General features: G+C 61.7%; 53 protein-coding genes and 1 riboswitch (1 of these 54 running past the window's edge). Of the genes, 26 read left to right on the plus strand and 27 right to left on the minus strand.

The window, feature by feature from the left end; all coding sequences use genetic code 11:
* Positions 1-352: 352 nt before the first annotated feature.
* Positions 353-1744 (minus strand): PLP-dependent aminotransferase family protein, encoded by a 1392-nt coding sequence (locus ABH939_RS27505; RefSeq protein ID WP_063315177.1) that lies wholly within the window; start codon positions 1742-1744, stop codon positions 353-355.
* 50 nt (positions 1745-1794) lie between these two features.
* Between ABH939_RS27505 and ABH939_RS27510 the strand changes: the two genes are divergently transcribed.
* The 4 genes from ABH939_RS27510 (at position 1795) to ABH939_RS27525 (ending at position 6005) form a co-directional block, all read left to right on the plus strand.
* Positions 1795-2253 (plus strand): carboxymuconolactone decarboxylase family protein, encoded by a 459-nt coding sequence (locus tag ABH939_RS27510; protein ID WP_007727180.1) that lies wholly within the window; start codon positions 1795-1797, stop codon positions 2251-2253.
* Positions 2254-2873: 620 nt separating this feature from the next.
* Positions 2874-4301 carry a hypothetical protein gene (locus ABH939_RS27515; protein WP_338927268.1) on the plus strand — a complete coding sequence of 476 codons (1428 nt, stop codon included), beginning with the start codon at positions 2874-2876 and terminating at the stop codon, positions 4299-4301.
* 130 nt (positions 4302-4431) lie between these two features.
* Positions 4432-5130 (plus strand): class F sortase, encoded by a 699-nt coding sequence (locus ABH939_RS27520; RefSeq protein WP_054828025.1) that lies wholly within the window; start codon positions 4432-4434, stop codon positions 5128-5130.
* A gap of 77 nt (positions 5131-5207) precedes the next feature.
* Positions 5208-6005 carry an SDR family NAD(P)-dependent oxidoreductase gene (locus ABH939_RS27525; protein ID WP_058227989.1) on the plus strand — a complete coding sequence of 266 codons (798 nt, stop codon included), beginning with the start codon at positions 5208-5210 and terminating at the stop codon, positions 6003-6005.
* A 14-nt stretch (positions 6006-6019) separates the two neighbouring features.
* On the opposite strand, the gene ABH939_RS27530 is transcribed toward ABH939_RS27525, so the two are convergent.
* On the minus strand, positions 6020-7141 hold the full coding sequence (locus ABH939_RS27530) for a GGDEF domain-containing protein (protein WP_007727167.1): 1122 nt from the start codon (positions 7139-7141) through the stop codon (positions 6020-6022).
* A gap of 175 nt (positions 7142-7316) precedes the next feature.
* Here ABH939_RS27530 and ABH939_RS27535 point away from each other — a divergent pair, with 175 nt between their 5' ends.
* Both ABH939_RS27535 and ABH939_RS27540 read left to right on the plus strand, forming a co-directional pair.
* The gene (locus ABH939_RS27535) at positions 7317-7961 is read left to right on the plus strand and encodes a GntR family transcriptional regulator (RefSeq protein ID WP_007727164.1); all 645 of its coding nucleotides are present in this window, start codon (positions 7317-7319) and stop codon (positions 7959-7961) included.
* The gene (locus ABH939_RS27540) at positions 7961-9235 is read left to right on the plus strand and encodes an MFS transporter (RefSeq protein ID WP_218695582.1); all 1275 of its coding nucleotides are present in this window, start codon (positions 7961-7963) and stop codon (positions 9233-9235) included. The genes ABH939_RS27535 and ABH939_RS27540 overlap by 1 nt, the downstream gene beginning before the upstream one ends.
* A 45-nt stretch (positions 9236-9280) precedes the next feature.
* On the opposite strand, the gene ABH939_RS27545 is transcribed toward ABH939_RS27540, so the two are convergent.
* The 6 genes from ABH939_RS27545 to ABH939_RS27570 form a co-directional block, all read right to left on the minus strand.
* Positions 9281-10852, minus strand: a complete 1572-nt coding sequence (locus ABH939_RS27545; protein ID WP_050655914.1) for a flotillin family protein — start codon at positions 10850-10852, stop codon at positions 9281-9283.
* Positions 10853-10863: 11 nt separating this feature from the next.
* Positions 10864-11379, minus strand: a complete 516-nt coding sequence (locus ABH939_RS27550; protein WP_037129298.1) for a DUF1449 family protein — start codon at positions 11377-11379, stop codon at positions 10864-10866.
* Between the two features lie 148 nt (positions 11380-11527).
* Complete coding sequence (locus ABH939_RS27555) at positions 11528-12829, minus strand: M1 family metallopeptidase (RefSeq protein ID WP_050655931.1); 1302 nt, start codon at positions 12827-12829, stop codon at positions 11528-11530.
* 11 nt (positions 12830-12840) lie between these two features.
* Positions 12841-16734: a Pls/PosA family non-ribosomal peptide synthetase gene (locus ABH939_RS27560; protein WP_404650474.1), complete on the minus strand. Its 3894-nt coding sequence runs from the start codon at positions 16732-16734 to the stop codon at positions 12841-12843.
* Between the two features lie 122 nt (positions 16735-16856).
* On the minus strand, positions 16857-18710 hold the full coding sequence (locus ABH939_RS27565; protein ID WP_050655916.1) for a BCCT family transporter: 1854 nt from the start codon (positions 18708-18710) through the stop codon (positions 16857-16859).
* A 428-nt stretch (positions 18711-19138) separates the two neighbouring features.
* Complete coding sequence (locus ABH939_RS27570) at positions 19139-19441, minus strand: ribosomal protein L7/L12 (protein ID WP_232319041.1); 303 nt, start codon at positions 19439-19441, stop codon at positions 19139-19141.
* 141 nt (positions 19442-19582) lie between these two features.
* On the opposite strand from ABH939_RS27570, the gene ABH939_RS27575 reads away from it, so the two are divergent.
* Positions 19583-19909: a hypothetical protein gene (locus ABH939_RS27575; RefSeq protein WP_404650476.1), complete on the plus strand. Its 327-nt coding sequence runs from the start codon at positions 19583-19585 to the stop codon at positions 19907-19909.
* On the opposite strand, the gene ABH939_RS27580 is transcribed toward ABH939_RS27575, so the two are convergent.
* Positions 19897-20037 (minus strand): hypothetical protein, encoded by a 141-nt coding sequence (locus ABH939_RS27580; protein WP_003941170.1) that lies wholly within the window; start codon positions 20035-20037, stop codon positions 19897-19899. The two genes, ABH939_RS27575 and ABH939_RS27580, sit on opposite strands and share 13 nt — an antisense overlap.
* Positions 20038-20281: 244 nt before the next feature.
* Here ABH939_RS27580 and ABH939_RS27585 point away from each other — a divergent pair, with 244 nt between their 5' ends.
* From ABH939_RS27585 to ABH939_RS27620, 8 genes are all read left to right on the plus strand, one after another.
* Positions 20282-21013: an SDR family oxidoreductase gene (locus ABH939_RS27585; protein ID WP_404650455.1), complete on the plus strand. Its 732-nt coding sequence runs from the start codon at positions 20282-20284 to the stop codon at positions 21011-21013.
* A 151-nt stretch (positions 21014-21164) separates the two neighbouring features.
* Positions 21165-22532 carry a purine-cytosine permease family protein gene (locus ABH939_RS27590; protein ID WP_404650457.1) on the plus strand — a complete coding sequence of 456 codons (1368 nt, stop codon included), beginning with the start codon at positions 21165-21167 and terminating at the stop codon, positions 22530-22532.
* Between the two features lie 30 nt (positions 22533-22562).
* Positions 22563-24143: a hydantoinase/oxoprolinase N-terminal domain-containing protein gene (locus tag ABH939_RS27595; protein ID WP_404650459.1), complete on the plus strand. Its 1581-nt coding sequence runs from the start codon at positions 22563-22565 to the stop codon at positions 24141-24143.
* Positions 24140-25249, plus strand: coding sequence for a DUF917 domain-containing protein (locus tag ABH939_RS27600; RefSeq protein ID WP_058039287.1), 1110 nt, complete (start codon positions 24140-24142; stop codon positions 25247-25249). The genes ABH939_RS27595 and ABH939_RS27600 overlap by 4 nt, the downstream gene beginning before the upstream one ends.
* A gap of 6 nt (positions 25250-25255) precedes the next feature.
* On the plus strand, positions 25256-26314 hold the full coding sequence (locus tag ABH939_RS27605; RefSeq protein WP_058039286.1) for a DUF917 domain-containing protein: 1059 nt from the start codon (positions 25256-25258) through the stop codon (positions 26312-26314).
* Positions 26311-27846, plus strand: a complete 1536-nt coding sequence (locus ABH939_RS27610) for a CdaR family transcriptional regulator (RefSeq protein WP_064688672.1) — start codon at positions 26311-26313, stop codon at positions 27844-27846. The genes ABH939_RS27605 and ABH939_RS27610 overlap by 4 nt, the downstream gene beginning before the upstream one ends.
* A 60-nt stretch (positions 27847-27906) precedes the next feature.
* A riboswitch (SAM riboswitch) is annotated at positions 27907-28021 on the plus strand.
* A gap of 53 nt (positions 28022-28074) precedes the next feature.
* Positions 28075-29400 (plus strand): aminotransferase class V-fold PLP-dependent enzyme, encoded by a 1326-nt coding sequence (locus ABH939_RS27615; protein ID WP_054831718.1) that lies wholly within the window; start codon positions 28075-28077, stop codon positions 29398-29400.
* Between the two features lie 210 nt (positions 29401-29610).
* Entirely contained in the window at positions 29611-30225 is a 615-nt protein-coding gene (locus ABH939_RS27620; protein ID WP_050655923.1) for a hypothetical protein, read from the plus strand.
* Here the strand turns inward: ABH939_RS27620 and ABH939_RS27625 are convergent.
* Positions 30204-31082 (minus strand): phage repressor protein, encoded by an 879-nt coding sequence (locus tag ABH939_RS27625; protein ID WP_050655932.1) that lies wholly within the window; start codon positions 31080-31082, stop codon positions 30204-30206. The genes ABH939_RS27620 and ABH939_RS27625 overlap by 22 nt on opposite strands.
* A gap of 143 nt (positions 31083-31225) precedes the next feature.
* On the opposite strand from ABH939_RS27625, the gene ABH939_RS27630 reads away from it, so the two are divergent.
* Together ABH939_RS27630 and ABH939_RS27635 are read left to right on the plus strand one after the other, a co-directional pair.
* Complete coding sequence (locus ABH939_RS27630) at positions 31226-32224, plus strand: S9 family peptidase (protein ID WP_042450570.1); 999 nt, start codon at positions 31226-31228, stop codon at positions 32222-32224.
* Entirely contained in the window at positions 32217-33428 is a 1212-nt protein-coding gene (locus ABH939_RS27635; RefSeq protein ID WP_192711815.1) for a saccharopine dehydrogenase family protein, read from the plus strand. The genes ABH939_RS27630 and ABH939_RS27635 overlap by 8 nt, the downstream gene beginning before the upstream one ends.
* On the opposite strand, the gene ABH939_RS27640 is transcribed toward ABH939_RS27635, so the two are convergent.
* Together ABH939_RS27640 and ABH939_RS27645 are read right to left on the minus strand one after the other, a co-directional pair.
* A complete protein-coding gene (locus ABH939_RS27640) occupies positions 33429-33773 on the minus strand; it encodes a hypothetical protein (RefSeq protein ID WP_042450522.1) in 345 nt (114 codons plus the stop codon).
* Positions 33774-33866: 93 nt separating this feature from the next.
* On the minus strand, positions 33867-34244 hold the full coding sequence (locus ABH939_RS27645; RefSeq protein WP_042450525.1) for a hypothetical protein: 378 nt from the start codon (positions 34242-34244) through the stop codon (positions 33867-33869).
* A gap of 63 nt (positions 34245-34307) precedes the next feature.
* Between ABH939_RS27645 and ABH939_RS27650 the strand changes: the two genes are divergently transcribed.
* Entirely contained in the window at positions 34308-34886 is a 579-nt protein-coding gene (locus ABH939_RS27650; protein WP_042450527.1) for a CGNR zinc finger domain-containing protein, read from the plus strand.
* Between the two features lie 134 nt (positions 34887-35020).
* The gene (locus ABH939_RS27655; protein ID WP_218695577.1) at positions 35021-36628 is read left to right on the plus strand and encodes an ABC transporter substrate-binding protein; all 1608 of its coding nucleotides are present in this window, start codon (positions 35021-35023) and stop codon (positions 36626-36628) included.
* Between the two features lie 355 nt (positions 36629-36983).
* On the opposite strand, the gene ABH939_RS27660 is transcribed toward ABH939_RS27655, so the two are convergent.
* A complete protein-coding gene (locus ABH939_RS27660; protein WP_020906025.1) occupies positions 36984-38486 on the minus strand; it encodes an MFS transporter in 1503 nt (500 codons plus the stop codon).
* A gap of 158 nt (positions 38487-38644) precedes the next feature.
* Between ABH939_RS27660 and ABH939_RS27665 the strand changes: the two genes are divergently transcribed.
* A complete protein-coding gene (locus tag ABH939_RS27665; RefSeq protein WP_042450572.1) occupies positions 38645-39319 on the plus strand; it encodes a TetR/AcrR family transcriptional regulator in 675 nt (224 codons plus the stop codon).
* On the opposite strand, the gene ABH939_RS27670 is transcribed toward ABH939_RS27665, so the two are convergent.
* The gene (locus ABH939_RS27670) at positions 39309-40268 is read right to left on the minus strand and encodes a DMT family transporter (protein WP_338927297.1); all 960 of its coding nucleotides are present in this window, start codon (positions 40266-40268) and stop codon (positions 39309-39311) included. The genes ABH939_RS27665 and ABH939_RS27670 overlap by 11 nt on opposite strands.
* Positions 40269-40541: 273 nt before the next feature.
* Between ABH939_RS27670 and ABH939_RS27675 the strand changes: the two genes are divergently transcribed.
* Entirely contained in the window at positions 40542-40820 is a 279-nt protein-coding gene (locus ABH939_RS27675) for a hypothetical protein (RefSeq protein WP_338927299.1), read from the plus strand.
* 1283 nt (positions 40821-42103) lie between these two features.
* Here the strand turns inward: ABH939_RS27675 and ABH939_RS27680 are convergent.
* The 7 genes from ABH939_RS27680 to ABH939_RS27710 form a co-directional block, all read right to left on the minus strand.
* Complete coding sequence (locus ABH939_RS27680; protein WP_338927301.1) at positions 42104-43543, minus strand: ThiF family adenylyltransferase; 1440 nt, start codon at positions 43541-43543, stop codon at positions 42104-42106.
* The gene (locus ABH939_RS27685; RefSeq protein WP_338927303.1) at positions 43525-43926 is read right to left on the minus strand and encodes a hypothetical protein; all 402 of its coding nucleotides are present in this window, start codon (positions 43924-43926) and stop codon (positions 43525-43527) included. The genes ABH939_RS27680 and ABH939_RS27685 overlap by 19 nt, the downstream gene beginning before the upstream one ends.
* Positions 43923-44567, minus strand: coding sequence for a multiubiquitin domain-containing protein (locus tag ABH939_RS27690; RefSeq protein WP_338927305.1), 645 nt, complete (start codon positions 44565-44567; stop codon positions 43923-43925). Before ABH939_RS27690 ends, ABH939_RS27685 begins: the two co-directional genes overlap by 4 nt.
* Positions 44568-44659: 92 nt before the next feature.
* The gene (locus tag ABH939_RS27695) at positions 44660-45646 is read right to left on the minus strand and encodes an ImmA/IrrE family metallo-endopeptidase (protein ID WP_404650465.1); all 987 of its coding nucleotides are present in this window, start codon (positions 45644-45646) and stop codon (positions 44660-44662) included.
* A 44-nt stretch (positions 45647-45690) separates the two neighbouring features.
* Entirely contained in the window at positions 45691-46542 is an 852-nt protein-coding gene (locus ABH939_RS27700) for a hypothetical protein (protein ID WP_404650466.1), read from the minus strand.
* 198 nt (positions 46543-46740) lie between these two features.
* Positions 46741-47178 (minus strand): hypothetical protein, encoded by a 438-nt coding sequence (locus ABH939_RS27705; RefSeq protein WP_404650468.1) that lies wholly within the window; start codon positions 47176-47178, stop codon positions 46741-46743.
* A 728-nt stretch (positions 47179-47906) separates the two neighbouring features.
* Positions 47907-48473, minus strand: coding sequence for a hypothetical protein (locus ABH939_RS27710; RefSeq protein WP_338927313.1), 567 nt, complete (start codon positions 48471-48473; stop codon positions 47907-47909).
* Between the two features lie 19 nt (positions 48474-48492).
* Here ABH939_RS27710 and ABH939_RS27715 point away from each other — a divergent pair, with 19 nt between their 5' ends.
* Entirely contained in the window at positions 48493-48624 is a 132-nt protein-coding gene (locus ABH939_RS27715) for a hypothetical protein (protein WP_338927315.1), read from the plus strand.
* 544 nt (positions 48625-49168) lie between these two features.
* Here ABH939_RS27715 and ABH939_RS27720 read toward each other — a convergent pair.
* The 3 genes from ABH939_RS27720 to ABH939_RS27730 all read right to left on the minus strand — a co-directional run bounded on the left by ABH939_RS27720 (position 49169) and on the right by ABH939_RS27730 (position 52505).
* On the minus strand, positions 49169-50491 hold the full coding sequence (locus tag ABH939_RS27720) for an MFS transporter (RefSeq protein ID WP_338927317.1): 1323 nt from the start codon (positions 50489-50491) through the stop codon (positions 49169-49171).
* Positions 50475-51002 carry a carboxymuconolactone decarboxylase family protein gene (locus tag ABH939_RS27725; protein ID WP_007727110.1) on the minus strand — a complete coding sequence of 176 codons (528 nt, stop codon included), beginning with the start codon at positions 51000-51002 and terminating at the stop codon, positions 50475-50477. The genes ABH939_RS27720 and ABH939_RS27725 overlap by 17 nt, the downstream gene beginning before the upstream one ends.
* A 72-nt stretch (positions 51003-51074) precedes the next feature.
* Entirely contained in the window at positions 51075-52505 is a 1431-nt protein-coding gene (locus tag ABH939_RS27730; protein WP_338927320.1) for an MFS transporter, read from the minus strand.
* 251 nt (positions 52506-52756) lie between these two features.
* On the opposite strand from ABH939_RS27730, the gene ABH939_RS27735 reads away from it, so the two are divergent.
* The 3 genes from ABH939_RS27735 (at position 52757) to ABH939_RS27745 (ending at position 54551) form a co-directional block, all read left to right on the plus strand.
* Positions 52757-53563: a hypothetical protein gene (locus tag ABH939_RS27735; protein ID WP_338927322.1), complete on the plus strand. Its 807-nt coding sequence runs from the start codon at positions 52757-52759 to the stop codon at positions 53561-53563.
* 198 nt (positions 53564-53761) lie between these two features.
* Complete coding sequence (locus ABH939_RS27740) at positions 53762-54139, plus strand: metal-sensitive transcriptional regulator (protein ID WP_064111441.1); 378 nt, start codon at positions 53762-53764, stop codon at positions 54137-54139.
* A 7-nt stretch (positions 54140-54146) separates the two neighbouring features.
* Entirely contained in the window at positions 54147-54551 is a 405-nt protein-coding gene (locus tag ABH939_RS27745; RefSeq protein ID WP_054187872.1) for a 6-carboxytetrahydropterin synthase, read from the plus strand.
* 41 nt (positions 54552-54592) lie between these two features.
* Here ABH939_RS27745 and ABH939_RS27750 read toward each other — a convergent pair whose 3' ends face one another.
* Positions 54593-56194 (minus strand): ABC transporter substrate-binding protein, encoded by a 1602-nt coding sequence (locus ABH939_RS27750; protein ID WP_338927326.1) that lies wholly within the window; start codon positions 56192-56194, stop codon positions 54593-54595.
* A 163-nt stretch (positions 56195-56357) separates the two neighbouring features.
* On the minus strand, positions 56358-56813 hold the full coding sequence (locus ABH939_RS27755) for a hypothetical protein (RefSeq protein WP_338927328.1): 456 nt from the start codon (positions 56811-56813) through the stop codon (positions 56358-56360).
* A 91-nt stretch (positions 56814-56904) separates the two neighbouring features.
* Between ABH939_RS27755 and ABH939_RS27760 the strand changes: the two genes are divergently transcribed.
* Positions 56905-57579 (plus strand): bifunctional 2-polyprenyl-6-hydroxyphenol methylase/3-demethylubiquinol 3-O-methyltransferase UbiG, encoded by a 675-nt coding sequence (locus tag ABH939_RS27760; protein ID WP_037129351.1) that lies wholly within the window; start codon positions 56905-56907, stop codon positions 57577-57579.
* On the opposite strand, the gene speB is transcribed toward ABH939_RS27760, so the two are convergent.
* On the minus strand, positions 57543-57671 hold the end of the coding sequence (speB, locus tag ABH939_RS27765; protein ID WP_003941134.1) for an agmatinase. It continues 828 nt past the right edge of the window; the window shows 129 of its 957 coding nt (coding positions 829-957); its start codon lies off the right edge, out of view; it ends in the stop codon at positions 57543-57545. The two genes, ABH939_RS27760 and speB, sit on opposite strands and share 37 nt — an antisense overlap.

Here is a 57671-nt window from a genome sequence, read left to right on the forward strand (position 1 = left end):
AAGCTAAGCCCTTCAGCGCCGATGGTACTGCACTCGACAGGGTGTGGGAGAGTAGGACACCGCCGAACACACATTAGAGAAGCCCCCCAACCAGTACTGGTTGGGGGGCTTTCTCGTACCCAAAACACCCCCCGAAACACCCCCCGACTTCGAGCGAACGGCACGTTCGTCGCCTCAGATCGACCCAACGCACCGTTCACACCATCAGGGGCGGGAGCACAGCGGGCTCACCACCCCGCCCGGGATCGAGTGAACGACACGCTCACCCTCTTAGGCGAGGGGAACGGTACGTTCACTCCATCAGGGCAGGGCAGGGCAGGGCAGGTGAGCGGATGCGCAGATCCGACAGGCGCTATCGCAGAGCCGCCTGCAGCACCTCGCAGAGCACGTCCAGCGTCCTCGAGTACTGCGACTGCGTCGGCGTGCTGTAGCCGACGACGATGCCGTCACCGCCGACTGACGACACGTCGGGATGTCGGAAGACCGAAAGCCCTTCGAGCCCGAGATCGCGCGCCCGGGCCGCTGCAAGAACAGATTGTTCGGTGCCGGAGGGCAGACGGATCACAGCGTGAAGTCCCGCGGAGATCCCCCCGACCCTGACCTGGGGTACTTGCTGCGCAAGTGTCGCAACCAGTTGATCGCGTCGTCGTCGGTACGAGGTGCGCATCTTTCGAATATGGCTGTCGAATCTTCCGGATTCGATGAAGTCCGCCAAGGTCAATTGATCCGTTGAACTTACCCAGCGTTCGTAGGGTCCCTTTGTTGCGAGGACAGGTTCGATCAGCCTGTCCGGCAACACCATCCATCCGATGCGAATGGCCGGCGACAGTGTCTTGCTGACAGTGCCCAGGTACGCAACGTGCTGCGGTGCGATTCCTTGGAGTGCACCGACAGGTTTTCTGTCGTAACGGAATTCGCCGTCGTAGTCGTCCTCGATGATGACGCCACCCGTAGTCGTGGCCCATTCGAGAGCGGTCGCGCGCCTCGCCGGTGTGAGGGGACCGCCGAGAGGGAACTGATGGGTCGGCGTCAGCAGAACACTCTCAGCAGATGTAGACGCCAATTCGTCTGTGCAAGTGCCTGATTCGTCAACCGATATGGGAACTGTCAGCAGCCCTTCGTCGGCGAGCAACTGCCGGTGCAGGTGAAGGCAGAAAGCGTCGACCGCAATCGTTCCTCCGAGTGCGCGGGCAAGGAGGGAGATCCCGTGACCCGAGCTGGCACTGATCACAATGCAGTTCGGATCGACGCGAACGCCTCTGGTGCGGCTCAGGTATGTGGTGAGGGCGTTTCGGAGTTCGGCTCGGCCTCTGGGATCAGTAGTCGCGAACGCGTCGGTCGGCGCGGTGGTCAAAGCACGTCTGGCGGACGAAATCCATGCAGCGCGGGGAAACGCCGACGCGTCGGGCGATCCAGGGAGAAGGCTGTAGGTCCAGCGTCGTCGAGTCGGTGACGGCTCGACCTCGCGGGTGTGTGTGCTGGCGAGCGTGGCGACCAGGGTCCCGGAACCAGGCCGTGTGACAAGCCACCCAGCTGCGGCGAGTTCGGCATAGCAGTCCGCAACGGTGTTTCGGGCAACTCCGAGGTCGAGCGCGAGGGTGCGGGAAGGTGGGAGTCTGGTGCCGGGCTTCAGCAGTCCACTGTCGATCGCGTCGCGAAGGGTCTGAAGCAGTGCAGCGCGAACCCCGATTCCCTGTGGCAGCTCGATATGTAGATCGAACCCAAGATTGGCCCACGAATTCACCACCGGATTGAACCATGTTTCCGGGTCTTTCCGGGATTACCGTTTGAGTTATGACTACAGCAACAGGACAAAGACTGGATATCGCAAAGCTGGCGCCCGAGGTCTACAAGGCGATGATTGCGTTGGATGCCGCTGCACGCAAGGGGCTGGAGCCGACGCTCGTCGAGCTGGTCCTCACGCGTGCGTCGCAGCTGAATCATTGCGCATGGTGCCTGGACATGCACACTCGCGACGCCCGAAAGGTCGGCGTGACGGAGCAGAAGCTCTACCTACTGAACGCGTGGGAAGAAGCGCGAGGGATGTACTCCGATCGTGAACGTGCCGCGCTCGCCTTGACCGAGGCCGTGACAGTCCTCACCGACGGTTTCGTTCCGGACGAGGTGTACAGCGAGGCTGCCGGCGAATTCTCGGACGTGGAACTGGCTCAGCTCATCAGCGTCATTTTGACGATCAATGCGTGGAATCGCATTGCGGTTACCACGAGGAAGGCGCCTCCGGTCCGAGACTGATCCGAGGCTCGTGCTCCGCTCTCCGGCAGGGCAGGGTTCCGCCGTCGGAGATCTGGTTAATCGCCGCAAAGAGGACCAAAAGATTGGTTCAGGGTGTGAACAAAACCAACAGATTCTTTGAATGTGAGGCAAATCACATAATGTGAGTGGAGATTGTTCTGGAGCATCTACAAGTTGCCCGAATCCCGACAAAGCAGTCTCGATCGGAAGTTTCCGGCGAAGGGGTCCGCATAGCGGGCCCCTTCTTTTGCGCGCGAGCTGAAAACGCCCCTTCCTGTGAGTTTCCCCAGAATGTCCAAGTTACCGACTGGCTAGCGTTGGCGAAATGTCGGGAACGTCGCGGTTGGATGAGCAGATTTTGGGGGGATCGCGATTGTTGTGCGGTTGGACAAAGGTTCAGTCACCTTCATGGCTAACTCGTCATCCGAATGTCCAAGCTGCGCCCTGGGTGCTCGACGATTGGGTGATCTTTCTTGAAACATGCACTACATTGCCATTCAGTAACTGGCTGATTGCCAAAAGTGATCGGCTGATCCTCTCGGAAGTGAGCGCTGGGTGGCGTGGTATTGGGAATCCAGGCAACCGTCCCGCTACCGAAATGTCTTGAAAGGGAAGCTTTGATGACTGTGTCTGGTTCACGGCGTAGGCCGCTTGTTCTCCGGCTCTCGCTAACTGCAGCTATTGCCGTAACGGTGGCCGGTAGTAGCGTCGCTTTTGCATCACCAGCTGTGTCCGCGCCGATGCCGGTGCGAACCGCGGCCGCTCCGGCGTTCACCGCCGGGTTGTGTGAGGGCACCGAGTACACGCCCTCGGAGCAGATGCTCGACATCTCCGGCATTCGGCTGGATCACTACAACGACGGCAACATCGTGCCGATGTACGGCACCACCGATCGGGGTACCTCGGCCGCGGTGGATGCTCCGGTCTGCGGTGTCCGCGACGTCGACGGAATTGCGAAGTCGGAATGGATGTACTGCACGGACTTCGATCTCGATCCGTGTGCCGGTGTCGACGAGAACGGTTTGCCGGTTGACAAGCACAACGACGAGATGGGTGCGACGGTGCCGTCTTCGGGCAATCCCGATCTGTCAGCCGACGATCTCGCTGTCATCAGTTGGTTGCTGCAGAATCCCGCCAAACTCGACGGTGTCGTTTCGGGAAATGGCAGCGAGGATGCACGTTCGGCGCGGCAGACGCTTGTGTGGTGTGTCTCGGACTACGACAATCCGCTGATGGCCGATTTCAAAAGCCTGTGCGACAGGAACATCGGAGACGACGAGCGAGCTCGCATCGTCGAGATCATGAACGTCACGCAGACGCTCGACCTCGTTCGCAAGACACCCGCGACGGGGACTCTGAAGGCCGGCGAGACTGCCGTTTTCACCCTGAATACGAATATGTACCGGAAGCCGATCACTGTTCAGTCCTCGGCGGGCACCGAACTGACCGTCTGTGGTGACAACGCCAAGGCGACGTTGACTGCAAACCAACTGACGGTCGACGGCCGCGGCGACGCACCGACTGCTGTTGATCTTTGCCTCACCGCTGCGGCCGGCGGGGACTACTCGGTGACTGCAAGCGTCATTCCGGATTCGGTCGAGAACCTGCACTGGAACACGGCAGGCGCACAGTGCCAGATCTTCGCGTCGTTCGACACCGTTCGGCCGGCTTCGATGAATGCATCTGCCAGCGTCGGATATGCAGCAGCACCCACGACGACACCGGCAACGAGCACGCCGGCAACAACCACACCGGCAACGACCACACCGGCCACCACGACGCCTGCAACCCCGGTCGTTCCGATCGTGCCCATCGTGCCGATTGTGCCTGTAGTTCCGGGTGCACCTGTTCCGTCGCAGCCGGTTGCAACTCCCGCAACTCCGGCGCCGTCGGCTCCGAAGCCGGCCACTGGCCCCCGCCCGGTTGCCATCGACGGTGGTGCTGCTGAACAGAATTCAGGCCGCAACGTCGCCGTCGCAGTGACGGGCCTCGGGCTTGTCGGAATGGCTGCTGCCGGAGCAGTTGCTCTCCGCCGCAAGCGATCCTGACACCAGGCACGTGTAGTAGACGTCGGCACCGATCACGCTTCGTGTGATCGGTGCCGACATTGATCAGACGCAGGGGGCGTCAATTCGCACGAGGTGCCGGGGGGCGCCTCATCCCGCAGGAGACAGTTCGATGACCATGTACGAGTCGGATCCCAATCCATCCAATCCATACGACGATCCCAACCACGATCAGCCCGCGAGTCCAGGCAAAGGGCGTCGTGTCGCGTTCATTCTGGCTCTCATCGCGGTGTTGGTCGCCGGTGCTTCCATGGCCTTCGTCGGCCTGCGATCCTCCGATGACGATGCTGCGATCCCGCCGAGTCCGGGAGTTGTCATGTCGCACTCCGCGAATCCGGCAACGCCTACGGATGCGTTGATGACTCCCAACATCCTTTCGCTCGACCCGGTCGGTGTTCAGGCGCCGATCGTGGACGCCACCGTGCCGGAAGGAGTTCTCACTCCGCCGGAGAACGTCAAGAACGTCGGAATCTGGCTCGACGGTGCATCTCTCGATTCCGCCACCGGCACGACCTTGATTGCCGGACACGTCAATCTGACCGGCCAGGGTAACGGCGCGCTGTTCGACCTGGGCACGATCGAGCCGGGTGAAGTGATCCGTACATCCGACGCGACGGGTAAGAGCACGTCGTGGAAGGTGACTGCGGTGACGACGCGCCCGAAGGCCGATGGTGTGGAGGAAAGCGTGCTGGCCGGCCCGGAAGGCCCTCGTAAGTTGGCAGTCGTAACCTGCGGCGGCGAACTGCAATTCGAGGACGGTGTGGGCAACTACGCCGACAACGTCTACCTGTACGCGGATCTGATGGTCTGAGACACAGGAATGATTCCGACGGTCCCCGATCCCTCTTCGTAGAGATCGGGGACCGCCTGTTGGATAGTGTCGCAGGTATGGATCTTCACTTGTCTGGAAAGCGTGCGATCGTTGCCGGTGGTAGCAAGGGGATCGGTCTGGCAATCGCCAGAGGTCTGGCCGCTGAAGGGGTCGACATCGCGATACTCGCGCGCACTGAGCGAACCGTCGTAAGCGTTGCACGAGATTTGGTTTCGGAGTTCGGAATTCGTGCGATCGGAGTCGTGACGGATACGCGAGACGACGACGCGGTTCAGGCGTCGGTGCGGCAAGTGGTAAAGGAGTTCGGCGGTGTCGACATTCTGGTCAATTCGGCAGCGACTCCGTTCAGCGCCGGAAAGCCGACGGATTTCGAGGCGACCACAGACGACGTCGTGCGAGACGAAGTCGAAGTGAAAGTGCTCGGCTACCTGCGCACTGCGCGTGCTGTAGCGCCGTATCTGATCGATCAGGGTTGGGGTCGGATCATCAACATCAGCGGTTTGGGTGCCAGACAGGCCACTTCGATCGCCCACACGATCCGCAACGTCAGTGTGTCTGCGCTGACCAAGAATCTTGCAGACGAGCTGGGCCCCAAGGGAATCAACGTCACCGTCGTCCATCCGGGCGTGACGCGGACCGAGAGGTTGACCGCACGGATTACGCGCGAGTCGGAAGAATCCGGCCGCTCGCAGGCAGAGGTGGAGCGTGGTATCGCGACGAACTCGATACATCGGATCATCGATGCCGAAGAAGTAGCCGACGTCGTGACCTTCCTGGCATCGCCGCGAAGCATCGCGATCACCGGTGACGCGGTGGCAGCGGGTGGAGGAGTGCCGGGGCCGGTCTACTACTGAAATTGTGCGTACTGCTACCTGCCGGCGGTGGTGACGATCGTGTGAACGCGTCCGCCGCCGAGTCTCTTGCTTTCGTACATCGCCGAATCGGCGACTTTCTGCATGTCCGTGAACGCTGCTGCGCGGTCTTCTCCGGCGACGAATTTGTGGGTACGCACGGCGATTCCGACGCTCGACGTCGATGGTATCTCGTCGGTATTCGAGTGCATTGCCGGTCCGATCGAGTTGAGCATCGGTCCGATGGCTGGCACAGAAAGTCTTTGGACGAGGATGAATTCGTCGCCGCCGATCCGCGCGACGACAGCATCGGCGTGTGCCCAGGCGGATAACCGCTGCGATACCCGGAGAATGATGCGATCGCCGACGTCGTGTCCGTGCACGTCGTTGATCGTCTTGAACCGGTCGATGTCGATCGCGATCACGAGTAGTGCCGCAGATTCTTGACGCTGGAACCCCTCGAGTACCTTCTCGACGTGGCGGTCGAGGCCACGACGGTTCAAGAGGCCGGTGAGAGGATCGAGGTCGGAACTGGAAGCATCCATGCTGAGCATCGTCAGCACGATCTGCGAGATGAATGCGCAGACTACCAACGCGGTGATGACGACCAGTACTTTCGAAACACCAAGGGCTGGATCGCGATCCGGCCCGAACAGAATTGGCTGCGCAGCCACCGCGATCACAAGAAGCGAAAAAGCTATGTGCGCGATCTGCAACTTCGGGTTGTGGAAGTAGGCGATGTAGATGCCGACCAGAGCAAAAATGACACAGGTGAGCAATCGTGCGAGCTGGGAGGAATCTCCAACGACGGAGATCGTGACCGCGATGTCGCAGAAGACCACGAAACCGAACGAGCGACGCTTTGTGGGGCCGAAGACCCACCATGAGACTCCGACTACGAAGCACGAGATCACGACAACAGTATTGAAGAACAACGCAATCGTGCTTGTCGGACCGGCAGGGCTGAATCTGTTCAGTAGTGCGCACACTCCCAGTCCGATGACAATGATGCCAAGTAATAGCCGGGTGGCGGTCGTGAGGCCGTTGTCGCGGAGATAGCGAGTGAAGCGGTCGTATTGATCGGGAAGAATCAACCACTCGCGGGTCAACGTCCTCATCGACTTCATCTGCGATGTCATGAGTGCATCAGTCCTCGAAGGCTGGAGCGTGCGCCATTCATCGCGAACTGATTCCTCTTCTGTCTGGCACCTTGCAATGCTAACTGGATCGATGCCGCATCGGACCGAGATGTTCGGATCGGCGACCCGGATGTCTGCGTTGCGCCAGCGTGGAGTATAAATACATCTTGTGTCTATGTTGTATTCCGCTTCCGAAACCGTCTTCCGCGAAGTCAAGGAGCTGATCCTTTCCGGCGAGCTCGCCGGCGGGGAGCTGATCAGTGAGGGTGACATCGCTGCACGGACCAATGTGAGCCGAACGCCGGTGCGTGAGGCGTTTCTGCGTCTCGAGTCGGAAGGTTGGATGCGCCTCTATCCGAAGAAGGGGGCGCTGATCGTCCCGGTCGCGGATGGGGAAGCGGAACACGTAGTCAGTGCCAGACAGCTCGTCGAGACTCAGAGCGTTCGAGTGGTGTCGGTCCGACCGCACGCACGGGAAGCGCTTGTCGCAGCGTTGCGCGCGAATCTGATCGAGCAACGTGAGATTGCTGATCGCGGGGACGTGGCCGCGTTCAGCGCAATCGATGCAGACTTCCACAAGATGATCGTTGCCGCCGGCGGGAACCCTTTGCTCGACTCGTTCTACGCGAGTCTGCGCGACAGGCAACGACGGATGACAGCCCGGTCGATCTCACGCGACCCCGGCCAACTCTCGCGCATCCTTGCCGATCACACCGCGCTTACCGACCTCGTCGACACAGGCGATGCCGACGGATACAACACTGCCGTCCTCACACACATGCGCCAGGTCCACGGCCTCGGCTTCGAAGGAACTCTGTGATGAGCACCCAAACGATCGGCGCTGGGACCGCGGCCGAAACTCGTCTCGAGGGTGAACGCCTCTCCGGCGGAAAGTGGCTGTGGCTGACCGTTGCCGCCAGTATGTTCGCCGCTGCCTGGGGCGGAAACGAATTCACCCCACTGCTGGTGATGTACCGACTCGACCACGGCTATTCGCCGGTGATGGTCGATTTCTTCCTCTTCGCCTACGTCGTCGGAATTGTGCCGGCCCTGCTGCTCGGCGGCCCGCTGTCCGATCGATTGGGTCGACGCCCGATCATGCTCCCCGCGCCGATCATCGCGATCGCCGGTTCGACGCTGCTCGCTTTCGGGGCGGACTCCGCCGCTGCTCTCATCCTGGGAAGAATCCTCTGTGGCATTGCCTTGGGGATCGGTATGGCCGTCGGCGGCTCCTGGGTCAAGGAGTTGTCCACGCAACCTTGGGACCCGACGGCGTCGGAAGGCGCAGGTGCTCGGCGAGCAGCGATGAGTCTGACCGCGGGCTTCGCCTTGGGAGCGGGTGCTGCGGGAATCTTGGCGCAGTGGGCGCCCATGCCGAGTGTGTTGGCGTACGTGTTGCACATCGCGATCACCGTCCTCGCCGCCATGGCGCTGTGGCGTGCGCCCGAAACACGACCGGCACAGGCGAAATCCGACCGTCGCAGGTTGATCGACGACCTCAAGATCCCCTCGGCAGGTCACCCCAGATTCCTCTACGTCGTCGTTCCGTTGGCGCCGTGGGTGTTCGGTGCCGCCAGTGTCGCGTATGCAGTTATTCCGGCGCTCATGACCGGGCACAGTGGCGATGCGCCCGTGGCCTTTTCGGCTCTGCTGTGCATGGTCGCGCTGACATGCGGATTCGCGATTCAGTCGTTGGGGCGCAAGATCGACACCGACCGCAGTGCTCGTGGCGCCGTTGTGGCTCTGGTGTTTCTGGTGGTCGGTATGGCCGGCGCTGCTCTGGTTGCGTCGACGCTGACCGTGGCGATCGCGATCGTGGCTGCAGCGATCCTCGGTTGCGGGTACGGCATGGCATTGGTTTCCGGGTTGCTGGAGATCCAGCGAATCGCGGGGCCGGACGATCTGGCAGGACTGACCGCGGTGTTCTACTCGATCACCTACATCGGTTTTGCTGTGCCTGCGTTGCTGGCGATGCTGTCGGAAAGCATTCCGGCGCTGAGCTACACGGTGACTCTTCTGTTCGGATCAGCCGCCGCCGCTGCCTGCTTGATTCTGATTCTCTTCAAGTCGCGTTCACATCTTCCGAGCGCGTGAAGCCGGCCCGCCGACCCCTGCGAGAGTCGGCGGACCGGGGCGAAATCACGCGTCTACAGTTGCGGAACCGTTTTCCGAATTGTGGACCGAATTGTGTACCGAACCAGCCGGAACCGATGCGGTCTTGTTCAGGCCGTTGAGCAAACCGGTGATATCGACGCCTGAGCTTTCGAGAGTTTCGATGACACCGGCAATCACCTGGGGACTGATTCCCAGGATCGAGCCGATCGAACCCTGCGCCCCGTCGCTTCCGCCGACGATGGAGATCCGATCGATGTCGCCGACCGGCTTCGCTGCTGCTGCGGTGGCGTCGACCAGTGCTGCCAGAACGTCAGGCAGAGTGAGCAACTGCGCGGCCTGCGGGGTGTAGGAATTGAGCGCCTCGGCGATCTGACGCTTACCGGCAGCTTCGGCTTCGAGCTTGGCGCGCAAACCATCCGCTTCGGCCTGCTGTTCGGCGCGAACGGCGTCGGCCGCTACCTTGCGGCCGTCAGCTTCGGCTTCCAGACGTGCTCGAAGGCCGTCGGCATCAGCCTGCTGCTCGGAGCGAACAGCGTCGGCGACGAGCTTTCGTGCATCGGCCTGAGCCCCGCCGGCCTGCCTTGCTGACTCGGCCTGTGCCTGGGCGCGGAGGATCGCGGCCTGTCGCTCACCCTCTGCGCGTGCGATGGAGGCTTGGCGTTCGGCCTCGGCCGGTGCAATGACATCTGCCTGCAATGCCGCTTCCGATTGCTGGGCGCGACGACGCTCGACCTCGGTGCGAGCTTCGACGCGGGCCGCCTCGGCCTGCTCACGTGCGATTCCGACGGCCTTCTCGGCCGTTGCCTGCGCGAGTGGTCCGGCCTGGTCGGCTTCGGCATTCTCGGCTTCGGTCTGTGCTCGAAGGCGAGCGAGTTCGACGTCGCGCTTCTGATTTGCACTCGCGATCGCAGTGTCGGCCTCGGCCTGTGCGACGGAGCCTGCCTGTCGCGCCTTTGCCGACTGGATCTGCGAATCACGCTCTGCTTCAGCAGTTCCGATCGCGGCATCACGTTTGACCTCGGCGATGCGGCGCTGACCGAGCGATTCGAGATAGCCGTTGAAGTCGGAGATTCCCGCGATCTTGATGACATCGACTTCCATGCCGATGCGGGCGAGGTCGCCGCCTGCCTCCTCGACCACGCTGCGCGCGAGCGAATCGCGGTTGGAGTTCAGATCCTCGACCGTCATGGTCGCGGTGATTCCGCGCAGGCTGCCGGCGAGGATTTCGTTGATCTGCTGCTGGAGTTCGTCCAGGTCGGAGGTCAGGAATCGTTGCACCGCTGTCTGAACCGCTTCGTCCGCGGAACCGATTCGTACCAGGCCGACTGCCTCGACGTTGACCGGAACACCGTCGTTGGAGAGCGCATTCTTGAGATTGATGCTGACGTTGAACGGCTCGAGCGACATGATGTCGACGCGTTCGATTCCCGGAATCTTGAACCGGGCTCCGCCGCGGACGACTTTCGGCTTGCCTCGTCCGGTGAAGACCGCCACTTCGTTCGGCGGGACCTTGACGTAGTTCTTCACGTAGATCGCGGGGAGAACGATGAAGATGATTACTGCGACTACAACCGCAATGATGATGATTGGCAGCATGTATCGAGTCCTTAGATCGCGTCGTCAACCGTGACGACGTGAAGGTATTGATCGTCTACATCGGCGATGTAGACGGTGGTGCCGGTGGTGAGCGCCATCGGCTGTGCACTGACGGCCTTGGCCTGCACGCGATTGCCTTCGGCGTCGACGAACGAGACTTCTCCCCAACCTTCGGCTGCAATGGTGAGAGTGACCGTGCCCAACAGCCCGGAGTACGAAGCTCGTCCGATGTGCGAATTATCTTGTTGTTCAAGGAGATAGGGGAGAAGTAGGCCGCGCGTGACGACAACGAGAACGGCGGCGAGTGCGAGTGCTGCAATCGCCGCTACCAATGTCGGAGCGTCCGCGAGAGTGGCAGCTACGCCGCCGGCGCCGAAGCCGAAAAGTGCTGTGGCCAAGGTTGTCAGGCTCAGAAATGGCAGCCCGTCTGCGTGGCCGCCGCCCAGATCTGCAACCTCGCCGACGGCAAAGGCTCCGACCAGGGCCACGACCCCGATCACGAAACATATTGTGAATACAACGAACATCGATCCCCCGATCTACCTGTCGAGGAAGCGTGCCCTGAGAATTGTGTTGTCGGGGTCGTCCCTCGGCCCACCTCTATAGTAAAGGTAAGACAAAGATAATCGGCGCATTCGGAATGTTTCGGCGTGGTGATATCGCGGTGAGAGAGCGTCAGAGACGAGGCAGAGAGCGCTGATTCAGCCATGCATCCCACAGTGGGCGCAATGGAGTGTCGGTGAAACGTGAAGCGAGATCGGTGAATTGCTCGGTACTGACCGTGCTGTGCCGATGCTTCGTGGTCCACTGACGGATCAGTTCGAAGAACTTCTCGTCTCCGAGAACGCCGCGCAGGGCGTGCAGAGTCAATGCGCCCCGCTTGTAGATTCGATCGTCGAACATCAGGGCAGGACCGGGATTGGCGACGATCAAGTCCTGAGATTTACGCCCGAGCCCTTGATAGGCGTTTGTCGCGAGTTGGTTCGAGGACGGGCCACCGGAATTCTCGGACCAGATCCACTCCGCGTAACAGGCAAAGCCTTCGTGCAGCCAGATGTCGCACCACTGCCCGAGAGTGAGGCTGTTGCCGAACCATTGATGGGCAAGCTCGTGTGCGACAAGACGTTCGGAACCGCGCCTGCCCGTGCAATGGTTGGCTCCGAAGATCGAGAGTCCCTGCGCTTCGATGGGGATTTCGAGTTCGTCGTCGGTGACCACAGCGGTGTAGTCGGCAAAGGGATACGGTCCGAACAGCTTTCCGAAGACCTCCAACATCTGGGGTTGGCGCCCGAAGTCGACGTCGAACGCTGCTCGCAGCCGAGGTGGGTGAACGGCGAAGACCGGTACCGGCCCGGCGCTCACTTGTCGGTGCTCGTACTGACCGATCTGAATGGTTGCCAGGTAGGTTGCCATCGGTTCGGTCTGCTCGTAGACCCACGTCGTCTGACTCGCACGGGTCTGCTTGCGGATCAGCTTGCCGTTGGCGAGGGCATAGAACGGGGAATCGGTGGTGATCGAGATTCGGTACGACGCTTTGGAAATCGGATGGTCGTCGCACGGGAACCAGGACGCCGCGCCGTTGGGCTGACTTGCGACCAAAGTTCCTTCGTCGAGTTCCTCCCAGCCGACTTCGCCCCACAGGCTCTTGATCGGCTCGGGGTTGCCGCTGTACGCGATGGTGACCGACAGGGCACCGCCCGCGGGGATCTTGGTAGACGGCGTGAGGATCAGCTTGTTGTTCAAGTGCGCGTACTTGGTGCCGCGGGCACCGTTGACGGACACCTTGGACACCTGCAGGTTCTGCGCGAGGTCGAAGCTGAACTTGGATCGGCTCTCGGTGGTGACAGCGGTGATGACAGCTTTGCCGGCGAGACGGTTGCTGAAGACCTTGTACGTCAGTTCCAGTTCGTACCGGGACACGCGGTACCCGCGGTTGCCGTTGAGCGGCAGGTACGGATCGATCGGCTCCTCGAGCATTCGGTTCGGCTTCACGACGCCACCCACGGTGCAATCGGGTTGCCCTGCCAGCGGGTGGAGGGCGGAACGGTGTCACCCCGCATCACCAGAGATGCAGGCCCTACCGTCGCTCCCGCGCCGATGCCGGCTGCGGGTAGCGCGACACAGTGCGGTCCCAGCGTTGCTCCTGCTCCCAAAGTGACGGTGTCCATGGACATGATCCGATCATGGAAGAGATGAGTTTGCACGACGCACCCCCGTTCCACTGTCGCTCCGTCGCCCAAAGTCACAAGATCTGCCTCGGGTAGCCAGTACGACTCACACCAAACGCCCTTACCGATCTTGGCCCCGAGTCCACGCAAGAAGATGTTCAGTACGGCCGTACCAGTCGCCGCGCGAGCGAACCACGGCGCCGCGACGGTCTCGACGAAGGCGTCGGCTACCTCGTTTCGCCAGACGAACGAACTCCACAGCGGATGCTCGACCTTGGCGATGCGTCCGACGACGATCCACTTGGCGGCGATGGTGATCGCGCCCGCCACTGCTCCGGCGACGAGCAGAATTACGCCGCTCAGCAGAGCCGCGAACCAGAATCCGACTGCGCCGACCAGTGCTTCGAGTGCAAACAGAACACCGAGACCGATGCCGAACGTGACCATGACGGGGATCAGTCGGCAGGTTTCGACCACTCCGCGGGCGATCTTGAGGCGCATGGGCGGATTGAACGTGCGGGCGGCGTCGGTGTCTCCGGCAGCCCTTCTCAGACGTACCGGTGGACTACCCAGCCACGATGATCCGGACTTGGCCTTGGACGGGGTAGCCGACAGAACCGCCACCAGACCGTTCTTGGGGACGCGTCGACCGGGGGCGGTCATACCGGAGTTGCCGAGGAACGCGCGCTTGCCGATCTTCGCCTGTTCGATGTGCATCCAGCCGCCGCCGAGGCCGTAGCTCGCAACCATGGTGTCGTCAGCGAGGAATGCGCCGTCGGCGACCGTCGTGAACTTGGGAAGGAGAAGCACGGTGGAGGCTTCGACGTTCTTGCCGATCTTGGCGCCGAGAAGGCGGAGCCATCCCGGTGTCAGCAGGCTCGCGTAGAGCGGGAAGAGGAAGGTTCTGGCCGAGTCGAGCAGGCGTTCGGTCGCCCACACCTGCCAGCCGATGCGGCTGCGGACAGGGTGGTAGCCGGGGGTCAGCCCGATCGAGAGAAGACGAACGGCCACAAGGGTGACGACTGCGAAGACGAGCAAACTCAGGATGGTCGCGACGGGAAGCATGATCAGCGATTGGAGCACTGCACTCGCGAGCGTGTCGGTGTCGCGGATCCACCAACCGATCAAGGCGATTCCGGCCATCAGAGCGAAGATCGGCATACCGGCCAGGAAGACCGAGGTGACGCCGTATACCGGCACCCAGCCGGGTGCGCGCTTCGGATGTTCGGCCGGCCAAGGATGATTCGCTTTCCCGACCTTGGTGGCGGGGGAGCCGGCCCACTGCTGGTTTGCCTTCACTCGGCCGAATACCGCAGATCCGGGTTCGACGACGGCGTCCCGACCGATACGCGCGCCGGGCAGAAGCGTCGAGCGTGAACCGACGGAGGCGCCGTCACCGATCTTGATCTCGCCGATGTGAATGACGTCGCCGTCGATCCAGTGGCCGGAGAGGTCGACTTCGGGTTCGACGGAGCAGCCGTCACCGAGTTCGAGCATGCCGGTGATGGGAGGAAGTGTGTGGAGATCGACGCCGCTGCCGATGTCGGCGCCGAGGGCGCGGGCGTAATAGAGCATCCACGGTGCGCCCGAAAGGTTTTCTGCGCCACTGGCTTCGGTGAGTCGGAGCGCTATCCACAGACGCAGGTGTTCACTACCACCTCGCGGGTACGTTCCTGGCTCCAACTTGCGTAGGAGCAGGCGCGCCCCGACGACGGCGATGGTCATACGGCCGATCGGCGTGATGAACACGATGAACGCCAACAGGATCCACCACCACGAGACCGTGGGCGCCCAGCTGACGTCGACGAACCAGCCGAGGACGTTGTTCGCGATCGCCAGCCACGTCACCCACTGCAGTCCGGTGAGCGTCGTGAGCGGAACGGTGACGGCGATCTGCGCGAGCTGAGTCTTCAAGGGTGTCGGAGCGACGATGCGCGGCTCCACAGTTTCGGTGGGTGCCAATTCGTCGAGATATTCGGCGAGCGATCCCAACCGTGGGTGGTCGTAGAGCTGTGCGACGGTCACTTCGGGGAACCGCTCGCGCAGGGCGGTTACCAGCTGAGCCGCAGAGAGGGATCCGCCGCCCACTTCGAAGAAGTCGTCGTCGAGTCCGGTGATCTGCGCGCCCAGGATCGAACCCCACAGACCGGCAACCCAGGCAGCGGTGCCGTCGAGGCCCAACGCGGCCCCCGCATCTTCACCGGCGCCGGGCAACGGCCACGGCAGCGCATTGCGGTCGACCTTGCCTGACGTACGCGTCGGAAGTTCGTCCATCAACGCCAGACGCGGCACGAGGGCCGCTGGTAGTTGCTCGCTGAGCAGTGCATGAGCGGCCTTGAGATCGAAGTCGGGATCCGTGCTGGCGATGTATCCGACGAGGAGTTGATTGCCGGCTGCAGTCTTCTTCACGGCTGCGGCAGCGCCGCTCACGCCCGGCAGGTTCTGCAAGGCGTTGTCGACCTCACCGAGTTCGATGCGCCTGCCGCCGAGCTTGACCTGATCGTCCGCGCGGCCCTGGAACATCAGGCCGGTGGTCTCGAGCCGGACCAGGTCGCCGCTTCGGTAGGCGCGTTCCCACCCGAGCGAGGGCATCGACGCGTACTTCTCGGCGTCCTTCGCGGGATCGAGGTAACGGGCGAGGCCGACGCCGCCGATCACCAGCTCGCCCACCTCACCGACCGCGACGGGATTGCTCTGGGCGTCGACGACGGCAAGGTCCCAGCCGTCGAGGGGGAGGCCGATGCTGACGGGGCTCTTGCCGTCCATCAGTGCGCCGCAGGCGACGACGGTTGCCTCGGTGGGGCCGTAAGTGTTCCAGACCTCGCGGCCCTCGACGGCCAGGCGCTCTGCCAGTTCGGGTGGGCAGGCTTCGCCGCCGAAGATCAGGAGTCGAACGGCTTCGAGGGCCTCGGCCGGCCACAGAGACGCAAGCGTCGGCACAGTGGAGACGATGCTGACGTCACGCGAGACCAGCCACGGGCCGAGGTCCATGCCGCTGCGAACCAGTGAACGAGGCGCCGGGACGAGGCAGGCGCCGTGACGCCACGCGAGCCACATCTCCTCGCAGGACGCGTCGAATGCCACGGACAGCCCCGCGAGGACGCGGTCACCAGGCCCGATGGGCTCGTCCTGGAGGAACATGCGCGCCTCGGCGTCGACGAACGCCGCGGCATTGAGGTGAGTGACCGCGACGCCCTTGGGGGTGCCCGTGGATCCTGAGGTGAAGATGATCCAGGCGTCGTCCTCGGGTTCGGGTTCGCGAACCGGTGGATGTTCGAGCCGCTTCGGCGCCGTCCCCGGCTGGATTCCGTCGCCGGTGATGATCGCCGCTACCTGCGCCTCGCCGAACACCAACTCGGCGCGCTCTTCCGGATCGTCGGCGTCGACGGGAACGTAGGCGGCGCCCGCCGCGAGGATCGACAGGATCGCGACGTACAGCGAACGCGAACCTGACGGCATCCTGATTCCGACGCGGTCACCTGCGCCGACGCCGGCATCACCGAGCCAGCGCGCACCGAGCTCGATCTCGTCGAGCAACTCCGAGTACGACAGTGTGGTGTCGCCGTCGTCGATGGCAGGTGCTTCCGGGTTGGCCTCGGCTGAGGCCCGCACGATGTCGATGAGCGTGCGCGGCGCAGGTGCATGCGCCGACCGTAGGAATACGGACGGAATCCCGAAAGATTGTTCCGTCTCCGACTGCGACTGGAGTGGCAAACCCGTTGGTCCTGTTCTACTCACGAAACTTAGAGTCCTGCGAACTGTCGAGTTGAAAGTCTCATGACAAGTTTGCGAGTTGGTGAACAGATATGCCTAATGCAACATGCCGAACGTGCCGGTCAGTCCGTACTGGCAGCTTGCGCGTGGCCTTCTGCCGAGTCGGCGAACTCGGGTGTGTCGAACACCTCTCCGCCCAGCGGATCGACGACCTTCGATTCCTCGGAGAAGTCGACGGCGCCGGTATCCGGGTCGATGTTGACCGCATGGGCGGGAACTTCGTGGACCGCGACGAGCATGTGGGCGTCGGAGGGATCCGTCATGATTCCGCTTTGTGACGGGGTCAGCCCGGCGAAGGTCGACGAGATCTTCAGATCGCGGAGCCGCTTTTCGGTGGGTTGCGGAACGTCGGTCGATGCCGAGGCATTTGTAGAAACCCGCAGGTAGCGTGGTGCCGAAGCGACCTCGTATCGGAACGCCTTCAGCATCGACAGACATGCCAGCACCATGATGACCGAGAACGGTACCGCCGTGGCGATGGCAACGGTTTGCAGCGCCGTGAGCGATCCACTGCCACCCACGATGAGGAGAACTGCGGCCGCGGCACCGGAGAGGAACGTCCAGTAGACACGCGTGATCTTGGAGGTCTCCAAGCTGCCACCGGTCGCGAGGATGTCGATGACGATCGAGCCGGAGTCCGCGGACGTGACGAAGAAGAACACGATCACGACGATCGCGAGAACACTCGAAATCGTTCCGAGCGGAAGTCCGTCGAGAAGCGTGAACAACGACGTGTTGGTGTCCACTGCGCCGGATGCGTCGAGCATCGTGCCCTCGTTGCGCTGACGCAGAATGCCGGAGTTACCGAAGATCGTGAACCACAACGAACCAACCAGCGTCGGGGCCAGCAGCACACCGAAGACGAATTCGCGGATGGTGCGGCCGCGTGAGATGCGCGCGATGAACATGCCGACGAACGGTGCCCAACTCATCCACCAACCCCAGTAGAAGATGGTCCATGCACCCTGCCAGCCGTCTTCGGCGAACGGGGACGTGCGCAGCATCAGCTCGGGCAAGGCCTGGACGTATCCGCCGAGGTTCTGCACCCACGACTGCATCAGGAACAATGTCGGTCCTAGAATCAGGACGAACAGGGCCAGCGCGGCAGCAAGCATCATGTTGATGTTGGAGAGCCACTTGAGGCCCTTCGTGACGCCGGAGACGACCGAGAAGGTGGCCATGCCCGTCACGATGACGATGATGGTGATGACCAACCAGTTGTCGGTCTCCACCCAGCCGAGGTAGTCGAGGCCGGCCGAGATCTGCTGGACACCGAAGCCCAGCGACGTCGCGACACCGAACAGCGTGCCGACGATGGCGACGACGTCGATGGCGTGGCCGATCTTTCCTTCGATGCGAGCCCGTCCGAGGAGCGGCTCGAGCAACCAACGGATCGAGAGCGGACGACCCTTGCGGTAGGTCATGTACGCCAGACCAAGGCCGACGACGACGTAGATCGCCCATGCATGAAGGCCCCAGTGGAACAGCGTCAGTTCCATCGCTTGATTGGCTGCGGCGTCCGTGGATCCCGCGATCTGCCCGGCGACGGGAGGGTTCACATAGTGCGAAAGGGGTTCTGCCACTCCGTAGAACACGAGGCCGATGCCCATCCCGGCGCTGAAGAGCATCGCGAACCACGAGAGCATGCCGAACTCGGGTTGCTCGTCGTCGCGCCCCAATCGGATGTTGCCGATGCGGCTGATTCCGCAGTACAGCGCAAAGATCACGAAACCGGTAGCAGAGAGGATGTACCACCAGCCGACTCCGTCGCTGATCACGTTGTTGAGAGTTTCGAAAGCATCCGCAGCGGTTCCCGCATAGATCACGGCAAAGGCGATCAGGGCAAAGATCACTATCGACGCGGGGATGAACACGGGTTTCCGTAGTTCACGCCACGCAGTTTTGACCGCAGTCATTCCACTCCTCGAACAATCAGGCATTCACAGCGCCCATACGGGCAGCCACGTGTCACGCGTAGGTGGGCGTTGCGCTCACACCATCGCAGGTCAAGACCGGGCTATTGCTTTGAAATTCAACGTAACGTCAAGTTTCGGTCAACTCAACTGGACGAAAGATGCTGCACTGTCGCGAAAGTTCTCACTGGATACCGTAGTTCCGGTTGTAAATCGTTGGGTAATAGTGGCATTGGGCCATGAGTGGAATGCTGAACGGCGAATTCGATTGGTACGGTGAGTTGAATCGGTCGAGTCGACGCTCACCGATTGACCACATTTGTCAAACTCGGCGAAACAGCCTGTCTGTCAGGTGGTTAACTCCTGGTGTGCTTGCCCGATCGTGGCGGTCAGGTGTCGATACCTAACTGTGATTGTGATGGTCGCAACTATCAGTGATGCGGGCCCTGTTCGCCCCGCTGAGCGTCGATCAGATCCATCGCATCCTTCAGACCCAAGCCCGGATGCAGTTCGCGTAGTGCCTTGATTGCCGGAATACGGTCGTCAGTCGACGCGAGTGCGCTACGGACGTCGTCGGCGGGTATTTCGGTGGGGGCAGTCGTCCCTTCCCACCACACCGACTGAGGTTTGTTCCTGTTTCGCCAGGCCTGGACGGTTCCGTAGGCAAATCCGGCCGTCGCGAAAAGCCAGATTGCCAGGCGAACCCAATTACCGGTTGTCGGTTCCGTGGCCACTGTATGGATGGTGCTCGGACCGACTACGACTACGAGCAGGACGAGGCCAATCGTGTGGCCCCATCGCTCGACGCGCCTGCTCGGTACCCACCACTCGGCCATCGGTCGATACTCGCACAGTGCTGCGGTTTCGATGCGACGATGGAGATCATGGAGATTCGTGATGCGGTGGTGCGATTTCGAGGGGAATCAGGGGCCTCGACGATCTTCGGAGAACCGCACCAGACCAGCGACGGATCGACGATCATCACGGTTTCGCGTCTGCACCGGCGGTGGCGCCGCGACCCGATACCGGTGCCAGTGGGAGTGTTCTCGATCCACGAGGGTGAGCCGTCGTGGTCACCGGCCGTCGATCACACCAGGGCGGCTTTGATGGGGGAGTTCATCGGGTTGGCGGCCGCAGTGATCGCAACTCTGGCCGTTCTACGTCGTCCGCCCTGGCCTGATGTGACGATTCAGAAGGGGTGACCCAGAATTACGCCGATCAGTTGGAACGGCATCGCGAGGAACATCGATCCGACGTAGAGCGGATAGCGAATCGGATCGCCGGCGAGGTAACCCTCGGCGAGCCAGGCCATGACGTCTGCTGATCCCATAGTCGTTACTTCCCTTCGCTGTTGTGGTTCACCGACATTTTCGGTCGTGGGAGTTGTTTTGTTACAAGCGAACTCGAAGGAGGGGTACATGTGAAGGCAGTTTCGACGCAGCAAACGTCGTCAAGCGAGATCCCCGGGGGCGGTGTCCTCTAACAGCTAAGTCTCGATACTTGGCACTGTGCCGTAGTGAAATCTGTGCATTCTGCACATGTCGGGACAATTCGGTGAGCCCTACAGTCGCTGCATGACAACGACACCTTCTCCTCTCGCAGGCAAGACCGTCGTACTGATCGGCGGCGGAACAGGCATCGGGCTGCGAGTGGCGCAGCTTGCCGTCGACGCCGGCGCGCAGGTAGTTCTCGGGGGCCGAACCGCATCCAAGCTCGAAGCAGCGGCCGCGCAGCTGGGTGAGGCTGCGCACTGGTTCACCGTCGACACCTCCGACGACGACTCGGTGAAAGCACTCTTCACCAACATCCCCAGCGTCGATGCTCTCTTCACGACGGCTGCCGATTACCAGGTCGGCTCGTTCCGTGAACAGAGCGTCGAGGAAGCGGCGTCGCCGTTCACCTCCAAGTTCTGGGGGCAGTACCGCGTCGTGCACGCTGCGCTCGACAAGCTGACACCCACCGCATCGGTGGTCCTCATGTCCGGCGCTGCCAGTGTGCGGCCACCCGCAGCTGCCGCGGCATACGTTGCAGCCAACGCGGCAATCGAGGGGCTCGGGCGGGGGCTGGCGGTCGAACTGTCGCCGATCCGCGTCAACACTGTCGCTCCCGGAACCATCGACGGGCATCTGTGGGCTCAGCGCCCGGCGGAGGTTCGGGAGGCCGCGTTCACCTGGAGTGCCGAGAACAACGTGCTCGGCCGCGTCGGGAACGAAGACGAGATTGCACAAGCGGTGTTCTATCTCTTCACCAACACGTACACAACGGGTTCCACGCTGTACCCCGACGGCGGATACGCGTTGCGTTAGACCCGTGCCATTTGGCGACTGTGTGAAATGACGACTGTGCGAAATGCATTGTCGTAACACGAAGAAACGCCAATTCGCCCATAGGCGTGACCCTGGCCACATTCGTACCGTCTTCTCCGAGAACACTTCCCAACTATTCGAGGAGTCCGTCATGAAAAACACGTCAGCGACCGCCGCCGGCGGTGAAGTGTCCGACGGTGACGACTACGCGCTCACCCGCGTTCCCGACGAAGCACGATATTCGTGGTTCTCGGTGGCAGTACAGCGATTCGGTCAGGTATCGGCACTCGCACAGTTCTTGCTCGGTGCGACGCTCGGCTACGGTATGACGTTCTGGAATGCCTTCTGGGCATTGACAGTCGGGGCGGTGATTCTCGAGGTCGTCTGTATTTTCATCGGCATCATCGGGGTTCGTGAAGGGCTCAACACATCGGTGGTCGCACGCTGGTGTGGATTCGGGCACGCAGGTTCCGCGGTGATCGGTTTGGTGATCGGGGTCAGCCTGATCGGTTGGTTCGGCATTCAATCTGCTGTCTCTGCATCAGGTTTGCACGGAATCATGCCGTTTCTGCCGCAGTGGGCGTGGGCTTTGGCCTTCAGTCTCCTGATCACCGCGATAGTCCTTCGCGGGTTCGGATCCATGCAACTGATTGCCAATATCACCGTTCCGCTGTTCCTGATCCTGGTCGGTTGGGCCGTCATCGCCGAACTGCGTAATCACTCGCTGTCAGATCTGATGACATCTGCTCCAGCCGGGCCGGAGCTCAGCTTCCTCGCCGGAACTACCATCGTCGCAGGCGGTTTCATTGCCGGAGCAGTGATCACACCTGACATGACGCGCTTCAACCGCACGGCAGGCGATGTCGTGAAGCAGACGCTCGTCGGAATAACGTTGGGCGAATACGTGATCGGGCTGACCGGTGTTCTCCTTGCCCATGCCGTTCGCAGTTCCGGCATCGCCACGATCATTCTCTCGTCGGTCGGTTGGGTCGGCGTTCTGATCATCGTTCTCGGCACCTTCAAGATCAACGACTGGAACCTGTACAGCTCGGGGCTCGGCGTCGTGAACTTCATCGACGTCGTGTTCGGTCGACGGATCAATCGCGCAGTTGTCACAGCAGTTGTCGGCATCACCGGTTCGGTCCTCGCGGCTGCCGGAATCCTGAACTCGTTCACCGACTTCCTGATCCTGTTGGGCGTCGGATTCCCGCCGATCGCCGGGATCATGGTGGCGGAATACTTCATCGTCAAGACATGGCGCAAGGATCTGGAGGAGAGTCGAGCTGCGGGTACCCTCCCGAACTCGGCACCCACTTGGGTACCGGCCACGCTGGTGATCTGGATCGTCTCGGCGCTGATCGGTCATTACAGCACCTTCGGCCTGCCGTCGATCAACGCGGTGGCCTCGGCCTTCGTTCTCTACGTCGTCGCGGGTCGACTCGGCCTGATTCGCGGAGTCGGACGCACCGCAACCGAAGCGCCGCAAGAGACTTCGGGAAAATCTGCGCTCACGCACTAGCACGGCACACACTGTAGAAGGGAGTTCGCGATGCGAATCGGAATCGACGTCGGTGGTACGAACACCGATGCGGTCCTGATGGACGGGACCACCGTCATCGGGCATGTCAAACACTCGACCAGCAAGGACATCACCGGCGGAATCGGCGGAGCTCTGGCGGCGCTGCAGCAGCAGTACTCGTTCTCTCCCAGCGCTGTTCAAGCAGTGATGATCGGCACGACGCACTTTCTCAACGCTCTCATCGAGCAACGCGGACTTGCACCGACAGCGGCTCTGCGATTGGGGCTTCCGGCGACCGCCGCGCTTCCGCCGATGGTGGGGTGGCCGCGAGACCTGGTCTCCGCTGTGCAAGGAAGGCACTACCTCGCTCACGGTGGGCACGAGTTCGACGGTCGTCGTATCTCGCCGCTGGACCCCGACGAGATTCGCCGCCATGCCGCCGATATGGCTCGCAGCGGTACTCGTTCGGTCGCAATATCTTCGGTGTTCTCTCCGGTCAATCTCGAATGCGAAGCGGCCGCCGCGGAGATCGTGCGTGAGGAACTCGGCCCGGACGTCGCAATTTCGCTCTCGCACGAGATCGGTCGAGTGGGTCTACTCCAGCGGGAGAACGCGACCATCATCAATGCTGCGCTGCGCGAGCTCGCCGATCACATCGTCGACGGTCTTGCCCGATCTTTGGTCGAGCACGGCATTGTCGCGCCGCTGTACCTGAGCCAGAACGACGGAACCTTGATGGACATCGAGTACGCGAGGCGTTATCCGGTGGCGACTTTCGCTTCGGGGCCGACCAACTCCATGCGAGGCGCCGCTGTTCTGTCCGGTCTGGCCAGCTGTGCGGTGATCGACATCGGGGGCACCACTACCGACGTGGGCGTATTGACCAACGGTTTCCCCAGAGAAGCAACCACGGAGGTGACGGTCGCGGGGGTACGGACCAATTTCCGTATGCCGGACGTCTTCTCGATCGGTATCGGTGGTGGTTCGGTGGTGGATGCAGACGGACTCACAGTCGGACCCGAATCTGTGGGATACGAATTGGGTTCACGGGCACTCGTATTCGGCGGTGACACGTTGACGGCCACCGACATAGCCGTCGCGGCAGGCTTGGCCGACGTCGGAGATCGCAGTGCGGTGGCGCACCTCGACCGCGGCCTGGTGTCGACGGCACTCGACCGGATCTCGCGCCGAGTCGCCGACGCCGTGGAACAGATGCGGACCACGTCGGATCCACTTCCCGTTGTGGCGGTTGGCGGGGGATCGGTACTGCTGGAGCGTGAACTCCCGGGCCTGGGAACGGTGATTCGTCCTGAGCGCTTCGATGTTGCCAATGCGATCGGCGCTGCGATCGCGCAGGTCAGTGGTGAGGTAGATCGAGTCGAAGCGGTGCGGGACGGGCACCGGCAGGTTTTTGCCGACGATGCTCGCCAGGAGGCGATCGATCGGGCAGTCGCCGCAGGCGCACGGCCCGAGTCGGTGCAGATCGTGGAGTTCGACGAGGTCCCGATTCCGTATCTGCCGGGCAACGCAACACGTATTCGAGTGAAGGCAGTCGGTGACTTGGCACTGCACAGTGGTTTGGTCTCCACCGGTCAGGAGGGCTCACGATGAGTTGGACACTACGAACGGCGGATCTCGACGACCTCGCCAGGGGCGCAGCCTTGTTGGGCACCGGCGGCGGGGGAGATCCGTTCGTCGGCAAGATGTTGGTCACGCAGGCGCTCGGTGAGGCCGGTGAAATCACAATTCTCGATCCGGAGGAGCTTGACGACGACGCGTGGGTGATTCCCGTCGCGCAGATGGGTGCCCCGACCGTCGTGGTCGAAAAGATGCCGCGCGGAACCGAACCCGAGCTGGCGCTGATCACGTTGGAGAAGCACACGGGTCGAACTGCAGATGCCACGATGCCGATGGAGTGCGGCGGAATCAATTCGATGATTCCGTTGCTGGTGGCCGCACGGCGCGGCCTGCCGGTTGTCGACGCCGACGGGATGGGACGAGCCTTTCCTCAGCTCGAGATGGAAACCTTCTCGGTGTACGGGATTTCGGCGAGTCCGCTCGCCATGGCGAACGAGCACGACGAGGTGGCGATCTTCGACACCGGAAGTGACAACAGCAGATTGGAGGGCCTCGCCCGCGGGGTGACGTCGAGGTTCGGTGGGATGGCGCACATCGCGCAGTACTCGATGACGGGTGCAGATGTGAAGCGGACGGCGATCCCACGGACTCTGTCGTTGGCCATGACCATCGGCCGGTCCATCAGACTTTCACGTGAGCAGCGGGTGGACCCGGTGCAGGCGCTTGTCGACAGTCTCGCCGACACGCTCTACGGATACGGGCGAGTTCTCTTTCACGGCAAGGTGATCGATGTCGACCGGCGAACCGATGAGGGGTTCGCTCGGGGTTCGGTGCGGATCGCCGGCGTCGGAGACGAAGAGCTGGAAGTTCAGTTCCAGAACGAAAATCTGATCGCCGTCCAATCCGGAGTGATGGTGGCGATCGTGCCAGACCTGATCTGCATCGTCGAGGCCGATACCGCCGAACCCGTCACCACCGAGGGCTTGCGGTACGGGCAGCGCGTTGCGGTCATCGGGATCGCGACCCCACCCATCATGAGAACCCCGGAGGCACTGGCGGTCTTCGGCCCGGCTAGCTTCGGGCTCGATCGCCCGTTCCTGCCGGTGGAGACACTCGAGCAACCTGTACTGGCAGAATAGCGAGCCGTGAGCAGGCTGCACGCGGTCCGGGAGGCCGACCTCGACGCGATCGCAGCGGGGGCGGTGGTCCTGGGCTGCGGCGGGGGCGGCGATCCACGCTTGTTCGTGGAATTGCTGCGTCCACTGATGACGTCTACTTCGGTGGAGGTCATCGCGCCGGACCAGTTGCCGGAGGAGGCATTGGTGATGCCGGTGGGAATCGTCGGATCGGCCCTGGCCTTGGAGGAGCAATTGCCCTCCGGGCGTGAGTTTGCAGATACTGCAGCAGCTTTGACGCGCTGGACCGGGAAGCGTCCGACCGCGGTGATGACTTTCGAAGGCGGTGGACTCAACGCTCTCTCCGGCATTGCTGCGGCGTTGGCGTTGGGAATTCCCGTGGTCGACGCGGACCTGCTGGGTCGAGCGATGCCGCGGCTCGATCACTTCTCTCTCGCCGCAGCCGGGTTGGAATTGTGCCCGGTCACACTCGCCCAGCCCGGCGGCCTCATTACCGTCGTCGACGGAGTGGATGTGCTCGGCGCCGAGGTAGCAGTGCGGTCGTTGATCGGGAGAACCAGCGGTTGGGGTGCTCTGGCGATCGCGTCGATCGATGCGCGGACGGTGCAGGAGGCGTGCATTCCGGGAACTCTGTCTCGGGCGCACGAACTGGGTCAGCACATCGGGGCACTGGGCAGTTGGCGGCAGATCGCGGAAAGCTCCGGGGCTCGAGTACTGGGGGCAGGCCGGGTGCGTGCGGTGCGTCGTAGTCGTCCGGACACCGGAGATCGTCGGGGCAGCGTGATTCTCGAGCACGGTTCTGCGGTGATACGAGTCGAATTCGAGAGTGAGTTCCTGACCGTCGCGTTGGACGGCGAGATGATTGCAACGTGCCCGGACATCGTGACGTTGCTCGACGTGCGGACCGGCGCCTTCGTCTCGTGTGAATCCGTGCACCAGGGGCACGATGTGGCCGTGTTGGTTCTTCCCGGTCCACAGTGGTGGGCGGAAGAAGTGGGCAGATTGAAAGTTGTCGGCCCGCGGGCATTCGGGATCGACCACGACGCAGTGCTGATGGAGGCGCGATGAGCGCGAGTGTTTCGGCGTTGCTGAACAACCCGGCCTTTGTCGGGCTGTATCGACTGGCCGGGGAGGGTGATCCCGTCGTGACGACAGTGGGAGCACTCACCGGGGAATCGGCACAGTCGGCCGAGGCCGTGTCGGATGCGGCGAGTTCAGGATCAGTTCTGGTGATTCTCGATCGAATCGACATCGGGGAGTGGAGATTCGACGCTCTCCTTCGGCGCACAGCGGCGACCGGCTGCCAGGTGGTCGCTGTGCACAGCACTGCGGCGGAGGATGCGAATCTCTCGTTGCTTGCCGATCGGCTCGGACTGGTGGTGCTCGGAGTATCCGACCCGTGGCAGTTCAGCGTGGATCTTCGTGATCTTCTCTCGAATTCGCGGGCGGTGATGGCCGACGCAGTACTGCGGGCGACACACGCGGGCCAACGAGCCGGAGGAAGCGTCGAGAATCTTCTGTCGGTGCTACTGAACACTTTTCAGCGTTCATTCTTTCTCCTGGACTCGTCCGGACGTCCGATGACCGGCGCCGACCTGTTGTCAGACACTGATCGAGCAGCCGCCGGTATGTTGTCGGGTCGCGGGGCGCCCACCACGGTCGAATTGGACTCCGGCGGGGTCCTGATTGCGTGCCCGGTGATGTCCGGCGCAGCCCGAGAGCCCTGGCTGGCGGTGCTACTCCCGGTGCGTCAAAGCGTCGAAGAGGCTTCTCTCTCAGTGGTTCTCGACGTGGCCTCGTTGGCTGCCGGGCACCGACTGGCCGTTGCGCGCATGGTCGACGAGCGTGAAGCGCGCCGGCGTAGCGCGTTGCTCGGTGAACTGATCGACACGTCAGCAGACGCCACACCCGGACTGCTCCGGCGCGCACTCGACGCGGGTTGGATGCTGGACGGATGGCACATCGGCATCAAAGTCCTGGCGGTCGGTGAGGTCGACCTGGTGGCAAGACGCAGCGAGGTTGCAGATGCTCTCGCCGCCGAGGGAATCGACGCCAATGTCGTGGAACAGGCTGACGGCTGGGCGGCGTGGACGACTCTGCCAGGCGAGCCGCGACCGGAGGCGATCACCAGGATCGCCGAGTGCATCCGTGCAGCTCAGGCCAGGTTGGAACCCACGATGGAGACCTGGGTAGGTGTGGGACGCGCACACGACGGTCCGGCTGGAATCGGTTCGTCCCTGTCGGAGGCCGGGGATGCCGCTCGGCTCGCCGGTTCCCGATCTCAAACAGGTCGATTCCTGCACGTGGACCGCCTCGGGCTGGCGCAGTTGCTGCTGGCGTGGACGCGAACCGACACCTTCCAGCCTGCGGCCGCAGCATTGCTCGCACCGCTACGCGATTCCAATGGAGAGTTGCTCGAGACTCTGTCGACGTACCTCGACGAAGAATCGTCTCTGGCTCACACCGCAATCCGAATGGGGTTGCACCGCAACACCGTATCGAGTCGGATCGATAGAATTCAGCGCCTTCTCTCGGTGGATCTCGCAGATCCGGAAACGAGACTCGCGCTCCACCTTGCTTGCCGGACCATCGCGCCCTGACGGAGATCTTCGCGGCTTCGTCTTGACAAGCACGGGAGGTTCCTGCCATCCTCGTTGCCAGGTCACGAGTACCAGTGTTCAGCCCCGGCTTGCTGGTCGGCAACCCTCCTCCGCGGTGGGGTGCTCCGGGTGACGACCCGGCTGCGTTCGAAAACGAATGCGGCAAGCGCGGACTCTTCCGGGGCCATCTCCCGACGAACGAGTCCTTGAACGTGAGGATTGTCTTCGATGACTGCTGTATTGAGTGCCGACACCTGCTGCACCACCGCGATTGCCAAGGTTTCGGGTTCCGACCTGCAGGTTCCATTGGTTCAGGGTGGCGAATGCTCCTACGCCAACTTCGACTACGCCGCGAGTGCGCCGGCATTGGCCCAGGTCACCGACCGTATCGCCGAGTTGCTGCCGACATACGCCAGCGTCCACCGCGGTGCCGGCTACGCGTCCCGGATCTCCACGCTCACCTACGAGAACGCTCGTGAATCCGTTGCTCGTTTCGTGAACTGTGCCGACGATCAGGTTGTCGTCTTCACCCGGAACACCACCGATTCGCTGAACCTGCTTGCGCAGTGCGTCCCCGGCAGCACCGTCGTCCTCGACGTCGAGCATCACGCAAACCTGTTGCCGTGGAACGACGCTCGTATCGTCACCGCCGCAGACACCATCGAAGAAACGATCGAGCGTCTGATCGGTGAACTGTGCACCAAGCCTGCCGCGCTGCTCGCAATCACCGGGGCCTCCAACGTGACCGGTGAGATCCTGCCGATTGCACGTTTGGCTGACATCGCTCACCGTTGCGGCGCACGTATCCTCGTCGACGCTGCTCAGTTGGCTCCCCACCGTCGCATCGACCTGCAGGAATGCGGCGTCGACTACGTAGCGTTCTCGGGCCACAAGCTGTACGCGCCCTTCGGCGCCGGCGTTCTCGTCGGCCGCCGTGACTGGCTCGACGAAGCTCAGCCGTACCTCGCCGGCGGCGGCGCCGTGCGTGAGGTGACCATCGAATCCACCGAGTGGGCTTGCGCGCCCGCACGCCACGAGGCGGGTTCCCCCAACGTGCTCGGTGCGGCTGCCATCGCGACCGCCTGCGAAACCCTGCACGCCCTGGACTTCGACGTGATCGCCGAGCATGAGAAGGCGCTCACCGCCCAGCTCACTGACGGCTTGTCCGCCATCGAGGGCGTCTCACTCGTGCGACTGTGGAACGACGCTCCTGACGCCGTCGGAATCGTCACCTTCACCGTTGACGGATTCGAAGCGGGCGAGATCGCCGCATTCCTCTCCGCCGAGCACGGCATCGGAGTTCGCGACGGTCGCTTCTGCGCACATCCGGTTCTCGCGCGCCTCGGCCTCTCCGGCGGTGCAGTTCGCGCCAGCCTCGGCCTCGGTAGCAGCTCGGACGACGTGACGCGGTTGGTCGACGCCGTGAACATCCTGGTTTCGAATCAGCGTGATTGGAAGTACGCGAAGACGGCAGGTGCGTGGAACCCTGTGCCCGAGACCCGCCCCTTCCTCGGAGCCGCAGACGACAATGCCGGCGCAGCCGAGTGCGTCTGAGCTGAGCTCGGTCCCCGAAAACTCGAACGGACAACTAGCATGGCAGCCATGGCACCAGCGGATTTTCCCGCCACCCCTTCGAGAGTGAGCATCACTCTCGGTCAGTGGTGCCGTCGCCATGTCGATCTGTGTCGCACCTCTTCAGGAATGTGTTCGAGCTGACGATTCGTCTCGCTCATCCCATACTTTTCTGATTTTCGGAGGTCTCACATGTCTTCACTCGCTTCGCATTCTCTGCACGTAGCGGTCGAGTTGACCGGATCCGGTCACCATCCGGCCGCTGAGGGCGCACCCGGCAACCTGCCCATCATCGGCGGCGACTACTGGGTGGACCTCACCGAGGGTGAAAAGGCTCTCGATTTGGCTTCATTCCCTACCAATGTGGTTCGGATTCGCGCTGCGGATCTGCGTGAGGCACAGCTCGAACGCGCACGGATACGCGCTGCCGTCGCTGAAGAAGGACGCGATCCCGACAGCGTCGCAGTGCTGGTCGATCTCGAGATTCTGATCGCGCCGGAGGCTCGCTCCGCTCGTAAGGAGCTTGCGCAGTTGGACAGCGCGTTGACCTCGCCGCGGGTTCCCGTTTCGCTTCATTACGTCGGAACGCCTTCCGGTCTCGGCAGTTTGATCGCCGATATCCGAGCTGCGGAGGTCGCCGACGGCGTTACGTTGCTGCCTCTCGCATTGCCTCGCACGCTCGAGCATCTGGTGGACAGCACCATTCCGTGGCTTCAGGATCGCGGACTTGTCACACCGTCCACCGCAGTCGACGAGGTTCTCGGGCGTTTCGGACTGCCGCCCCGTCATCGCACGCTTGCGTCCTGATCGTCACCGATTGCATCTGCGTACAGGTGGAACAGCGACGGTAATTCGTCGGCACCGTCCACCTGTGCCAGAAGCGTCCAGCACTGCGCAGTGATCGACCGAGCCCTCGTGCCGATCCAGTTGGTGGGCAGTAGTTCCGGCGGCAACAGCGGATCCGGTTCCATGGCTCGCGTGAATTCCGCCGCGAGTTCGATGGTCATCGTGACAGCATCGGTACCCGGACTGTTCTGCAGTTTGTGCAGGCGTGCGGTCGCTACGTCGAGTAGCCGTTCGTATCCGTCAGCGATCTGGTCCAGTGGCCACAACTGCGCGGCAATCTTCACGGGGTCTTCGAGAGTGCCCACTTTCAGATCTCGAGTGGTGAGAGAAGACAGGTGCTGTTCGACGTCGAGTTCGGCGGCCGCATCGCGAATATACGGTTCCCAGGCGTGCGGCGAGACGTACAGACCGCCCTGGACGAGCGCGCCGCCGAGGTAAACGACCCTGGTGCGCAGCGCATCTCGCGCTTTCCGTGACGACTCCGGAATTGCGAATCCGGCCAGGTGCCAATACCCGTCCCACGGCGTCACAGTGTCGCGGTCTTGTCGATAGGCCAGCCGAACGAATTCGACGTCGGGTTCCATCTCGCGCAGGGCTTTCGGCGTTGCTCGTAGCGTGGCCTGCCGCCCGCGACCTTCCTGAGTGAACTTCCCCTCGGTGACCAACCGCTTGATGCACAGCCGAACCTGTTGATCAGTTTTGCCGAGGGCGTCGGCGGTGGCATAGAGGGTGTGCCCGTCGACAGTTCCGTCCGTGCGCAGTAGTCCCTCGATCAAGATCCTCGTGGGTACATCGACGTCCCTGTCGGTCATCGCCATGTCCTTTCCTCGCTTCTCGACATCTTCGCCCACAACTGTACTATCGAATGCAATACGATCGTTTCAAATTCGTACGTTAGGGCGGGAAGATGGCAGCGGAATCGATGAGCGAGGGCAAGAGTAAGCCTCGTTTACGCAGGTGGATGGTTACTTCCCTGGCGGTGGTCGTTGTTCTGATCGCGACTCTGGTGGGCTGGACGCTGTACCAGAACACCTATGACATCCGTGAGGAAAAAGTGACGATCACCGGGGGATCGGTGCCGCTCCAGGGAGTCCTTGCACTGCCCGAACACGGTGACGGTCCCTTCGGGCTCGTGGTTTTCGTCCACGGAGACGGCCCGGTCGATGCAACACATGAGACGTTCTATCGACCGGTGTGGGAGGCGTTCGCAAAGGCGGGGTACGCGTCACTCTCCTGGGACAAGCCGGGGGTGAATGGGGCACCGGGCAATTGGCTCGACCAGAGCATGGACGATCGCGCGGCAGAAACGGAAGCGGCAATCGAGTGGGCGCGGGGACGTTCGGATATCGATCCGTCTCGGATCGGTCTGTGGGGTGCAAGCCAGGCAGGGTGGGTGATGCCCAAGGTGGTGAACCTCGACCCGGACGTAGCGTTCGTCATTGCCGTGGGTCCCGCGATCAACTGGCTCCAACAAGGCGAATTCAATACCCTAGCCGAACTTTCCGAGAGAAATGCGTCGGCCGACGAGTTCGAGAAAGCGCGGGTCGATCGTGCGAAGAACTTGGATCAGTTGGCCCGTGATGCATCGTTCGACGATCTAGTGGCCTCCGGCGAGGCCGACGGTCTCACCGAAGACCGGTGGAACTTCATCCGAAAGAACTACCTCTCGGATGCGCGAGCCGATCTCGAAACCGTGAAGGTTCCGGTGCTCTTGATCATCGGCGGACAAGACGTCAACGTCGACGTGGCTGATACCGAAAGGGTGTATCGCGAATTGTTGGACACTCCAGGGCAATTGGTGGTCAAGAAGTACCCCGACGCTACGCATTCGATCGTGGACAAGGATCTCGAAGACTCGGAAGTGAGGTCCGCTCTGGTGGCCGTCCTTGCTCCCCGTTCGATCTTCGCTCCCGGCTATCTAGCGGATCAGACTGCATTTTTGGAGGGAATTCATGGCTGACGGAATCACGGTTGTCGCACTGGGTGGTGCCGGTGCCATGGGCTCGGCAGCAGTTCGTCTGGCCGCAACATTGCCGGGAATCAGCAAGGTAGTAGTCGCGGATCGCGATATCGATGCTGCGAAGCGTCTTTCAGTTGAACTGGCGCAGGCGTCAGCGGAAGTCGAGGCGCGCCGCATCGACGTCACGGACGGTCGCACGCTACGTGAATTGCTTGACGGCGCAGACGTGGTCGTCAATACGGTCGGACCGTTTTTCCGTTTCGGCGTCGGCATTCTCCAGGCAGCGATCGGGACCGGGACTCACTATCTCGACATCTGCGACGACTGGGAGCCGGCCGTCGACATGCTGGAATTGGACTGTGCCGCGAGGGGAGCCGGAATCTGTGCGGTAGTCGGCATGGGCGCAAGTCCCGGGATGAGTAACCTCCTGGCCGCGATGGCAGTCTCGCGATTGGACGTGGTCGACGATCTGTATACAGCCTGGCCGGTTGATGTCGAGGGCGAGGACGAGTCGGTGGACACATTGAGTGCAGCCGCCGTTCACTGGATGCAGCAGATCAGCGGCCAGGTTCCGGTGGTTCGTGCGGGGCGAATCGTCAACGAAGAACCGTTGCGTTCCATCGCACTCGAACTGCCCGGCGGACGTCGGGGGAACGCTTACGTGGTCGGGCATCCGGAGCCGGTGATGTTTCATCGGACCATCAATCCTGCGGGGCATTCGGCAAATCTGATGGTCATCACACCGGAAACCGTGGCGTTTCTCGACGTTCTCCGCGCCGACATCGACAAGGGGAGAATCGATCTCGACTCGGCCGCCGAAGAATTGGGCAAGCCTTCGCTCGGACGGATGATCCGTGCTGCGCCTCGAATGCTCACGCGCGCCGGCCACGGATCCCTGCCGTTGTTCTTCGCCTCGGCGACAGGAATGTTCGACGGAAGAGCGATGCGCGTCGTGGCCCGGATTGCCGACGATTCACCGGTGTCGGAGTTGCTGTCGGACATGGCCGGTGCAACCGGAATCCCCTTGGCGCTCGGCCTTGCTCAGGTGGTGTCCCGGCTCGCCGACGGAACGATTTCGGATCGGATCGGTGTGCACTCACCCGAGAGCGTCGTCGACCCGGAAGTTCTGTTCACTGCGCTGGCGCGGTTGTTCGATCGAACCGACTGGAGTGAGATCGTCACCGTCGAATCCGAGTTCCGCTAGTCAGTTCGCGGCGTGTGATCCGATGCGACTGCGGATTTCGGTCTCGACGCGATCGGCGTCCTTGGGGCTGAACGAAGGCGATCCGTGGCCGGCGAGAGTGAGTACCACCGCGGTCTCCTTCCACGGGCGTGAAAGATCCAGGCTGTACCACGAGCTGAAATCTGTTGTTCCCCAGATTCGTAGGCGTCCGCTCAGCCATGACATGACTCCGAGGTCGACGGATTCGATCTGCGAGTACAGGACGAACTTGCTGACAAACGGAAAGTAGTAGTGGCGGATCGTGACGCCCTGATCGTCGATCCGGACGGTTCGGTCCTCGTAGATTGTCGATGTTCCTGCACTCACAGTGATAACCCGGTTCCTGCTGGTCGATGCTCTCGATGGCTGCCTGAAAACCAACCATACAGTCTCTATTGGGACAGGCTGCGAGCGCGGGCGTCAAGCGCTGGTGGGCCTTGAGACGACGAGATCACTCACCGCGATCTGAGCGTTGCCGATTGCCGCCTGAACCGGTTCGCAACTACTCGATGCTCTGGCGAGCGCAAGAACTGCGGTGAGTAGGGCGGCGTCGGGCTCTCCTTCGAACGGTCCGCTCTGGACGTCGAACTTTCCAGCGCGCAACTGCTTTCGGGCATTGATTCCAAGTTGTGAAATGACCTCGTCCATCGCGGTCAGGCACTGGGCGAGCGCGCCGATCGACCAGTAGAGATCGGCAGCGACGACGGGTGTCTGCGATGCCACGGTACCGGCGCGGCGCAATCGGTGGTGAGTGTCTCGGAGTATCTCGGGCAGCCTGTGGTCTGCGCAATGTTCCATCCCGCCGCCTCCGTAAGGTGTAAAGTTAGGTTATTCAATTACGGTAAAGCAGGGAGGTAAGGGATGCAAGTAGTTTTAGACGATTACGTCGCCGGTGCGTCGTTTGCGACCGACTTGGTCAATACCTCGCCCCGCGTGTGGGTGGAGGCAGGTGACGCGTTGGCTGCCCCTCAGGCGCTTCACGATCTACTGGACGAACATGGACTCTCGCCGGATGCGCTCACCAACGGACGTCGGCTTACCAGCGGTGAACTTGCTGAGGTCAAGGAACTCAGAGAGGGGATTCGTTCGATTCTCGATGCTCCGACTTCCGATGAGCTCGTTGATCGCACTCATCGACTCCTGCAGACCGTCCCGCATCACGTCCGACTCGTGCCTGATGCCCGGTCCGACTATCGATGGAATGCGGTACCGGACAGCAGAATCAATCTCACCGGCGAACTTGCGCTGTTGATCGGCTACTCGTTGCTGGGGACTCTGCGCACATTGGGGTACGAACGATTCCGCCCATGCGCCTCGCCGACGTGCAACGGGGTGTTCGTCGATACAAGCCGTGGAGGGCGACGCCGCTACTGCATGCCGGCGTTGTGCGGCAACCGAATCAACGTCGCGAATCACCGTCAACGGCAGCGTCGTACTTAGCGTCTGCGCTTGCCCGGTCGATAGTGACAATCGAACAGAGTACGGCCGACTGTATGGGGAACTTCAACGAGATACAGACCACGTCAATCCCGCACGATTGTCGCCATGGCAACTCCTAGTAGATGGCGGCTCGTATGAAAGCCCGTTCTGTCTCCGCGACAGCAGTTATCAGCGTTGGGGTTTTCACCCTGGCCGGGTGTGGCGGCGCATCCAGTCCCGGAGGTTCGGTCGGTGAGTATGCAAAGGACGGCAGTTTCACGACTGTCATCAACGCCGATCCCGGAAATCTGCACCCTCTGATCACCAACCTTACGTCGACTCAGATCGTGAACGCGTACTCGTACGATTCGTTGATCGACATCGACGCGCAAACACGCACTGTGCGTCCCTATCTGGCGGAGAGCTGGAGTGAAGAAGGGAACACGCTGAAGTTCGTGCTCAAGAAGGGCATCACTTGTGCCGACGGCACTTCCTTCACCGCACAGACCGCGGCCGATGACATCAACTGGGTCATGGATCCTGAAAACGCTTCACCGCTACGCGGATCCACTGTGCCGATGTCGACTTCGGCCTCAGCGGACGGTGACGAACTGACGGTGACTACCGCCGAGCCAGCGCCCTTCCTGCTCTCTCGAATCGGCGCGTTGCGGCTTCCGTGCGCTGCGACGCTCGAAGACCCGGCCAGCATCCGTTCGAGTAGCAACGGAACGGGTCTGTTCAAGGTCACCGAAGTTGTTCCGAACGATCACATCACGATGGAACGCCGCGACGGTTACACCTGGAGTCCGAACGGCGAGACCACTTCCGACACTCTCGGAGTGCCGAAGACAGTGACGATCAAGATTGTCACCGATCCCAGTACGACGGCGAATCTTGTTCTCACCGGCGGAGTGAATGCCGCAGCGGTCACCGGTTCGGACGAGGAACGAGTCTTGGCCGCGGGTCTGGATTCGAAGACCTACACCACGTTGTCCGGCGAGTTCATCTTCAATCATTTCGCGGCCCTACCCACGGCAGACCGTGCTGTGCGGCAGGCCCTCGTGCAGGCAGTAGACCTGGACGACTACACCGAGATCACCACCGGCGGTAAAGGAACCCGCGCACGCGCCCTCGCGGTTTCGGAACCCCTTGCCTGCGACTACAACAGTGTCGAAGGGACGATCCCCGATTTCGACGTCGATGCAGCAAAGAAAACGCTGTCCGACGCAGGTTGGAAGGCGGGTCCCGACGGCATCCTGACGAAGGACGGTCGACCGCTTGCCCTCAACGTGATTTTCAACAACTCACGCGATACGAACTCTGCCGCCGCGGAATACGTGGCAACACAGTGGGAAGGACTGGGCGCGAATGTGAAACTGACCGGCGGCGACTACAGTTTTGTCATCGCCAACACATTCAGCACCACCGACCTGTCGTCGTGGGACGTTTCCATCGGTTTGACGCTGGGGAGTGATACGCCGAGCATCTTTGCCAAGTACTTCACCGGCCCGCCCAAACCTGAAGGAGTGAACTTCGCTTCCCTCGACAACAAGAAGTACATCGAATTGTCCACTGAGGCTTCGCTTCTTCCCGGTGACGAGTCTTGCAAGGTCTGGGAGGAAAGTGAGCGCGCGTTGTTCAACGACATCGACCTGCTGCCGGTATCCACGACTCCCGCTCACATGTTCTTCAACGGCGCAACGTCGATCTACCCGCCATCGAGCGGAATCCTTCCGGGCTCGGCGATCCGTGTCCTGAAGTAGGACCCTCGACAACCGCTCACTTTCGGGTATTGATCATCCGAAGAGCAAACCGAAATACCACTGCAGCACCCGCACCTGCAGCCAGGCCGGCGACGACATCGGCAAGAAGGACACCGACGCCTATGCCCAGGACGGCAGCGGCGGCGACAGCAAGGGCTACGTCAGCACGAGGAGCGGCGATCGCGGCATCCTTTCCCCGAGTATCGAACGAGCACCCATCTCAACGGAGCATGTCACGAAACTGTCGTCCGCAGGTGTATCAACAGCAAAATGTGTGAAACGCGTCGGCCCCGACGGAGTTGGACTCCGCCGGGGCCGGGCTGTGTGTACAGCGCAGTGTGTATTGCGCGCTGGCTCAGTGTGTCGGAACGGATTCCTTCGACGTGGTCGGGGACGTATCGGTGTGCTGGCTACCAATCTCCTTGCGGGAGTTGGAGCTGTTGAACCGAGGGAGGAAACCGGCCAGGACGAGTGCGACGACGGCGGATCCCGCAGCGAGGGCCATGACGACGCGGAAAGCGTTCTCCGACGGCAGCGTTGCCCCACCGATGGACATGGTCATCTGGGCGATGACGACACCCGCGATGGCGCTGGCGAATGATGTACCGAGGGAGCGCATCAGGGTGTTGAAGCTGTTGGCTGCACCGGTCTCGGACGGAGGAACAGCCCCCATGATGAGAGCGGGCATCGCGCCGTAAGCCATACCGGTACCGGCGCCGATGATCACGGCGATCACGATCAGTTCCCAAATCGAGTGCATGGCGAAAATGCCGATGCCGTAACCGATTGCGACGACAACGGCGCCGAGCATGAGCGTCACCTTGGGGCCGTGCGAATTGGTGATGCGTGAGGACAGCGGAGAGATCAGCATCATGATGATGCCGGAGGGAGCCATGACCAGACCTGCGGTGAGCATCGAACCGCCTAGGCCGTAACCAGTGACTTCAGGCAACTGGACTACCTGGGGAAAGACCATGCTGGCGGCGAACATCGCGAATCCGAACACGATCGATGCGAGGTTGGTGAAGAGCACCTGGCGGCGGATGGATACGCGTAGATCCACCAGCGGCTTGGGGGTGCGTAGTTCCCACCAAGCCCAGAATCCGAATATCAGGATCGCGGCGCCGAACAAGGAAAGCGTGAGCGTGCTCGTCCAACCCCAGTCGCCACCTTTGGAAATGGCCAGTAGTAGAGCGATGAGGGCGGCTGAGAGCGAGATTGCCCCGCCGAAGTCGAACGTGCCACCTGTGCGAACCGTCGATTCGGGGACCAGGACGACAACAAGAACGGCCGCAAGAGCGCCGAGCACGGCTGACGCCCAGAACAGGACGTGCCAGTCGGCGTACTCGGCGATCAAAGCCGCGATCGGAAGACCTAGAGCGCCGCCGACTCCCAGTGAAGCGCTCATCATCGCAACAGCGCCGGCGAGCTTCTTGGGCGGAAGCACGTCGCGCATCACACTGATGCCCAGCGGAATGACGCCGGCAGCAAGGCCCTGCAGGATTCGGCCGGCAACGAGGGGGATAACGCTCGAACTGAGTGCTCCGACCACCGAACCGGTTACCAACAGCGCCATGCTGATCAGGAGTAGACGCCGTTTGCCGAACATGTCGCCCAAGCGGCCCATGGTCGGGACGGCGACGGCAGCTGCGAGCAGCGTGGCGGTCACAGCCCACGCGGTATCGGACGCCGGCGCGTTCAGGTACTCGGGCAGATGCGGGATGATCGGGATCACCAGCGTCTGCATGAGCGAGACGACGATGCCGGAAAACGCCAGAACAGCCACCACTGCGGTGGTGGCTGGCGACTTCGTTGTCTGTGGCGGCGTTGTCGGTGGTGGTGAAGTGGTTGACGACATTGCGGTAACTCCATCGGAGGAAGAACGAATAATAGTTTAAGTCAGTTGCTTGAACTAAAGTTAAATCAAGTGACTGACTTAACGGAAGGCTGTGTCTCCGATCGTGACGAATATCTCCGGTGCCGAGCAGCTTCGGATGGTCGAGGATGATGGTGTCCATGACTACGAGGACTGAGGACGCGTCGGCCGATGTCGGCGGCGCCGCAAATTCCGCGCGCTCTGCTGCAACCCGAGACCGCATTCTCGCCGTCGCCGAGCAGTTGTTCGCAGAACATGGAGTCTTCGCGGTTTCGAACCGTCAGGTGAGCGACGCGGCAGGTCAGGGCAACAATGCTGCCGTCGGATATCACTTCGGAACCAAGACCGATCTGGTCCGCGCGATCGTGAACAAGCATTCCCAGCAGGTCGAGAAGAACCGTGGCGAACTGCTGCGTGAGATCGAAGGGTCCACAAATGTTCGTGACTGGATTTCGTGTCTGGTTCGGGCGTCGACCGATCACTACGCCGAAATGGGTGGCCCGACCTGGTATGCGCGGTTCAGCGCGCAGATTCTCACCGACCCGGTCCTGCGGAAAATCGTTTACGACGAGGTGCTGGCCTCGCCTACTCTGCAGGAGACGCTTCGCGGACTTTCAGCCTGTCTGACTGACATGCCGATGAGTGTTCGACGCGCCCGCGCGGACATCGGGCGTAATGCGATCGTGCACATGTTCGCCGAACGCGAGCGCACGCTTGCCGAAGAGGGGCCGGACGCGGTCACGTCATGGGAGGACTTCACGACCGACCTCGTCGACGCGCTGGTCGGACTTTGGACGGCTCCGATCAGCCGCTGACCGGCCGTTTGTCCGCGCTAGCCGCCCGGTCCGGGGCAACCCTGCGCAATGGATCTCGCGTCGGCGGAAGATCCAGGAGCAAGCCGACTCCGGCAAGAATGATGACAAGACCGCCAACGAGCGCGAAGGTAACAGGCTCGTTCAACCACAGCACTCCGATGGCTGATGCCGAAATCGGAACGAGAAGAGTGACGGCCGATGCCGCGACTGGACCCGCCTGACGAATTATCCAGAAGTAGACCAGGTAGCCACCGGCGGTAGCCCCCAGCCCCAGGGCTACCACGGCGATGAGTGGGCCGACGGTTATGGGCCCCGGAGGGGGAGCGACGGCGGACACCGGCACCAAGAGGGCGACCGCGGCAAGTTGTTGGCCGAGGGCCAGCGTCAGGGGTGGAGTGTCCTGGAACGACTTTCGTGCGTAGACACCTCCGACTGCGTACAGCAGCGCCGCGGTCAAAGATGCGCCAATGGCCAGCATTGCGCGACTGTCGATCGCTGACGGAATTCCGCCGACAAGCACCGAGACGCCGACGATGCCGATCGCGACCCCCGAGAGTTTTCGCCAGGTGATCTTTTGTCGAAGCCAGAAAGCGGCGACGAATACGCTGAACATCGGAGTCGTGGCATTCAGGATCGACGCCGTCGACGAGTTGAGGCCGACGATCGCAGTTGCGACAAGTGTCAGGGGCCCAGCGACATTGAGGGCAGCCAGCAGTAGGAATGCAGGAAACCGATGACGGACCGCGCGCCAGGTCGATCTGCTGGAAGCAGTTATCAGCGCGAGAACCAACGCTGCAACAATGAAGCGGCCGTGCGTCGTGCCGACGGCGCCGAGAGTTGGTGCTGCCACAGCAACCAGAGGGAACGAGCTTCCCCAGAGCATGCCGACCAACAGCAAAGCTCCAACTACGGCGAATCGGCTGCTGCCGATTGCTTTCCAGTTCTTCATTGTGCCTCTTCGTCGACGACCTCGCGGACATGGATGGTCGATACCAGACCTACCCTATACCCCCGGTAGGTATAGGGTTGGCTGTGTCATGATGCTGCAGGCGATCGGGGATCCCGCGACGGTATATTCCCTCTTCCGCAATGGTTTATACGGCGATGTGTCAACTGAACGCACCCTCAGGCTCAGTAAAATATACCTATAGGGGGTATATTGGCGGTTGTATCCGGCTCGCTTTGCCGGCCGCGTCCGTCCCGCAAAAGAACAGGAATCCCAATGAGCAGTTGTGGCTGTGGCAACACCCCGAAGTCTGACGCCAAAGGCGATGTCGGCGCTGTCGGTTCGGCGATGCCGACCGGTGGGAAAGACCTACTCACCGCTGGCAGTAGTGAACTCGTCGAATGTCGGGTCATGCCGGGCAGCGTGATCGAGAAGGTACGTGCCGAAGCGGAAGGCCTGTTTCGTGACTTCGAAGGAAATCGGTACTGGTTCTGCTGCAAGGGATGTGGTCCTCGGTTCGACGCAAATCCGAGGAAGTATGTCGACGTGAGCTGAGCGAAAAGTGTTGGTGCAGGCGATGTCTGCGCCATCGCCGCCTTTTGACTGTGTGGTTGATGTTGTCCCTCAATCAATTTCAGTGCTCGGCGAACGGTTGAGGGGTGCGGGGATAGTTGCACGCTCGACGAACTGGCGACGGAGAGATCGGACGTTCAAGGGTGTCCGGTGAAATGCACTGTAATGCCGAACGAGAATGTGGGTGGAAACATACTGTTGACGGACTATCAATAGTGCGGAAGGTTCTGGGTATCGGAGCGACGCCACGTCGCTTTCGGGATTGAGGACTTGGGATGAACAAGTATGCGCGGAACAGTGGTCTGGGATTACCTGGTGGACCGCCATCGCTGTCGCTCGCGGTTCGTCTCGACGATGACGGCCGGAGTGCAGGCAATATTTGGCATACGTAGAGATTGTCGAGGGGCGTGATCTGCTCCTGGTAGCAGCCCTTCCTTGCTGTACTTCTCCGTCGGGCGCAGCCCATGCCGCCACGCCTTGCGGGCCCCTTGATCAGGCGACTCTACGAATTTTCGTCAGACGACGTGATAGCCCAGTGCTACTGCAGGGCTATCGATTCGGCGCACGGGTCCGATATGGGACAGTGGCAACGAGGGCGTCGGGTTGGTAGGAAAAGCGTCCGTTGCTGGTTCGAATTGCGCCATGCACAGTTCACCGGCGAATCTGCCGCGGTATGCGCTGCCGTCGAGGTGAGAGTGGGCGCGGTGGATCGTGCGGGCCTACGTCTGGGCTCGGGCGTGGGGCCTGAGTCGAGTGAATGGTCGCATCCGAGTCGGGTCGGCCAGGTGCCGCCGGCGAAACCGCCGAGATCCAAGAGCTTTAGCGGTCGATCGAGTGTGAATGCGGCGAGATAGGGGACGCGGTCGGCCCGGTCAATCACTCGCGTGCCTTGTAAGACCTCGGCGAGTGCCCCGCGCGGACTGCTGGCTCCGTACCGGATTTCGTAGTCGGGGTTCCCCGAGGCCTGGGTGGTGATCGAAGCGCATAAGGGGGCTGTGTGTGCGGAAGGCGTTCCACTGCAGAATTTGGGCGCCGTCGATGGCGTGAATGTGCCAGAGACGTTGTGTGGCAGCGGGGATGGTGACGAGTTCGTCGGCGAGGATTCCGGCTGTGCGTGCGCCTCGATCCGGAGTGGGGTAGTAGAGGCCACTGTCCGATGCTCGTCGCGCGCTCTACGCCGCAGTCGTCGTCGTGATCGCAATTCTGGCCGCCCTCGTGGTGGCCGATCGGACAGGAGGATGTGCTCCAGCTGCTGGGGATCTGTCTCACGGGCGTGCGAGCAGACTCCGCTTATCGCCCATGGCGAAACGGAATGGACCGCAGTGGCGGCAATCAGGTGATTTGGCGGGCTCGTGCTCGATTACCTCATCAGTTAGTGGATGGTAAGCAACCCAGTGGTCAGCGCTCACGGCGGAATCGGTGAGCCCACCGATGGCCATGAGCCAGTCGTCGACCGCGCGTGATGCTGCGACGGCGTTGAGAGTGATCACGCTCGGTGCGTGAATGTTTTCGTCGTCGACGTAACGCTGCCGATGGCGCTGGACCTCGCTGGTCGCTTCCTCGGTGAGCCGCCACGCGGGAATCAACTCGTTGCACTGCAAGCATCCGCTCCCCGGACTGCTCATCCTGACAACGGAAAAGATGTCGGCGATTGTGTCGTCGATGACTGTGACCTTGGAGCCGACCTGTGTGTTGGGGATCAGGTATTGGTGGGTGACGGAATTGACCAATCTGCGGGCGAGCGCGGAGTCGGCGGCGAGGAAGATGTGATCGCAGTCAGTCAGCAACATTGCGACGTCGGAGTCGACTACGGAGCGCCGAACCTGAGTGATCCGCACCGTCTTCGATGCCTGGCGAGCGACCCTCGCGGCGATCTTCACCTTGGGCGTTGCCAGACGAGCACCGAGACGCTGCATCCATCGCGGGCGGGTGTCGCTCTGGAGCGGAGACCATGCGTCAAATCGACGGGCGCCGACCACACGCGGCAGGTTTGTGGGGTCGATCCGATCAGGATCGATGAACACGAGCTCTCCGACCCCGAGCCTGGCGAGGTACTCACCGATGAGTGAGCCGATACCGCCGAGACCGACGACGGCGACTTTGGATCCGCCCAGGATCGTCTGACCACGATCACCGAAGATGCGGGCTTGACGATCGTATGTCGGGTCGGACATCGGAGCGATTATCAGCTCTGGGGTCAAGGTCAGGTGTGGTCGCCCAGCTACACGTAGATCTATGACGGTGTGGCGTTCGCCGTCGCTGGTCCAGATATCACCGGCGACAGCGTTTTCCGCGAACACCAGTGCCCCCACGGGGACGCCGGCGTTGATGTCCAACAAAGCCGGATACCCGCGTTCGTGGGAGGCCATGTCTGTTCGTGAGAATCCCACGCGGTCCTGTCCACCGTGATTGTGCACGGCGAGATAAGCGAGGCCTTGCTCCGCGCACATGCCGATGTTTTCGGCGACGAACTCGGCGGTGAGCTTTCGGTAGCCGCGTTGTCCTTCGATGTAATCGATGCCGTCGACGGCGGGCACTACGTCATGAACGAGAAGCCGTGCACCGCGCGAGCTTTCGGCGATACCGCACCGAAGAATTGCCCCGTGCTCGTCCCCGTCACCGGGGAACAGATGCCCATGCAGGAGCGCCCATTGTTCCCCGGTGATCACGACCGACCACGTGCCGCTCACTGTTCGCTCAGCCATTTGAGTACCTTCAGGACCTTCGTCGTAGCCGTGTCGATTGCGGGATCGAGCCGGCTACTACGTCGAGACAGCTGTGTTCCCGGTGAACCGTGCGGCCCCCATGGGACTGACTGGAAGCCCGCCCCGTGGGCGGCACCGTCCTTGCGGCGCAGATCAGGGCGCACAAACAGTGGGTACACGTCGGCTTCCGGGTACGGGAAGGTGATCTGGAACGCGATCCACGAGGCCTCCTGCTCGTAGGCCGGCGCGAGCGGGATGGAGTCGATGATGACCCAGGCGCCGCCCGCGCCGTCGCTTTCGAACGTGACGGTAGCGTCCGAGAATGTGTGCCGGAGTTCGGCGATCGCTTCCGTGATTGCCTCGGTGATTGTTGTGGTGCTCACGAGTTGTCGTCCCCGTCGTTGGCGCGGAATTCGTCGTCGTTGCGGACATGGATGAGCTCGTCATCGCCGACCGGCTTGAATTTCGGGCCGTCCTTGCGCGAGAGCAGGAAGTCGGTTTGGATGGGTACTCCCTGTGCGATCGCGAAGTCCTTAATCGATGCGCCACTCTGCCTTCCCCCGCGAATGAGCACGGCGCGCCGGTTGACGGTGACTCGGATCTCCTTTCCTGGAAGGGGTTTGGTGAAGAACCGGTCCCCGCTGACGATGGTGACGATCTCACCGCCGGCGATGAGATCGTCGAGATCGTCCTGAATGTCCTTCCAGATCCCATGGTCCTCGGGCACCGCCGGTGTCGGTAGCGCACGGAGTTGGGCCTCGGTCAGCGACGCTGTGCGTACCTCGTAGGGAATTTTGTCGATGTAGATGGTGCGCGGGCGGTCGGTGAAGAACCGCATGTTCCGTTCGATGGCCACCGGTTCTGTAGGGGCGACGGGGTGGTCCTGCGAGTCCGTGATGTCGCGCCACAGGTTCTCGGCGGGCGGGGTTACCAGTGTGCGCAGCTGGGCGCCGGTGAGGCGGCGTTGTGTGACGTTGATCGGTTCGCCGTCAATGTAGATGCGGGCGTTGTCTTTGAGGGCCATTATGACTCCTGTAGTGAGGGCCGATCCGGCGGATCGGCTTCACTACGGTCTGACGTCACATCGTGCGGATTGTCCGGTGCAGCTAAGAAACATCAGTCACAGTCGCGACAGACGTTGCTGCCGCCGTCGAACTGAGATGGATGTCGCTGAAGGAAACACCCCGGGCAGAGGCGGTTGTTCGCGGCACGGGCGACATCGCACCCGCAATGGCCGCTGCGGCATCGTGGGTTCGTGCACTGCTGGCAGCGTTCGGTAATCGTGAAGAGATCGTCACACGTTTCGCAGGTCCACGAAGATGCGCCTGTTTGCTTGGTGCCTGGCCGGGGAAGTGCGAGGGGGGTCCAGGCGGCGTGATCGGTCACCATGATGGCGACCAGGTATTGGTCGTCGAACCACCTCGCCTGACCGAAAAGCGATTCGCTAGTGCTCCCGTTTCGGTAGAGAATGCGGGTGTCGTCGCGGGTGGCGCCTGCCCCAGGATTCAGCAGCGCTGCGGAGATCAAGTCCGCCCGGGACTGATCGGACCCCTTCGCAGGCGGGATGAAACTCCTTGACGCGGTGAACAGAACTGCGCCAGTTTGGTCGAGGAGTACAACGACACCAGAACCGTGAAGCTGTCTTGCTGCCCATACGCAGCATGCCTCCCGTGACGCCGACGAGAACGAGGTGAATAGATCCACCACATCCTGCGCTACAGGACCCCGAGCGTCGATTTTCTGCAGAAGATCGTCGTCCGGCAGGAGGACCTGGGCCGCGAAAGCGTCGCAGGCTTCCTCCTCGAACCGATCAGGGGCGCTGTAGCGGAAGACTGTGCTTCCCAGATCCAAATCCGTTTGCTGAAGGTGATGTCCGAGCTCGTGTAGGGCAGTGAACTTACTGCGACGATTGGACAGGGCCTTGGTCACCACGAGTGTCGGCGGGTCAGACTGATAGGTCCCCGCCACTGAACATCCGTCGGTTCCGGGGGTCTCCTCGACGATCGTCACCGTAAGCTCATCCCACTGAGACAGTTCCGCTACCGAATCGAACCGAAGTCGCTCCAATGCCCCAGGATGGGCGCGTTCAACGGTCTCCATCATCGCTCGCGCCTGCGCCTGAGCCTCGGAAATGTACATCCCCGCCATCAGGGCGTGCCCTGCTCGTCTTTGAAAGAGCGAAATTGCGCCAGACGGGCCGACCAGTCCGGCTTCCGAGATCCGGTCTGCCGGGCGGCCACGGCGAACATCTCGTAGCTTGCACGCAGTCGTGCGGTTGTTTCGTCTGTCCCATCGCGCAGCGCCCGTGCCTGCCAGACGGGCCGCCATCTCGGATGATCCACTTCGATGACGAATTCGTGCGGCAATGGTTGTACCGACTCGGCGACTAGATCACGGTCGATACCGGTAACGGCAACTACCACATCCACCACCTGGGGGCTCATCGGTCTTTTGCCGCGCAGCAGATTCATCACGTCAGGTTGATCCAGATCCAAAGCACTCAATGCGGTTACCAGGGAAGGCAAGTCGACGCCCTTCCCCAGAACCGCCGCTAATGTTCGGACGGGCTCTTGGTCTTTTACCTCGGTAGGGAGGGCAGGGGCAGCACGCAACGCTACGAGATCATCTTCAATCTCCGCTCTGACAGACGCAGGGTAGTCGAATTCCGTCTCAGCCGGTTCGCCTCGCCGCATCCCAGCGCCAGGCACGGACGTCGGATAATCTGCTGCGGCGGCTATTGCGCGCGTGACGTCCTCGGGCCATTTGTCGATGATTTCGTCGAGCACGCGAAGAGGGAGAGTACTCGCCAGATCCATCCACAAGGTCGCCTCCACACCGAAGACGGTGAGAGAAGGCGCCAGGACGAGGCATCGGTCGTCCTCCGAAACGGGCTCGAGAGTCAACGGGATCACCCCGACATCGGCGTCTTCGATTTGTGTCACCGCGACGAGGAGGCTGACATCGCCCCACGCAGCGCGCCATACCTGGCCAGCGTCCACTTCGTAGTCTCGTGGATCTCCGAACCGTTCACGCAGACCGGAATCTGACAATCCTCGGGGTACTCGTGCTTGCCTTGCCAACTCTACGAGGCGACTCGGCACTGTTGGTTCACTCACGATGCCCTCCCGTCAACTCGACATATGCTGTGGCGCGGTATTCAACTCTGACGTCGCACCGTTCGCAACGTCCGGGCCCTTTTAGCTCGTCGCTGGTCCACCGCACAGCCAGATCACCTCCAATGTCACTTGCTCAGCTTCAGGGCCTGTGCCCGCCAAATCGCGGATCTTTGCCTTGAGCCGAGTCGCGAACTGCGCGGACTGGCTTCGTCCGAGGCCAAGGCGTTCCTGTACGGCTGAACTGTCCAAAAGTACACGCAGGACCGCTCGCTCAGTTTCCGTCAGCCTTGTGAAGATCTCGGCAGCAGCGCTGGCGGCGTCGATTTCAGAGTCCACTGCCACAACGAGATCCTCCGGCGTTGTCTCGCAGGAGGGAACTTCTGAGCTTTCCATTTTGCCCAATGACATCTCCACTGGATCCAACGCCGCGGCGAATCGACGGGCGAACACATTCACCAGTTGAGCGATCTCGAGACTTCCCTCGGCAGTTGCCAGTACGGCACGAGCAATGGCTGTCATAGCTCCGCGGTCAGCGACGGGTGGTCGGCGCGACGTACTCGACCACTTCGGCACCCGGACGTTTGGCACCTCCCACGCAGCCTTCACAAGGAGATCGGGGTCTCCTGCCCACGGGGTGCTATCTCCGTCCACCAATCGCCAGCGGCCAGCACCCTCGTCGCCATGTGTGACCTTCTCGAACTCACTTTCCTCTCCAAGGACCTTCTCAATCGAGCGGCGCAGCGCTCCTATCCCCGTGGAACGGGCCCGATCAATTAGCCAGTTTCGGATCGACCTGCGCAGTAGGCGGCCGAACGAGTCGTCATTTGAGGCTTGCGCCGCGAGCGCTACTGTCAACCGTTCAATTCGGTCGACCAGAAAGTCCTGGACGACGTCGTCGAGCTCTGCCGCTCGATGTGCCAGCGCGGGAAACTTGCGGATTTCCTCAGATATCAGCTGTCTGGTCAACGCGAGCCCCACGGAGCCAAGACAGCCATTTTCACGTAACTCCCTAAAAGCAGAGATAGGGCACCCCCCTTCCGGCCGGTAAGACTGCCAATTACAAGTTGAGAGCTATTCTGCCGGATCCGCAGTGATACGGGGGAGCTTCGACTTGCGCTTACTCGTTTCATCCCTTCGCTCGGGAATTGGCGCGGGATGTGGCTGTTGGATGTGGTGAGACTTCGTCGTAGTTCGTTGTGGGGAACCAGTCGAGCCGACTGATTGACTTCGCCGCAATGACATGTCGACTACTGATCGGTGTTCTCGATGCAAACGCCCCTACTTTGAGTGCTTTTCGACGTTGGCGGTCGCAACCGAAGCGAGCTCAAGGGCTTGTTCCCGTCCTGATTCGTGCCGAGCAGCGTTCCGGGGCTGTAGGTGATCTGCACGATCGACTGCCCGACCCGTGAGGTCACCCAGTACACGGGTCCAGTGGGGATGTCGGGGTGGCAGATCAGTGATGTACGACCTTGTCTGGCAACCGATTCTTCACCGGCGGGTGCATCGAAGGCTTCTTGGGTCTCGGCGTAGGTGTAGCCCTTTTCGGTGAGGATGCTCTGCCAACTCGTGCAGCGGGCGGCGAGATTTCGATAGGACGCCAGCGCAGCGGTTGCCGATGCAGCATCGGTGTCGATGAAGGCCTGGCTGCTGATCGTTTCGACCTGTGCGGCGGCATCGAACGTCCATGCAGCGCCGGCCTTGTCGGTCATGTTCGCGGTACGCAGGCTCCACGACTGGTTGCTGCATTCTGGCTGCGTCGTCTCCTGGAGCTCTGTGGCTTCAGGGTCGTTGTCCGACTGCGGTTTCCAGCCCATGTCGGGCAGTTGCCCCGTCGTGAGAAGCAGACTCTGCGCTGCGGGTGTTTTCGCGACGGAGGAAGACGGCGTGGTTGTAGTCGAGGCCGGCGCGGAGGCAATCGTCGTCGGTGTAGCTGTTGTCGACGAGACCGTCGGTGTCGATGACTGACCAGCAGTGCTTGCGGCCTGGTTCTCCTCCGACGAGCACCCTGCGAGCAGTGACATCACTACCAGAGCGGTCGCAGCAGTGGTGACTGATCGCCCGTTCCGATTACGGAGGGCAGAAATTGTCGGTGGAACGGGGCGTCTGAGCACAGACGGAGTGTAGACGAGCTGTCCTTATGTCCGATTTTGATCGACACTAAGGAGGAATTCTGTCGAAAAACCTTTAATAGGAGTAGTTTTGGAAGATTTTGTTCGATTATGCGCGTGTTTCGAGCTCAGAGCAGAACCCCGCCCGCCAGATTGACGCCCCGGAGCGGGCAGGTATCGACGCCAGAACATGCACACCGATCACGTGGGCGGCGCGAAAACCTCACGGCCGCAACTCGACGCAGTGCTGACGTGACTCATCACCCCGAATTGCCTCTGCGCTGCCCGGCGGCAAATTACGCCCGTAGTCTATTCTGCGCAAATTCGGCACTGATACCGTGCTGCCTACCTCGCCGTGCCGCACCGCGCTGCACCGCGAGAAATCATCGTCGTGTTCGACATCAGGCAGCGCGAGCACAAGCGCACTGGGCAGCCGTCAAGGTGCATTCGCCTCGCGTGGTTTCGTACGTCGCTTGTACGGGCAATTCAGCACCCGTCTCCCGAGGCCAAAGTACAAATCCTGCAACGGTTCCCACTGCGGCAAGCGCTGCAAGGATGCTCCAGGTGACCGCAAATCCCGCGCTCGAACCAACCCATCCGGCGATCGGATAGGTGACAAGCCAGGCGAGGTGTGACAGGGAGAACTGGGCTGCGAATACCTCCGGTATACCTGCGGGGTCGACGGAGCGCCGAAGTACTTTTCCGGTCGGAGTGACGATCATGGCCATCCCGGCGCCGACGAGCGCCCACACTGCGGCAGTGAGCATCCACGTGAATACACCGGCCACGGCGAGGGCTGCTGCCGCGCCGGCGCTGACGACCAGGACAACGGAACCTGCTGTCATCACAGTACGTTCAGCGGTTCTGTCGAGAACGCGTGGAAGAAGAAGCGCGGTCACCAACGTGCCGGTGCCTGACGCGGCAAGCATCCACGCCACGTCGGATTGGGTTCCACCGAGCTCGTCGCGGACGTAGTTGACGGTGTTGACCACCACGATCGATCCGGCTGCTGCCACCACGAGATTGAGTGCCATGATGCCGCGCAGTCGCGGCGTGGTCACGAAGATCCGCACCCCCGACGCGATCCGATCCCACGCCTTGCGGTGAGTACTTCGGCGAGCGTTGGGGATTCGGGTGGCCAGCACGAGCAGTGCCGAGACCGCAAAGCCCACGGAGGTGGCGACGAACAACAGGTTGAATGTCATGAAGGACAGTGCGACTGCGGCAAGAACAGGGCTGAGCAGGCTTTCCATCGTGTAAGCGACCTGCGATGCCGACAGTGCGCGGGTGAAATCGGCCTCGTCGGTCACGATGTCAGGGATGACCGCTTGGAACGTGGGAGTGAACGCTGCCGACGCAGCTTGGAGAACGCCCACCAGCACGTAGATGTGCCAGATCTCGCTGACGAAGGGCAATGCGATCACGACCGCTGCGCGAATGGCGTCGAGGGCAACGAGGAAAGCCCGTCTCGGCAACCGGTCTACGTACGCCGCCGCGAGTGGAGCGATCACGACGTACAGGGACATCTTGATCGTCAGCGCGGTGGCCAGCACGGCTCCGGCGCTCGGTCCGGCGAGTTCGTAGGCGAGTAGACCTAGCGCAACCGTCGCCAACCCGGTGCCGAACAGCGCGATGATCTGGGCGCTGAAGAGCAGGCGATAGTCGCGAATCAAGAACAGACGCAAGCTGTTCCGTTCCGTTGCGGACTTAGCGATCCGGTTCATTAGGTTTCACTCCCGCGACAAGATTGAAAGCTCCGGTCAGGACATTGAGGGCGACGATTCCGACTACGTCGGCGATCTCGCGATCACCGTAGCCGTGCGCTCGAAGGCCCGTGATGTGTTCGTCTGAAATCGAGGCAGGCTCCCGATAGACGCGAAGTCCGAGGTCGATTATTGCCGCGATCGCGGGATCGGCCGAGGTGCCCGCGCGGGCACGCTCGATCTCGTCCGCCTCGACCCCGTTGGCGTGCGCGGCGGCCACGTGGGCTTCGAGGCAAACAGCGCAACCTTGCTGGACCTGCACAGCGATAGAGATTCGCTCGGTGATCTTGCGGCTGAGTTTCGCTCGCTTCATTGCCCGGCTGAGTTGCAGATAGCCGCCCAGCACAGCGGGCGAATGAGCCATCGCCGCGACCATGTCACCGACCTGTCCGTGACGGTTCACGAGTTCGGCGAGAAGGTCTTTCGATGCACCGACAGCGGTGGTGGGCGTGAGAGAAGCAAGGCGCGACATAACGAGTCCTAAGTGGTTCCGCCGGTGGTGGGTTCGGCTGGTGATAGCGGCCGAACCCACCACCGGAGTTGGTCAAGAATTGACGGTGGATTGAATGGTTCGAGGATCGTCGACCTTGGTCGACCGCATCACGATCGCGGTGATTGCTGCGCCAACCACTGCGATGGCGGCTGCTCCGAGGAACACGGCGGAGAAACCGTTCGTCAACTCCGTCAGGTCACCGAGTTGATCAGCGCCGAACACTGCTGCGATCGCGGTCATCACCGCGAGGCCGACAGCCGAGCCGATCTGGTAGCTGACGTTGACGACGCCGGAAGCCAATCCGCCCTCTTCCGGGCGTGCAGCCGAAATCGCCGTACCGAGTGAGGGAATGAACGCCAGCGTCATACCTGCCGCAGCCACGAGCGACGCCGGCAGTACGTCGACCCAGAAGTTGCCGGTGGGCCGGATCAACGACATCCAACCCAAACCGATTCCCAGTACCAGCAATCCGGTCACGATCATCGCTTTTGCACCGAAGCGTGCCATGGCCCGTGGTGCCACGACGACCATGCCGAGCATGACGAAGATCGTCATCGGCAGCAGCGCCGCACCGGCCGGGAAGGCGCTGTATCCGAGCACTTGCTGCAGGTACAGGTTCAGGAAGAACCACATCGGTATCCAGGCAGCGCCGAGGACGAGCTGAGCGATGTTCGCGGCACCGAGGTTGGGCGCCTTGAAGATTCCCAGACGCACCAGAGGTTCCCGACGCTTCGACTGGATCAATACGAATGCACCCAACAGAGCGGCCGAAACGGCGAGCGCCAGCCACGTCTGCCCGGATCCCCATCCGACATCAGGTGCTCTGACGATGCCGAAGACTCCGACAGCAAGACCTGCGGTGACAGCGAGTGCGCCGAGGAAGTCGATCGACCCGGTACGTGCCGGTGCGTTCGGCATCAGGAGGGGAGTAGCGATCAGCGCGATGACAGCGATGGGAATGTTGAGGTAGAACACCCAAGGCCAGCTGGTGTATTCGGTGATGACGCCGCCGAGGAACACGCCGGCCGTACCGCCGGCCGGGGCGGCAGCGCCGTAGATGGACAGCGCCTTGGTCATCTCTTTCTGCGTGCTGCCGAACAGCATCATCAGCAAGGTGAGCGCCGACGGCGCGATGAGTGCGGCGCCTGCGCCCTGGACTGCACGGCCCGCAAGTTCGACGGCGACGTTACCGGCGGCACCGGCGACAACGGAACCGATCAGCAGGATCAGCCAACCAGCGGAGAACACTCTGCGGGCGCCGAACAGGTCGGACAGGCGGCCGCCGAGGAGGAGTAGCCCGCCGAACGCGATGACGTACGCATTGAAGACCCAGGTCAGGCCTTCTTGGGAAAAGCCGAGATCGCTCTGCATCTGGGGGAGAGCGACGCCGATGATGGAGGTGTCCATGATGACCATGAACTGAGCGGCGGCGATCAACGCCAACGCCCACCACTTACGGGTGGATTTCGGTTGTGTGGACATTCTGAGTTCCTTACCTGTACGGGGTATAGGTGATGCTTGTGTGGTCAAGGGGTGTCGTAAGCGGGCCTGGGTGACATCGGCGCAGCGCTTCGTTGGGGTGCACGGGGAAATGCTGCTCTTGGAACTCATTCGGCCGGCGCTCTGCGTAGATGCGCATCGGATCTCCTTCGAGTGAATTCAGGGTGTTCGAGTAGTTCGTTGCATACCCTAGGGGGGTATGGTACAAATTGCAACAGGTTCGATGTCAAGGAGTGCAGAACCTGACGCAGACGGCAACGAAAGTGCTGCCGACCCAAACTTTGGAGGGCAAGATGTTCGGCGACAACGGCTACACACTGGAATTGGCAACGTCGGAGGCGGCCGTCGGCAGCCATGTCCCCTTGCAGTTCCGGATCCTGGATTCGGTTGGAGCTCCGTTGACCCGGTACACCGACACCCACGACAAGCAGTTGCATCTGATCGTGGTCGGTCTGGACCTGACCGGATTCCAGCACGTGCATCCCGAATTGGACGAGAACGGAAACTGGCGTGTGTCAGTCGATTTCGATCACGCGGGAGACTACCGAGTCTTCGCTGACTTCATCCCGGACGGCGGTGACGGAATGACGCTGAGTGCGGATGTACGAGTCGCCGGGTCCTATGATCCTCGGCCGTTGCCCGCCGCTGCTGCCGTCACGACGGTCGACGGCTATACCGTCTCTCTCGAAGGCGCGGCCCATGCCGGCCAGACATCGAAGCTCACGCTCTCGGTCAGTCTTGACGGAATCCCGGTCACGGACTTGCAGCCCTACCTTGCCGCGTACGGGCATCTGGTCGCGTTGCGTGCCTCCGACCTCGCCTATCTCCATGTCCATCCGGACGGCTACCCCGGTGACGGTGTCACGCCGGCCGGACCGGCAATCACCTTCTACGCCAACATGCCGAGCGCCGAGGATTACCGGTTGTTTTTGGACTTCAAGCACGGCGGAGTGGTGCGTACGGCGGAATTCACGCTGACGGCCGACAATGCGACCCCACCTGCGTCCGAACATGCGAACCACGCGCACCACGGGCACTGAGACCGAATGCGTTTCGCAGCAGCGGGAAAACGGGCATCGCTAATCGCCATGCACCCATCTGTTCGCGCAGTAGCGAAGTGCGTGGCGATGTGCACAGTGATTGCTCTGCAAGACAAGGGAAGTCGAAGAGTATCCGCACATCGCACCGGTAACGAGAATTGTTGCGAAGTCACGCGTTGACGAACAGGAGGACATCGAATGTCGGAAGCGACAGAAGTTGGCAGTGCGCCAAGCAGCGCTCCAAACAGTGTCCAAAGCAGTGATGCGACCGGCGATGTGTGCTGCACGGGAGATTCGCACGGCTACATCACCGCCAAGGGCGACTACCTGGCGCGTCTGCGTCGCATTGAAGGTCAAGCTCGCGGCCTGCAGCGCATGGTCGACGAGGACAAGTACTGTATCGACATCCTGACGCAGGTGTCGGCGATGACCAAGGGCCTCCAGGCGGTGGCCATGGGCCTGCTCGAGGACCACATCGGCCACTGCGTCGTCAAAGCCGCTGTTGCCGGTGGGCCCGAGGCGGACGCGAAGATCAAAGAAGCGAACGACGCGATTGCGCGATTGGTCCGCTCATAGAATTGTGATGAACATTGATACCTTGGTGCGCATGTTCAGTATCGAGATCCGTCGTACATTCGCTGTGAGGCAGGGGCTTCCGGCACCGGTGCGGGACGCGAAGAACTTGCCGCCGCTGATGCCTGCCGACGGATTTCGCGTGACGATGCGAGTGGCGTTCTCGTTCGAGGACGACCAACTCGGAGAACGTGGATGGTTTGTCGACACGGACGCTCTGGACGAGTCCGTCGATCGATGTGCCGAGCAATTGGCGAGCGGTGCCTGGCCGGAGATTTTCGATTTCCGTCCGTCATTCGAGAATGTCGCGAAGTGGGCTTTCAGTGAACTTGCGTCCAGCATTCCTCAGCTGACCTACGTCGAACTCGACAACGAGACGATCGGTGTGGCAACAAGATACGTCAGATCACAATGATCTGACGTATCTCGTTGACGCACCGCGTTCGGTCGACCGGCCTACTGGTAGAGGCGCAACGCAGAACCGATGAAGGTCTTACCGAATGCGAGTCCGGCCTTGTTGAAGTAGAAGCTCAAGACCGTATCTGCAAACGGGACTGCGGACACCGTTTTGGTGATCTGTGACTCGGCGTCTGCCCACTCCGCGCATGCTACGTCGCCGGTCAAACCGGAGGCCTTGGCAACGGCTGCTTCGTAGGCGGGGTTGTTGATCGAAGAGAAGTTCTTACCTGCTGCCGGAGCAGGACCGGAGAAGAACGGGACGAACCCGCTGGGAACCGAATTGTTGATCTGGATCCACGCGATGTCCCACTGGTTGTTGTCCTTGCCACTGAGCATGACGTCGACAACCTTGGTCTGGTCGGCTCCTGTCACCTCGACGGTCGCACCGAGGTCGGACCATGCCGACTGGGTGAGCTCGGCTGCCGCGCTGCGCGCATCTTCGCCGGCAGCGTAGAAGAGGCGGAGGGTCAGCGGCTTTCCGTCCTTGCTTCGTTTGCCGTCGGAGCCGGCGGTCCAACCTGCAGCGTCCAGTGTTGCCTTTGCTGCGCTGAGGTCGAAGTCCGGAATGTTGCCTGCGACAGAGTCGTACACACAGGCTCGGGGCTCGACGGAGACAAGACTTGTTGCACGGGTGCCCTGGCCGCCAGTGATGACTTCAGCGAGATCGTCGAGATTGACAGCCTGGACGAGAGCTTTTCGAACGGCGGGATCACTGGTCGGATTGTCCGCAATCTGATTGAAGTACATCTGACCGGCGGGAAGTGGGCGCTGGACCGAGTCGAAATTGGCGGCATCGATGCGATCCTTGTCCGGACCGGCGATCGGAGATGCGCTCAGTTCGCCTGAGAGAAGCTGGTTTGCTGCGGTGCTGACATTGGGTGCCATGACAGCAATGACTGTCTTGGGGACACCCGGTGTGTCGGAGGTGGTGTCGTCGGGCCCCCAGCTGTAACCGTCACGACGCTCGAACGTGTAGTGGTCATTGGCCGAGACTTCGGTGACTTCGAACATGCCGGAGCCCAGCGACTTGTTGTTCGAGGCGGTCGGATCTTCGAGTCCGGCATCGCACATGATCGGGAGGCGACTGATGGTGAGGAGGAGGAACGGGGTCGGCGCCGGAGTGGTTACCGTAATGGTGCGGGTGGCGAGATCGGCAGTGGCCGAAGCGCCGATGGGAACTGTGGTGCCGCGTTGTTGTGAACCCTTGGCTGGATCGGCTACGAAGTTGATGTTGTTCGCGACGGTCTGCGCAGTCAGCGTCGACCCGTCGGTACAGGTCACGCCTTCACGAATGGTGAAGGACGCGGAGGTCGGCGTTTCTTCCCACTTCTCGGCCAACCATGGTTTGAATTCACTGGTTTCAGGATCCTGGTAGACCAGGGAGTCGTACGCCAGCTTCGAAATTTCCGCGGTTGCCGCAGAGCCGGACATGATCGGGTTGAGTGCACCCGGATCGCCTTGCAACGCGTACCGGAAGGTTCCGTCAGTCAGAGGCTCACCGCCGCCGGAGCCCGAGGACGTGCCTCCCGAGCTGCAAGCCGACAATACGAGCGCGAGCCCCGCGGTCGCGGCAAGCGTCGAATAGGAGCGGTGTTTCATTGTGCCTCCGTGAAGGAGCCGGGGCCCGGGAGTGAATCGTGAGGGCGCAGTCGAGTGTGACCGCTAAATCTTGGCGTAGGACGTGACGGGCATCTCGGTCGATCCTCACGAAAATCGGGCGGATTTTTGTTCGATTTCACGAAGGTTGGAGTTCTGGTTCAGTTCACGGGGAGTCGAGGTCACTTCGTCGTGGCCACCCGGTCTCCGTGAGCACGGTTGCTGGAACTGACCTCAACGGGGAGGTGGGGCCGAGACCGTGGAGGTCTGCGTCGTCGTCGATTTCGGACCAGAATTCGTCCGCCGAAACATCAAGGCCGAGAACGATCCACGGCGGTCCGGCTTCTTGGAACGCGTACGAGACGGTTCCGGTACGCGGAACTGTCAAATCGAACAGTCGGTCTCCGACGGGATAGCCCTGCTGCTCGCCGACCAAAGTCAAGGTAGTCGGTTCGAAGGATGCATAGCGCAGAATCTTCTCGACTGCGCGGTCGAAGCTCTGCTGGACGCTGAACTCTTCGTCCGAGTTCGAACCGGTGAACTCGGGGAAATGCGCACAACACAAAACGTATGGGCCTGCTGAGCTGCAGTAGAGACGAAACACGGGAAATCCACCGGCCACGACGTGACGTTAGCAGGGCGTCGAAATGGAGAAGTTGCTGTTTCAGCAAAGATGGTTGCGTGAGTTGTGGAAGGTCGTTCATCCTGGGTGCATGAGCAACGAACACCACAATCACCACGAAAACTCCGATACCACCGAGAATCCGTACGCCAAGGCGGACGCACAGTTCTGGAACTCGCTGTACGAGGAACGCCCCGCGCGCTGGAGCGGAAATCCCAACCCACAGTTGATTGCCGAAGCCTCCGACCTGGAACCGGGCACGGCACTCGACGTCGGTTGCGGCGAAGGTGCCGACGCTTTGTGGTTGGCGCGTCGCGGGTGGAAGGTCACCGGCACCGACATCTCGTCGGTTGCGCTCGGCCGCGCCCAGGCTCACGTCGAGGGCGAGGGCGTCGACATCGAATGGCTGGAAGCCGACCTGACGAAGTGGGATCCGCAGGGGCGCTCGTTCGATCTGGTGTCCGCGCAGTTCTTCCACATGCTCGAACCCGCGCGCGGGGAATTGTTCCGTGCTCTCGGAGATCTGGTCGCGCCCGGCGGGCATTTGCTGATCGTGGGCCACTCACCTCACGAGTCGCCGACCGAGCACCATCGGGCCATGCTCCATACACCCGAATACGTGGAGTCGCTGTTCACCGATGGTTGGAAGGTGTTGGTCTCGGAGTCGCGGGAACGTGATCTTCCCGCGAACCCCGAGATGCATCACACGACGGATACCGTTGTGCTGCTTCAGCGATTGAGTGCGAGTACCGACAGCAACTCGTAAGCGACGTGAGCCGCTGCGATACCGGTGATCTCGGCGTGGTCGTACGCCGGCGCTACCTCGACGATGTCGGCGCCGACCACGTTGAGTCCCAC

It is taken from the genome of Rhodococcus sp. 27YEA6 (genome assembly GCF_044908235.1).
In the GTDB taxonomy this organism is placed as follows: Bacteria; Actinomycetota; Actinomycetes; order Mycobacteriales; family Mycobacteriaceae; genus Rhodococcus_F; species Rhodococcus_F qingshengii.

Bases quoted from the DNA above. Each gene is read 5' to 3' on its own strand.
- ABH939_RS27650 (WP_042450527.1), top strand. From the start codon at position 34,308: ATGCAAGTAGTTTTAGACGATTACGTCGCCGGTGCGTCGTTTGCGACC.
- ABH939_RS27610 (WP_064688672.1), top strand. From the start codon at position 26,311: ATGAGCGCGAGTGTTTCGGCGTTGCTGAACAACCCGGCCTTTGTCGGG.
- ABH939_RS27580 (WP_003941170.1), bottom strand. From the start codon at position 20,037: ATGGGATCAGCAGACGTCATGGCCTGGCTCGCCGAGGGTTACCTCGCC.
- ABH939_RS27690 (WP_338927305.1), bottom strand. From the start codon at position 44,567: ATGGCCCTCAAAGACAACGCCCGCATCTACATTGACGGCGAACCGATC.
- ABH939_RS27520 (WP_054828025.1), top strand. From the start codon at position 4,432: ATGACCATGTACGAGTCGGATCCCAATCCATCCAATCCATACGACGAT.
- ABH939_RS27525 (WP_058227989.1), top strand. From the start codon at position 5,208: ATGGATCTTCACTTGTCTGGAAAGCGTGCGATCGTTGCCGGTGGTAGC.
- ABH939_RS27680 (WP_338927301.1), bottom strand. From the start codon at position 43,543: ATGGCTGAGCGAACAGTGAGCGGCACGTGGTCGGTCGTGATCACCGGG.
- ABH939_RS27670 (WP_338927297.1), bottom strand. From the start codon at position 40,268: ATGAAGAACTGGAAAGCAATCGGCAGCAGCCGATTCGCCGTAGTTGGA.
- ABH939_RS27635 (WP_192711815.1), top strand. From the start codon at position 32,217: ATGGCTGACGGAATCACGGTTGTCGCACTGGGTGGTGCCGGTGCCATG.
- ABH939_RS27730 (WP_338927320.1), bottom strand. From the start codon at position 52,505: ATGTCCACACAACCGAAATCCACCCGTAAGTGGTGGGCGTTGGCGTTG.
- ABH939_RS27725 (WP_007727110.1), bottom strand. From the start codon at position 51,002: ATGTCGCGCCTTGCTTCTCTCACGCCCACCACCGCTGTCGGTGCATCG.
- ABH939_RS27625 (WP_050655932.1), bottom strand. From the start codon at position 31,082: ATGGCGATGACCGACAGGGACGTCGATGTACCCACGAGGATCTTGATC.
- ABH939_RS27675 (WP_338927299.1), top strand. From the start codon at position 40,542: ATGAGCAGTTGTGGCTGTGGCAACACCCCGAAGTCTGACGCCAAAGGC.
- ABH939_RS27615 (WP_054831718.1), top strand. From the start codon at position 28,075: ATGACTGCTGTATTGAGTGCCGACACCTGCTGCACCACCGCGATTGCC.
- ABH939_RS27695 (WP_404650465.1), bottom strand. From the start codon at position 45,646: ATGATGGAGACCGTTGAACGCGCCCATCCTGGGGCATTGGAGCGACTT.
- ABH939_RS27665 (WP_042450572.1), top strand. From the start codon at position 38,645: ATGACTACGAGGACTGAGGACGCGTCGGCCGATGTCGGCGGCGCCGCA.
- ABH939_RS27750 (WP_338927326.1), bottom strand. From the start codon at position 56,194: ATGAAACACCGCTCCTATTCGACGCTTGCCGCGACCGCGGGGCTCGCG.
- ABH939_RS27555 (WP_050655931.1), bottom strand. From the start codon at position 12,829: ATGCTCGAGGAGCCGATCGATCCGTACCTGCCGCTCAACGGCAACCGC.
- ABH939_RS27660 (WP_020906025.1), bottom strand. From the start codon at position 38,486: ATGTCGTCAACCACTTCACCACCACCGACAACGCCGCCACAGACAACG.
- ABH939_RS27600 (WP_058039287.1), top strand. From the start codon at position 24,140: ATGAGTTGGACACTACGAACGGCGGATCTCGACGACCTCGCCAGGGGC.
- ABH939_RS27645 (WP_042450525.1), bottom strand. From the start codon at position 34,244: ATGGAACATTGCGCAGACCACAGGCTGCCCGAGATACTCCGAGACACT.
- ABH939_RS27545 (WP_050655914.1), bottom strand. From the start codon at position 10,852: ATGCTGCCAATCATCATCATTGCGGTTGTAGTCGCAGTAATCATCTTC.
- ABH939_RS27530 (WP_007727167.1), bottom strand. From the start codon at position 7,141: ATGACATCGCAGATGAAGTCGATGAGGACGTTGACCCGCGAGTGGTTG.
- ABH939_RS27590 (WP_404650457.1), top strand. From the start codon at position 21,165: ATGAAAAACACGTCAGCGACCGCCGCCGGCGGTGAAGTGTCCGACGGT.
- ABH939_RS27515 (WP_338927268.1), top strand. From the start codon at position 2,874: ATGACTGTGTCTGGTTCACGGCGTAGGCCGCTTGTTCTCCGGCTCTCG.
- ABH939_RS27510 (WP_007727180.1), top strand. From the start codon at position 1,795: ATGACTACAGCAACAGGACAAAGACTGGATATCGCAAAGCTGGCGCCC.
- ABH939_RS27630 (WP_042450570.1), top strand. From the start codon at position 31,226: ATGGTTACTTCCCTGGCGGTGGTCGTTGTTCTGATCGCGACTCTGGTG.
- ABH939_RS27710 (WP_338927313.1), bottom strand. From the start codon at position 48,473: ATGGGCTGGAAACCGCAGTCGGACAACGACCCTGAAGCCACAGAGCTC.
- ABH939_RS27620 (WP_050655923.1), top strand. From the start codon at position 29,611: ATGTCTTCACTCGCTTCGCATTCTCTGCACGTAGCGGTCGAGTTGACC.
- ABH939_RS27585 (WP_404650455.1), top strand. From the start codon at position 20,282: ATGACAACGACACCTTCTCCTCTCGCAGGCAAGACCGTCGTACTGATC.
- ABH939_RS27550 (WP_037129298.1), bottom strand. From the start codon at position 11,379: ATGTTCGTTGTATTCACAATATGTTTCGTGATCGGGGTCGTGGCCCTG.
- ABH939_RS27540 (WP_218695582.1), top strand. From the start codon at position 7,961: ATGAGCACCCAAACGATCGGCGCTGGGACCGCGGCCGAAACTCGTCTC.
- ABH939_RS27760 (WP_037129351.1), top strand. From the start codon at position 56,905: ATGAGCAACGAACACCACAATCACCACGAAAACTCCGATACCACCGAG.
- ABH939_RS27745 (WP_054187872.1), top strand. From the start codon at position 54,147: ATGAACATTGATACCTTGGTGCGCATGTTCAGTATCGAGATCCGTCGT.
- ABH939_RS27565 (WP_050655916.1), bottom strand. From the start codon at position 18,710: ATGACTGCGGTCAAAACTGCGTGGCGTGAACTACGGAAACCCGTGTTC.
- ABH939_RS27535 (WP_007727164.1), top strand. From the start codon at position 7,317: ATGTTGTATTCCGCTTCCGAAACCGTCTTCCGCGAAGTCAAGGAGCTG.
- ABH939_RS27705 (WP_404650468.1), bottom strand. From the start codon at position 47,178: ATGACAGCCATTGCTCGTGCCGTACTGGCAACTGCCGAGGGAAGTCTC.
- ABH939_RS27595 (WP_404650459.1), top strand. From the start codon at position 22,563: ATGCGAATCGGAATCGACGTCGGTGGTACGAACACCGATGCGGTCCTG.
- ABH939_RS27575 (WP_404650476.1), top strand. From the start codon at position 19,583: ATGGAGATCATGGAGATTCGTGATGCGGTGGTGCGATTTCGAGGGGAA.
- ABH939_RS27740 (WP_064111441.1), top strand. From the start codon at position 53,762: ATGTCGGAAGCGACAGAAGTTGGCAGTGCGCCAAGCAGCGCTCCAAAC.
- ABH939_RS27720 (WP_338927317.1), bottom strand. From the start codon at position 50,491: ATGAACCGGATCGCTAAGTCCGCAACGGAACGGAACAGCTTGCGTCTG.
- ABH939_RS27655 (WP_218695577.1), top strand. From the start codon at position 35,021: ATGAAAGCCCGTTCTGTCTCCGCGACAGCAGTTATCAGCGTTGGGGTT.